The 42,142-nt window shown below is 30.2% G+C and carries 48 protein-coding genes and 1 pseudogene; 12 read left to right on the plus strand and 37 right to left on the minus strand.

Annotated features, from left to right (window positions below):
- Positions 1-87: 87 nt before the first annotated feature.
- A complete protein-coding gene (gene aroC / locus RMO70_RS11785; RefSeq protein ID WP_310556634.1) occupies positions 88-1,155 on the minus strand; it encodes a chorismate synthase in 1,068 nt (355 codons plus the stop codon).
- A gap of 153 nt (positions 1,156-1,308) precedes the next feature.
- Here aroC and RMO70_RS11790 point away from each other — a divergent pair, with 153 nt between their 5' ends.
- On the plus strand, positions 1,309-2,139 hold the full coding sequence (locus RMO70_RS11790) for a UDP-2,3-diacylglucosamine diphosphatase (RefSeq protein WP_310556635.1): 831 nt from the start codon (positions 1,309-1,311) through the stop codon (positions 2,137-2,139).
- A 41-nt stretch (positions 2,140-2,180) separates the two neighbouring features.
- Positions 2,181-2,489, plus strand: a complete 309-nt coding sequence (locus RMO70_RS11795) for a rhodanese-like domain-containing protein (RefSeq protein WP_310556636.1) — start codon at positions 2,181-2,183, stop codon at positions 2,487-2,489.
- A 5-nt stretch (positions 2,490-2,494) separates the two neighbouring features.
- Here RMO70_RS11795 and RMO70_RS11800 read toward each other — a convergent pair whose 3' ends face one another.
- Complete coding sequence (locus tag RMO70_RS11800) at positions 2,495-2,779, minus strand: N-acetyltransferase (protein ID WP_310556637.1); 285 nt, start codon at positions 2,777-2,779, stop codon at positions 2,495-2,497.
- 102 nt (positions 2,780-2,881) lie between these two features.
- On the opposite strand from RMO70_RS11800, the gene RMO70_RS11805 reads away from it, so the two are divergent.
- Genes RMO70_RS11805 through RMO70_RS11815 form a run of 3 tightly spaced genes read left to right on the plus strand, consistent with a single transcriptional unit; the run spans position 2,882 to position 4,836 of the window.
- Positions 2,882-3,538 (plus strand): alpha/beta hydrolase, encoded by a 657-nt coding sequence (locus tag RMO70_RS11805; RefSeq protein WP_310556638.1) that lies wholly within the window; start codon positions 2,882-2,884, stop codon positions 3,536-3,538.
- Between the two features lie 40 nt (positions 3,539-3,578).
- Positions 3,579-4,457 (plus strand): lytic transglycosylase domain-containing protein, encoded by an 879-nt coding sequence (locus RMO70_RS11810; RefSeq protein ID WP_310556639.1) that lies wholly within the window; start codon positions 3,579-3,581, stop codon positions 4,455-4,457.
- A gap of 10 nt (positions 4,458-4,467) precedes the next feature.
- Positions 4,468-4,836, plus strand: a complete 369-nt coding sequence (locus RMO70_RS11815; protein WP_310556680.1) for a sulfite exporter TauE/SafE family protein — start codon at positions 4,468-4,470, stop codon at positions 4,834-4,836.
- Here the strand turns inward: RMO70_RS11815 and RMO70_RS11820 are convergent, their stop codons facing one another.
- The 4 genes from RMO70_RS11820 to RMO70_RS11835 form a co-directional block, all read right to left on the minus strand.
- A complete protein-coding gene (locus RMO70_RS11820) occupies positions 4,837-5,532 on the minus strand; it encodes a TlpA disulfide reductase family protein (protein WP_310556640.1) in 696 nt (231 codons plus the stop codon). It lies immediately after the preceding gene.
- A 123-nt stretch (positions 5,533-5,655) separates the two neighbouring features.
- Positions 5,656-6,438 carry an alpha/beta hydrolase gene (locus tag RMO70_RS11825; RefSeq protein WP_310556641.1) on the minus strand — a complete coding sequence of 261 codons (783 nt, stop codon included), beginning with the start codon at positions 6,436-6,438 and terminating at the stop codon, positions 5,656-5,658.
- Positions 6,439-6,480: 42 nt separating this feature from the next.
- Entirely contained in the window at positions 6,481-7,272 is a 792-nt protein-coding gene (locus tag RMO70_RS11830; protein ID WP_310556642.1) for a helical backbone metal receptor, read from the minus strand.
- 4 nt (positions 7,273-7,276) lie between these two features.
- Complete coding sequence (locus tag RMO70_RS11835; protein WP_310556643.1) at positions 7,277-8,449, minus strand: hypothetical protein; 1,173 nt, start codon at positions 8,447-8,449, stop codon at positions 7,277-7,279.
- 988 nt (positions 8,450-9,437) lie between these two features.
- Between RMO70_RS11835 and RMO70_RS11840 the strand changes: the two genes are divergently transcribed.
- Genes RMO70_RS11840 through RMO70_RS11860 form a run of 5 tightly spaced genes read left to right on the plus strand, consistent with a single transcriptional unit; the run spans position 9,438 to position 11,767 of the window.
- Positions 9,438-10,193 carry a hypothetical protein gene (locus RMO70_RS11840; protein ID WP_310556644.1) on the plus strand — a complete coding sequence of 252 codons (756 nt, stop codon included), beginning with the start codon at positions 9,438-9,440 and terminating at the stop codon, positions 10,191-10,193.
- Position 10,194: 1 nt separating this feature from the next.
- A complete protein-coding gene (locus RMO70_RS11845; protein ID WP_310556645.1) occupies positions 10,195-10,590 on the plus strand; it encodes a DUF5675 family protein in 396 nt (131 codons plus the stop codon).
- A 5-nt stretch (positions 10,591-10,595) separates the two neighbouring features.
- Positions 10,596-11,360, plus strand: a complete 765-nt coding sequence (locus RMO70_RS11850; protein ID WP_310556646.1) for a hypothetical protein — start codon at positions 10,596-10,598, stop codon at positions 11,358-11,360.
- A 25-nt stretch (positions 11,361-11,385) separates the two neighbouring features.
- A complete protein-coding gene (locus tag RMO70_RS11855) occupies positions 11,386-11,604 on the plus strand; it encodes a hypothetical protein (protein WP_310556647.1) in 219 nt (72 codons plus the stop codon).
- Positions 11,588-11,767, plus strand: a complete 180-nt coding sequence (locus tag RMO70_RS11860; protein ID WP_310556648.1) for a hypothetical protein — start codon at positions 11,588-11,590, stop codon at positions 11,765-11,767. The genes RMO70_RS11855 and RMO70_RS11860 overlap by 17 nt, the downstream gene beginning before the upstream one ends.
- Before the next feature lie 73 nt (positions 11,768-11,840).
- Here RMO70_RS11860 and RMO70_RS11865 read toward each other — a convergent pair whose 3' ends face one another.
- A complete protein-coding gene (locus RMO70_RS11865) occupies positions 11,841-12,020 on the minus strand; it encodes a hypothetical protein (RefSeq protein WP_035128859.1) in 180 nt (59 codons plus the stop codon).
- Positions 12,021-12,042: 22 nt separating this feature from the next.
- A pseudogene (locus RMO70_RS16930) lies at positions 12,043-12,465 on the minus strand (DUF6943 family protein).
- A 528-nt stretch (positions 12,466-12,993) separates the two neighbouring features.
- On the opposite strand from RMO70_RS16930, the gene RMO70_RS11880 reads away from it, so the two are divergent.
- Positions 12,994-13,203, plus strand: coding sequence for a hypothetical protein (locus tag RMO70_RS11880; RefSeq protein ID WP_310556651.1), 210 nt, complete (start codon positions 12,994-12,996; stop codon positions 13,201-13,203).
- A 597-nt stretch (positions 13,204-13,800) separates the two neighbouring features.
- Here the strand turns inward: RMO70_RS11880 and RMO70_RS11885 are convergent.
- From RMO70_RS11885 to RMO70_RS11930, 10 genes are all read right to left on the minus strand, one after another.
- Positions 13,801-15,594, minus strand: a complete 1,794-nt coding sequence (locus RMO70_RS11885; RefSeq protein WP_310556652.1) for a UvrD-helicase domain-containing protein — start codon at positions 15,592-15,594, stop codon at positions 13,801-13,803.
- A 2-nt stretch (positions 15,595-15,596) separates the two neighbouring features.
- Positions 15,597-17,741: an AAA family ATPase gene (locus tag RMO70_RS11890; protein WP_310556653.1), complete on the minus strand. Its 2,145-nt coding sequence runs from the start codon at positions 17,739-17,741 to the stop codon at positions 15,597-15,599.
- A complete protein-coding gene (locus RMO70_RS11895; protein WP_310556654.1) occupies positions 17,741-18,517 on the minus strand; it encodes a hypothetical protein in 777 nt (258 codons plus the stop codon). The genes RMO70_RS11890 and RMO70_RS11895 overlap by 1 nt, the downstream gene beginning before the upstream one ends.
- The gene (locus tag RMO70_RS11900) at positions 18,511-19,503 is read right to left on the minus strand and encodes a MarR family transcriptional regulator (protein WP_310556655.1); all 993 of its coding nucleotides are present in this window, start codon (positions 19,501-19,503) and stop codon (positions 18,511-18,513) included. Before RMO70_RS11900 ends, RMO70_RS11895 begins: the two co-directional genes overlap by 7 nt.
- Before the next feature lie 122 nt (positions 19,504-19,625).
- Positions 19,626-20,381, minus strand: a complete 756-nt coding sequence (locus tag RMO70_RS11905; RefSeq protein ID WP_310556656.1) for a metallophosphoesterase — start codon at positions 20,379-20,381, stop codon at positions 19,626-19,628.
- Positions 20,382-20,420: 39 nt separating this feature from the next.
- Positions 20,421-21,380: a hypothetical protein gene (locus RMO70_RS11910; protein WP_310556657.1), complete on the minus strand. Its 960-nt coding sequence runs from the start codon at positions 21,378-21,380 to the stop codon at positions 20,421-20,423.
- 1 nt (position 21,381) lies between these two features.
- On the minus strand, positions 21,382-22,572 hold the full coding sequence (locus tag RMO70_RS11915; protein ID WP_310556658.1) for a toll/interleukin-1 receptor domain-containing protein: 1,191 nt from the start codon (positions 22,570-22,572) through the stop codon (positions 21,382-21,384).
- Positions 22,563-23,351 carry a TIR domain-containing protein gene (locus RMO70_RS11920; RefSeq protein WP_310556659.1) on the minus strand — a complete coding sequence of 263 codons (789 nt, stop codon included), beginning with the start codon at positions 23,349-23,351 and terminating at the stop codon, positions 22,563-22,565. Before RMO70_RS11920 ends, RMO70_RS11915 begins: the two co-directional genes overlap by 10 nt.
- Positions 23,352-23,364: 13 nt before the next feature.
- A complete protein-coding gene (locus tag RMO70_RS11925; RefSeq protein WP_310556660.1) occupies positions 23,365-23,913 on the minus strand; it encodes a toll/interleukin-1 receptor domain-containing protein in 549 nt (182 codons plus the stop codon).
- 5 nt (positions 23,914-23,918) lie between these two features.
- Positions 23,919-24,440 carry a TIR domain-containing protein gene (locus RMO70_RS11930; protein ID WP_310556661.1) on the minus strand — a complete coding sequence of 174 codons (522 nt, stop codon included), beginning with the start codon at positions 24,438-24,440 and terminating at the stop codon, positions 23,919-23,921.
- A gap of 166 nt (positions 24,441-24,606) precedes the next feature.
- Between RMO70_RS11930 and RMO70_RS11935 the strand changes: the two genes are divergently transcribed.
- Positions 24,607-26,301 (plus strand): NERD domain-containing protein, encoded by a 1,695-nt coding sequence (locus tag RMO70_RS11935; protein ID WP_310556662.1) that lies wholly within the window; start codon positions 24,607-24,609, stop codon positions 26,299-26,301.
- 19 nt (positions 26,302-26,320) lie between these two features.
- On the opposite strand, the gene RMO70_RS11940 is transcribed toward RMO70_RS11935, so the two are convergent.
- The 19 genes from RMO70_RS11940 to RMO70_RS12025 all read right to left on the minus strand — a co-directional run bounded on the left by RMO70_RS11940 (position 26,321) and on the right by RMO70_RS12025 (position 41,889).
- Positions 26,321-26,950 carry a hypothetical protein gene (locus RMO70_RS11940; protein WP_310556663.1) on the minus strand — a complete coding sequence of 210 codons (630 nt, stop codon included), beginning with the start codon at positions 26,948-26,950 and terminating at the stop codon, positions 26,321-26,323.
- A complete protein-coding gene (locus RMO70_RS11945; protein WP_310556664.1) occupies positions 26,947-27,570 on the minus strand; it encodes an AAA family ATPase in 624 nt (207 codons plus the stop codon). Before RMO70_RS11945 ends, RMO70_RS11940 begins: the two co-directional genes overlap by 4 nt.
- 39 nt (positions 27,571-27,609) lie before the next feature.
- Complete coding sequence (locus RMO70_RS11950; protein WP_310556665.1) at positions 27,610-28,452, minus strand: transcriptional regulator; 843 nt, start codon at positions 28,450-28,452, stop codon at positions 27,610-27,612.
- Positions 28,453-28,460: 8 nt separating this feature from the next.
- Entirely contained in the window at positions 28,461-28,754 is a 294-nt protein-coding gene (locus tag RMO70_RS11955) for a helix-turn-helix domain-containing protein (protein ID WP_310556666.1), read from the minus strand.
- Between the two features lie 113 nt (positions 28,755-28,867).
- Entirely contained in the window at positions 28,868-29,716 is an 849-nt protein-coding gene (locus RMO70_RS11960; RefSeq protein WP_310556667.1) for an RteC domain-containing protein, read from the minus strand.
- A 59-nt stretch (positions 29,717-29,775) separates the two neighbouring features.
- Entirely contained in the window at positions 29,776-30,660 is an 885-nt protein-coding gene (locus tag RMO70_RS11965) for an alpha/beta hydrolase (protein WP_310556668.1), read from the minus strand.
- A gap of 154 nt (positions 30,661-30,814) precedes the next feature.
- Entirely contained in the window at positions 30,815-31,216 is a 402-nt protein-coding gene (locus RMO70_RS11970; RefSeq protein WP_310556669.1) for an MmpS family transport accessory protein, read from the minus strand.
- Positions 31,217-31,227: 11 nt separating this feature from the next.
- On the minus strand, positions 31,228-31,674 hold the full coding sequence (locus tag RMO70_RS11975) for a GNAT family N-acetyltransferase (RefSeq protein ID WP_310556670.1): 447 nt from the start codon (positions 31,672-31,674) through the stop codon (positions 31,228-31,230).
- A gap of 11 nt (positions 31,675-31,685) precedes the next feature.
- Positions 31,686-31,919 (minus strand): T9SS type A sorting domain-containing protein, encoded by a 234-nt coding sequence (locus RMO70_RS16935; RefSeq protein ID WP_409025081.1) that lies wholly within the window; start codon positions 31,917-31,919, stop codon positions 31,686-31,688.
- Between the two features lie 553 nt (positions 31,920-32,472).
- Entirely contained in the window at positions 32,473-33,948 is a 1,476-nt protein-coding gene (locus RMO70_RS11980; protein WP_310556671.1) for a hypothetical protein, read from the minus strand.
- 16 nt (positions 33,949-33,964) lie between these two features.
- A complete protein-coding gene (locus RMO70_RS11985; RefSeq protein WP_310556672.1) occupies positions 33,965-34,636 on the minus strand; it encodes an O-methyltransferase in 672 nt (223 codons plus the stop codon).
- Positions 34,637-34,642: 6 nt separating this feature from the next.
- On the minus strand, positions 34,643-35,410 hold the full coding sequence (locus tag RMO70_RS11990; protein WP_310556673.1) for a class I SAM-dependent methyltransferase: 768 nt from the start codon (positions 35,408-35,410) through the stop codon (positions 34,643-34,645).
- A 16-nt stretch (positions 35,411-35,426) separates the two neighbouring features.
- The gene (locus RMO70_RS11995) at positions 35,427-36,236 is read right to left on the minus strand and encodes a DUF2306 domain-containing protein (protein ID WP_310556674.1); all 810 of its coding nucleotides are present in this window, start codon (positions 36,234-36,236) and stop codon (positions 35,427-35,429) included.
- 9 nt (positions 36,237-36,245) lie between these two features.
- Positions 36,246-36,938, minus strand: a complete 693-nt coding sequence (locus RMO70_RS12000; protein WP_310556675.1) for a DUF4386 domain-containing protein — start codon at positions 36,936-36,938, stop codon at positions 36,246-36,248.
- Between the two features lie 19 nt (positions 36,939-36,957).
- Positions 36,958-37,395, minus strand: a complete 438-nt coding sequence (locus RMO70_RS12005) for a DUF6326 family protein (RefSeq protein ID WP_310556676.1) — start codon at positions 37,393-37,395, stop codon at positions 36,958-36,960.
- Positions 37,396-37,423: 28 nt separating this feature from the next.
- A complete protein-coding gene (locus RMO70_RS12010) occupies positions 37,424-38,089 on the minus strand; it encodes a DUF4395 domain-containing protein (RefSeq protein ID WP_310556677.1) in 666 nt (221 codons plus the stop codon).
- 68 nt (positions 38,090-38,157) lie between these two features.
- Positions 38,158-38,880 carry an alpha/beta fold hydrolase gene (locus RMO70_RS12015; protein WP_310556681.1) on the minus strand — a complete coding sequence of 241 codons (723 nt, stop codon included), beginning with the start codon at positions 38,878-38,880 and terminating at the stop codon, positions 38,158-38,160.
- Between the two features lie 463 nt (positions 38,881-39,343).
- Entirely contained in the window at positions 39,344-40,486 is a 1,143-nt protein-coding gene (locus RMO70_RS12020) for a helix-turn-helix transcriptional regulator (protein WP_310556678.1), read from the minus strand.
- A gap of 152 nt (positions 40,487-40,638) precedes the next feature.
- On the minus strand, positions 40,639-41,889 hold the full coding sequence (locus RMO70_RS12025) for a site-specific integrase (protein ID WP_310556679.1): 1,251 nt from the start codon (positions 41,887-41,889) through the stop codon (positions 40,639-40,641).
- Positions 41,890-42,142 lie beyond the last annotated feature (253 nt).

Here is a 42,142-nt window from a genome sequence, read left to right on the forward strand (position 1 = left end):
AGTTGGTGTTATTGGGTTTTTAGCCCCGATAGAAGTGGAAATCCCACGTTTTTTTGCGTGGATTGGAACGGATAGCGGGAATAGCTTCTAATGATTATTGTATATTTTATTTAGTAGAAAAAAATCGGCAAGTACAAGTGCTGCCATTGCCTCAACAATTGGAACAGCGCGAGGTACAACGCATGGATCGTGACGACCTTTGCCTTGTTGCTCAATAATTTGATTGTTATTTGTTAGTGTTTCTTGTTTTTGAATAAGTGTGGCAACTGGTTTGAAGGCTACACGAAAATAAATATCCATTCCGTTGGAAATTCCGCCTTGAATTCCACCAGAAAGGTTGGTTTTAGTTGTTCCATCAGTATTGTATAAATCATTGTGTTCGCTTCCTTTCATTTTGGCACCACAAAATCCGCTACCAAATTCAAAACCTTTTACAGCGTTAATAGAAAGCATGGCTTTGCCCAATTCGGCATGTAATTTATCAAAAACCGGCTCACCTAAACCAATAGGTACATTCTGAATGACACAAGTTATGGTTCCTCCTACTGTATCTCCTTGTTTTTTGATTTCTTTGATGTAATTTTCCATTTTTTGGGCTGTTGCCAAATCTGGACAACGCACTGGATTACTTTCTATTAAATTGAAATCTAAATCTTGGTACATTTTGTCAATAAAAATATATCCAACTGAAGAGACAAATGCGTTTATTTTAATGTCGGGTATGCTTTGTTTTGCAACAGCACCAGCTACTACTCTACTAGATGTTTCACGAGCTGAGCTTCGACCTCCACCCCGATAATCCCGAATTCCGTATTTTTTTTCATAGACATAATCGGCATGACTTGGGCGGTAAGAGTCTTTTATGTGCGAATAATCATCTGATTTTTGATTGGTATTTGGAATTATAAATCCGATTGGAGTTCCTGTAGTTTTTCCTTCAAAAATTCCTGAAAGAAACTGAACTTCATCTTCTTCTTTACGCTGTGTAACTATGTTAGATTGACCAGGTTTTCTCCGCTGCATTTCTATTTGAATAGCGTCAAAATCAAGAGTAATTCCTGGTGGACAACCGTCAATAATGCCACCTAAAGCTTCTCCGTGAGATTCGCCAAAAGTAGTTAGTTTGAATATGGTTCCGTAGCTATTTCCAGCCATTTTAATTTTATTTTGAACAAATGTAACTTTTTAGTTTAAGGTTTAAAAGTTTAAAGTTTAAAATCTTATTAAGTAACCGCAATTTGTTAACCTATTCTTTTAGTTTAATTCATATTGGTATTTGTTATTTGCAAAACTTCTAATTGTTACAAATTGAAAAAGCGAAAAGTTGAACTTGTGGTTATTTCTGATGTACATTTGGGTACTTATGGTTGTCATGCTAAGGAATTAGTCAATTATTTATCTTCCATAAAGCCAAAAACATTAATTTTAAATGGAGATATAATAGATATTTGGCAATTTAGAAAATCATATTTTCCTAAAGATCATTTTAAAGTTATAAAAAGTATTATAAATTGTGCCTCTAAAGGTACAAAAGTGCATTATTTAACAGGAAACCACGATGAAATGTTGCGAAAATTTAGTGATACTTTTGTTGGTAATTTTTCATTACAAGATAAATTGTTATTGGATTTAGATGGAAAAAAAGCTTGGATTTTTCACGGTGATGTGTTTGATGCTTCTGTGCAACATTCAAAATGGATTGCAAAATTGGGCGGATTGGGTTATGATTATCTTATTTTAATAAATCGGTTTGTAAACTGGTGCTTGAATAAAATGGGGAAAGAACCTTATTCATTTTCTAAAAAAATAAAAAGTAGTGTTAAAAAAGCAGTGAAATTTATTGGTGATTTTGAAGAAACTGCGACCGATTTAGCCATCGAAAAAAAATATGATTACGTTATTTGTGGACATATTCACGAACCAAAAATAAAAACTGTAGAAAATAAATTTGGAAACACATTGTACTTAAATTCAGGCGATTGGATTGAAAACTTAACTGCATTAGAATACAACAATAAAAGATGGAAATTATTTAAATATTCTGAAAATGCTATTCCAAACATTGAAATGGAAGAAAAAGAATTGTTTGAAATGGAAAACCAAATCAGTGAAGCATATCTAAAAAATTTACTTAAATAAACATAAAAAGCATATTTTAGCCTAAAATTAAAATAAATAAAATGGATTTATCTCAAAACGATTGGTGGACAAAAGCCCAAGAAGATAAAAATAGTATAATTTTAGATGTTCGCACTGCCGAAGAATGTGAAGAAGGTATTATACCAAATGCAATTAACATTGATATTTATAAAGGTCAAGGGTTTATTTATCAAATCGAAGAATTAGACAAATCAAAAAACTATTATATCTATTGCAAAGCTGGAGGAAGAAGCGGACAAGCCTGTAATATTATGAATCAGCTAGGTTTTGAAACTACTTATAACTTAGCAGAAGGATTTGTGCAATGGGAAGGTCCTGTTACTTTGTAAACAACTTATAATCTTATTCCTGGAGGTAATAATTCTTTGTAAACTGGGTTTTTTTTAAAAAAACTAACTATTTTCGGCAAAATAGGAACTACTTTCAACTTTCTTTCTAAAGCAATTGCCATTATGTTTTTTAAAAAATCGGATATAAAATCTTCATTATCAAAATTTTCTGGAACATTTAAGCGGGTTAAAAATATCTTCTTTTCTTGAAATGAATATTCAACTGTAACAATCCCTCCTTCGTAAGCGGTTTCAAATTGTCTTGAAAAAGTGTTGTCTTTGATTTCCATTTTGATAAAATAACATTTAAATAATAGCAAAAATTAAACTAAACACTTAATTTTATACAAAAATACAAATAATAAAGTTTTATTTTACAGAAATAGAAAAAAATGAGTAAAATCCATGTTTATTTTATGCCAGGAATGGCTGCTAGTTCATTAATTTTTGAAAAGATAAAATTACCCGAAGAAACATTTGAAATTCATTTATTGGATTGGTTTATGCCCGAAAAAACAGAATCTTTAGAAGATTATGCTAAAAAAATGGCAAAATCAGTAACTCATAAAAAACCAGTTTTAATTGGCGTTTCTTTTGGTGGGGTTTTAGTACAAGAAATGGCAAAGTTTTTAGACGTTAAAAAAGTAATTTTAATTTCGAGTGTAAAGTCTAATAAGGAACTTCCAACGCGCATGAAAATTGCCAAAACCACCAAAGCCTACAAGCTTTTGCCAACTGGAATGGCACAAAATATCGAAATTTTGTCCAAATTTGCGTTTGGAGGTATTATAAAGCAACGATTAAAACTATACGAAAAATATATGTGCATGAGAGATAAAGTTTATCTGGACTGGTCTATTGAGCAAATTATAAACTGGCAACAAATAAAACCCGACGAAAACTTAATCCACATTCATGGTGATGCAGACGAAGTTTTTCCTATTAAAAACATTAAAGATCCTATAGTAATTAAAGGCGGAACTCACATTATGATTCTAAGCAGATTTAGATGGTTTAACAGCAATTTACCCGAAATTATTCTGAAATAGTTATTCAAAATAACTACTTTTACTTTTTACAAATCTCAAAATGACAAAAAAAATCAAATATAGTATAATCTTAATAGTCATAATAACTAGTGGATTATTAATTAATGCTAAAAAAGACACTAATTTTTATATAAAATTATTCGGAATACCAACAGAAATGAATTTTGCAAATGAAAACGTTCCATTAGAAATTATAGATGTAAGCGAAAGAATGGATCGTGAATTGTTAATAAATACTCATTTACATTCCTCAACTTTACTTATTTTAAAAAGAGCCAATAAAGTTTTCCCTATAATTGAACCTATTTTAGCTAAAAACAATATTCCTGACGATTTTAAATATTTAGCCGTTATAGAAAGTGCTTTGGTAAATGCAGTTTCTAGCGCTGGAGCAAGAGGAATTTGGCAATTTATGCCCGAAACTGCTCGCGAAAAAGGCATGGAAGTTACAGAAACTGTTGACGAACGTTACCATTTGCAAAAATCGACTGAAGCAGCTTGTAAATACCTTTTAATTGCAAAAGAAAAATTTGGTTCTTGGACTTTAGCCGCAGCTTCTTATAATGGCGGAATGGCTGGAATAACTAAACAAATTGAATTTCAAGAAGTAAATAATTACTATGATTTATTGTTGAATGATGAAACTTCTCGCTATGTATTTAGGATTTTGGCATTGAAAGAAATAATGAAAAATCCTGTAAAATATGGTTTCAATCTTCAATCTAAAGATTTGTATGAAAATAAATTAACTAAAATTATCAAAATAGATTCGTCTATTATTAATTTGTCGAGTTTTGCAAAAACACAAGGTGTAAATTATAAAATTTTAAAATACTACAATCCATGGTTGCGAGATAAAAAATTAGACAATACATTAAGAAAAAAATACCAAATAGAAATTCCAATTTCAAATAATTAAAATGAAAAATATGACAGCATCAACAATTGTAGCATTAGCCATTATTGGTTTATTGGCTGGAGTATTAAGTGGATTAGTAGGTGTGGGTGGTGGAATAATTATGGTGCCGCTTCTAATATTAATGCTAGGTTTTACACAGCATCAGGCACAAGGTACAAGTCTAACAGTATTGGTAGTTCCTGTAACTGCTTTGGCGGTTTTTAATTATTACAAAGCTGGGCACATCAATTGGAAATATGCTTTAGTAATTGCTGCCTTCTTTGTGGTTGGAAGTTATTTTAGCAGCAAATTTGCAGTGAATTTAGACCAAAAAACACTAAAGAAAATTTTCAGTATCGTTTTAATCGTAATAGCAGGAAAAATGTTGTTGGAGAAATAATTAATTCGTTGTAAGTTGTTCGTTTGAGATATTTTTTTCAATCAATAAACTTCCTAAACCTTCTCTAAAAGCATTGTAGTTCATAGTATATGCCTTGACATAACTACTTTTACTTGGTGGTTGTGCACCTCCTCTTTTTATATTTACTACTCTTAAATTTTGATCTAAAAAATATGAAGTAGGAAAACCTAGGGTGTGTTTTAAATTAGAAACAATTGTAGCATCATTTTTATAAGATTCGTTTGCATAACAAACTGCAATATTGTGATTAAATTTTCTTGCAATATCTTTTACCTTGAACTTTTTATCCCAAAAAAGAATAATAAACTTAACATTTTTGGCATACTTTTGAGCCAATTTATTCAAAGCCGGAATTTCTCCTTTACTTGGAATGCACCAAGAAGCATAGGTTAAAATAAAAACAGGTTTGTTGTAAGAGCTTAATTTTACATTTTTTACACCAAAACTTTTAAATTTAAAATCTTCAAATTTTGTACCAACAAGATGATTTGCAACAAGAGAGTCAAATAAAACTTGAGCTTTTTCTGTTTCTTTATTCTCATGAGCAATATCACTTTGAATATTATATTTTTTGATATGAGATTTTATAGCAGTATTAAAATCTACCTCCTTATCTTGAGCATTTGTAAGGTTACAAAAAAACAGTAAAATCAATATTGAATAAATATTTTTCATAAAATTGATAATTTATAATCAAATTTATAATTTCACTAACTATATTGAAAATAAAATCGTTAAAGAAGTAATAAAAATCGTTTAAACGTAAAATTAAGTAGATATTTAACTTTAAAATAAAATTTATGTACTTTTAATAAAAGAAATAACAGCATTATTAAATGATAATGGCTGTTCTACATTAACAACATGGCCGCACTTTTCAATTACAAATAGTTTAGATGATTTGTAATGTTTTTCAACTACTTTTCTAACAGAAGGCAAAAACATGTAATCTTCTTCTCCCATTACATAAAGCGTTGGAATATTCAATTCTACTTGACGAAACCATTTAAGTACTGGGTTGATTTCGGCTGTTAATTTAAACCAACGAATAAATTCTTTTTGGTATAATTTTTTAGCTTCATTAATAAACAATAATCTCGATTGTTTGTGATTTTTGTTGGGCATAATCACAAAGGCAAAAAACTTGTATAAAACTAAATATGGCAAAACATATTTAAACATATTCCCCAATCGCATTAGTATTTGAGAGCGAAAATTCATTTTAAGAATTGCACCTCCTAAAATCATACTTTTTACACGATTTGGATGCATTTCGGCCAATTGTCTAATAACAATAGTACCAAGTGAAATACCTACGAAATGAGAAGTTTCTATTTTAAGATAATCTATAACTTCTAGAACATCGTTAGCAATAGATTTGAAAGTATATTTCTTATGAAAAGCTTTTTTAATTTGATCGTTAGAGCTTCCATGACCACGCAAATCAAGCAACAAGACATTATAATATTTTTGAAAATCCCTAATTTGTTTAAACCAAATAGAAGAACTTCCGCCAGCGCCGTGAACAAAAGTTACCCATTGGTCACTTTCTGGATTTTTATAAATAGTATAACTAATCAAACTTATTTTTTTACAAAAATATACTTTTTAATTGAATCTGAACTAATTTAACTTATTATGCAATAATTTAAAATAATCAAAGGCTTTTACTAGTCGGCTTCCGTACCATGAAAACATTTCGCCATCTACAAAAACTGTTTTGGCATGATGGGTAAATCGACCAATCTCAAAGGCATGCTCTTCCTTAAATGGGTAAGGTTCTGAAGACAGAAAAACTAGATCTGGTTCGCCTTCCAATCGCATTTTTGACAATTCAATTTCAGGATAACGACCTTGATTGGCATATATATTTTGAAATTTATTCAACGTTAACATATAATCTACAAAAGTATCTGAACCAACAACCATATAAGGCTCTCGCCAAATAAAATAAGCTACTTTTTGAATGGATTTTTCTTTTATAAAATGAATGAAATCTTGTAAAGCAAAATTGGTTTTGTCCATCCATTTTTGCGCCTCTACTCTCTTATTGAATAGTTGTCCAAAATCGTCAATCATTTTCAAATTGTCTTCAATAGTTATAATATTAGTTACCCAAACTGGACAAATTTTACGAAGTTCGGTCACCATTTCAAGCGTATTTTCTTCTTTATTGGCAATAATAATATCAGGATTTAGTTTTTTAATTTTTTCATAATTCGCTTTTTTAGTACCTCCAACTATAGTTTTAGTAGATTTTAAATGAAATGGATGAACGCAAAACTTGGTTATTCCAACTATGCTTTCTTCCAAGCCCAAATCATACAACAATTCGGTTTGTGAAGGCACAAGTGATATAATTCGGGTTGGTGTTTTTTCTAAAATATGGTTGATTCCTATTTGGTCTGTGAACATATTGTTAATTGATATTGTTAATTGTTTTCATTTTAGAAGACACATCGCTTCCACCCCATTCTACAAGTGTAAAACCTTTTCGTTCTGTTTTTTCTAATTCTTGTTCTGGAATGGAAATTTTATGATCAATTCCATAAAATTCAATAAAAACTCGAATTGAGCTTGTAGGACTTGGATTTATATGATTTTTTGAGATGACATCATAATCCTTATTGAGCCGAAAATGAATAAAATTTAAGTTATTTAATTCTAAAATTGGCAACCAAAATTGAACAAAATCATTAGTTTCATTGTTATTTAGTCCTATAAATTCTAATTTGTTAATTAAAAATGATGTTAAATCGTTTTTTGAAACTACAAAACCTGTTTTATAATCAAAGTGCTTATCTGGGTAATTAATTTCTCCGTCCCAAAATAATGAATTGTAAAATCGCTTTGTATTTTTTTCAAATAGTTGTCCATTTGGATAAGCTGTAACTTCCCATTTTTGTTTGTATTCTGGAAATGTAGTTTGCAATTTTCCATCAAAATTAAAAGTTACATTTACCTCCATTTTTTCAGTTGGATATAGATACATTACGGGTTTTAAAACTCTAATATTTTGATCTGCCATTTTTGGAATTTCTTTTAACTTAATTAAAATTTTAGTCTTCTTTTTTACTAAAATTCTTTGTGATTCAAGACCAATTGCAGAAAATTCCAAAACATCGTTTTTGTTAGTTTCGATTTCAAAATAACCTTCATTATTGGATAAAGTAGTGTTTTGAGTATTTAAATTTTTAATTAAAATATTTGATAATTTAACGTTTTCACAATCGGTAATCACTCCAGAAATAAGAATTTTTTTCTCTTTTTCGTTTGAGGAAAATTCAAGTGCATATAATCGTTGCAAGTCTAGAATTTGATTTTTTGATATGTTTTTTGAAGTAATTTCTATAACGCCATTTTTTACTTTTTCACCATATTTTGCAACCCCATCTGATGATTTTAAAGATTTTACAGCCGCAATGTTTTCAGGTTTTAAGTTTTTCATAAAATCATCTTGTACTACTTTATTGTTAAAAACAACCATGGGTTTGTTACCTTGAGATAAACTGATGGTTTTCAAATTTTGACAAAATGCATTTTGGATACTAAAAAACAGTATCATTAAAAATAGAAATTTTAAATTTTTCATAACTGTTATTTTTTATTTATAGTTTTAGCTTCTCCGTTTTTAGTTATAATGATTACAACTCCTTTTTTACCTTTTTCACCATATTTTACTATAGCTTCTTGACCAGTATAAATGGTTGTTTTTATAATATCTTGTTGGTCTAATGGCGAATATGGGCTGGTTGGGTTTTTACCAAAAAGTGATTCTTCATTGTATTCTACGCCATTAATAATATATAAAGGTTCGTCTAGATAAAGAGGGATTTAATCCTCGTTTCTAATGCATTATAAACCAGTAATATATAATTGATATTAAATTTGGGTAACCGAATTTACCCCCTTTTTTATCGTTTTTGAATTCTGTTAATTTGTGAACTGTAAAAGTACAAAATTAAGTAGTTAAAACAAAATATTTCAGGCGGAAACATTATCAAAAAATGAACTAGTTAATAGTCTAGTTAGCAGATTTCTAAAGTTCAGTTTTTAGTAATCTTATGTAACTTTTTCTAGCCAATTATCAAAGGTTCTACCTGCTCATATTTTAAACTGGTGTAAACACAAAACTCCTCGATTGATACTAACTCATTTTCAAGCTTGTTAAGCTCAATTCTCATCTTTTGCAACAATCTAATGCTTTGTCGATAACTCTTTCCAGTAATGCGTTGTATGTCCTTTGGGTAGATACATAATCTCTTATTTTCTGTTTTCATACATTATCTATGCCTTTGACTAGGCCTTGACTTACTTCAAAAGCCTATAATCCAAATTTTTGCATTGTGTAAAATTAGAAAAAAAATCCTTTGTGTAATAATCTGTGATTTATGACTGTTTGAGAGGCTTATATATTGCCATTTGCGGTCATTTCTGCCATTTACGTTGTAAAGTGTCATATTGAACATTAACACCTTTTTTATTCTGTTTAATTGGCTAAAATTTGTTTCGAAATCAATCGGAAGATGTTGCAACAGAAAGATGATTTAGAGTAATTATTAATCTTAATTTTAGAAATTATGGCAAGACAGAAAGGCATAATTAAATTGAAAGGTACTATTGGAGATATTACTTTTTACAAAACCCAAGACGGACACTTGGCTCGTGAAAAAGGAGGAATCGATGCGAGCAGAATTGCGAGTGATCCAGCGTTTCAAAGAACTCGTGAAAATGGTTCGGAATTTGGACGAGCTGGAAAGGCAGGTAAAGTTTTGCGAACTGCTTTGAGAGCGCTGCTTTTGAATTCTGCTGATGGTAGAATGGTAAGCCGTTTAACCCAACAAATGGTAAAAGTTATCCAAGCTGATTTGGTTAACGAAAGAGGTTTGCGAAACGTGATTGACGGCGAAGCTGAATTGCTTGTTGGGTTTGAGTTCAATATTCGAGGTAAACTAGGAACCAGTTTATTTGCTCCTTTTGTGGGTGCAATTGACAGAGTTACTGGAAATATTACTGTGGATTTAGCTCCATTTATTCCGATTAATATGATTGCTGCACCGAGTGGAACTACGCATTATAAAATTATTTCGGCTGGAGCTGAAATTGATTTTGAGGCTGAAACATTTGTAGTTGCCAATTCGGAAACTGCAATTTTACCTTGGGATGCAGTTGCTACGGTTGCTATTGCTCAAGTTAATGCGGTTACTCCAGCGAGTACCAAACCACTTTTCTTGGCTTTAGGCGTTGAGTTTTATCAAGAAGTAAATGGTGCAATGTACCCACTTAAAAATGGTGCATACAATCCATTATCGCTAGTGCAAGTTAGCGGATTGTAAGATGGTTTTAGAACTATCGAGAACTTATTTCCCAGATGGAACAAACGGCAAACTCGAATGCGAGGGCAAAATGATTTGTTACACTATTGAATTGCCTTGGAAGAATAACGAAACGAAGGTTTCCTGTATTCCAGATGGGAAGTATTTTATTAAAAAGCGATACAGTCGCAAGTTTCAATGGCATTTGGAAGTGATTGATGTAAAAAATAGAAAGTTTATTCTATTTCATCCTGCCAATAATGCTTTGAAAGAACTAAACGGATGTATTGCGCCAGTGACGAAAATATGCGGACCAGGATTAGGTCTGCAATCTAGACTGGCATTTGCCAAGTTGAAAAACTTGGTTTACGGTGCTTTGGATAGCACAGAAACAGTTTTATTAATTATTAAATCATAAATAATATGAAAAATTTAATCGGAGCAATTGCTCCAACAAATCGAATTTTAGGAAGCTTCAAATTTTTGATGCTTATTGTATTGGTAGCTATCGGTTTTACAAGTTGTAAAGACCAATCAAAATCGGAAGTTTCGCCAGAAACTGAATTAATTGCAAAAGCAGATTTGCAAGGTGCACAAAGTAATTTTGGTATTGGTGGAAATGGCGGTCAAGAAAGACGAAATTTTGACATCGGTGGAATTGGTGGAGGACAAACGCCTCCTAGACGCATTTGTGAAATGTATTCTACTAAAGAAATCGGCGGAGGTAAAAACTCTAATGGCGGTTTAGAAAAACCTTCTGATACTGGAGGAAGAGGTAATCAAGGCACAACTGGCGAGTATGCTGTTTCCGATATTGGAGGTAGAAATACTAATTCAACCGAAAATTACACTTCAAACGATATTGGTGGTAGAGGAACAAATACTGGAACTGGAGAATATTCTATTTCAGATATTGGTGGTGGTACAGGAGGAAAAGGAACTTCAAGCGATACTGGTCAAATAGACTCTTCAGATGATTGGGACGATATAGACACAGGCGGTAGAGGTACAAGCACAAATACTGGAGAATATTCTTTTGCTGATACTGGAGGAAAGAACTCTACTAGTGGTTTAGAAAAACCATCTGATATTGGAGGAAGAGGTGGTGTTGAACCACCAGGTTATATTGATCCAAACACTGAACTACCGACAAATAAAAGATTTGGTTGTATTCGCAGTCCATTTTAATTGTTGAATAGAAAAAAAAAAAATTATGAATGTTATTAAAAGAGCGAAAGCTCCCACTCCGAAATTTTTTAAAGTGCTTCGAAATATTGGTTTGGTAATCGCTACAGTTGGCGGAACGATTTTAGCTGCTCCAGTAGCTTTGCCAGTTGTGGTTACCACAATTGGCGGTTATTTAGCTGTTGCTGGTGGAGTTGTTTCAGCAGTTAGCCAATTAACAACTCAAAAAGATGCAAGCGCAAAGTAATCCAACTTTAGTTGGTACTGCTGGCGGCACATTTTTGAGCATTGTACCGAATATCTTATCCGAAGATGTTGTAAAAACGGTTATTTTAGCAACCGTTGGAGCCATTGTAAGTTTTACGATATCGCTACTACTCAAATGCCTAACAAAGAAGCACGGAAAATAGTTTAACTCTAGTTGTGGTGACCTTTGGGTTAAACTTGAAAATGCCCTTTCCGAATGGATTGGGCATTTTTTTATTAAATCTCCTCAAACAAATTGAGTGTTACTTCTAAAACCACAACTTCGGAATTATGATTGTATAATTCTTGCCATTTTGCGCTGTCAATGGCTTTGGCTCTAGTGTCGAAAATGCCAAAACATACTCTTGATGCTTTGGACTTCCAATTGTCGGTTTGGTACAAAATAAATAGTTTCATAATAGCGGATTAAGATTAGTTATTATTTTCTGCAATACCTGTATAAAATGCTTCTGCGTAAGTCATTTATGAGGTTTATATTTTCGTGAAATTGTTTTTCTTTTTGCTCTAAAAGTTTTAGTGCCGCAACATTTTTCTGATGCTCTTCGTGTTCTTGCATCATTAAGCTAGCTTTTGGATTAAATTCGTTTTTGAAGTCTGGAAGGCGTAAAAATGGAATTACTGAACCGCAAAGAAACTGATGCCAAAACTAGGTTTGCCATAAGCTGTAAGCGACAAAATAAATACTTTCGCAATCTGTTTCGTTTTGAAAAACAACCACAAAGCTGTTAGTAAATGGCGTGTTTTGTGGCTTTCCGCTGTTCATCCCTTTGTTAAGTATGAATAAATGAGGTTTGGCGTATAATGTGTCTTTTCTGTGCGTTTTGATGATAAAATTCGGCATACTTTCGGTTTTTAAGATGATGTGCCTCGTTACCACAAGCCACACATAAAATTTTTAAAAGAAAAAAAAAGAAAAAAAAGAAAGTCATCTATCAAGTGGAGGTTTCAAGAAAAACAAGTTTTTTAGAAAAAATACTACCCGATACATCATCGGAAATGTAGGTGTGAAATCGGAAGTAAATGTTGTTGCGAAACGTTATGGGTGGAGATTTTTTCTAAAACCCGCAGGGCTTGAACTTTTTTTTCTTGAAACCGGAACTTACCTTTACTTTCTTTTATTTATTATTTTTTTATTTTCTTCTAATCCGAGAAGTTTCTATTGAAGACTGATTTAAAAATGTTGATGAAGTAGATGAGGTTCTTTGGAAAGGGTATGAAATTTTATTGGTGCATAAAATTAAAAACAATAACAACGCTTTTATGTCGCCATTAAAATTTCATACTCTTTCTTACCGTTTGATTTTTTGAGGATGCCTTTTGGTCAGTCAGAAGTAACAGTTTTCAGTTAGCAGTATATTGTCTTATGAAAATGGGAAGCATCTTCAAAAAACAATGCAAATACTTACCTAGTGCGTTGGCAGAAGCTCAAAGCAAGTGTATCTTTTTTTATTTGCTTACCGAGATGTTTCTGATTGATTTTACTATCGGCTTGATGCCAACACTTCCTGAAAATGATAGATTTGATTTTAATGTGAATAGTCTTTTGAAACCGCTAGGCATCAAGCTGATGGAAAATTAATTTACCAAGTGTTTCTAGCAAAAAAAAGATACTCTTGCTGGCATTTTTGGTTTTGTGGGTAGAAAAATGGCTTTTACCATAGGCAAATCCACTACACTTATTAAGCCATTTTTTTACTTACAAAAGCAATGCAAACACTACCGATTAAACCACACAGTTGCTAAAAACAGTTACCGTAAAAGTTCTTTAAAGCAAGTACAACCGTAAAGTTTCCGATGGAATAGAGAACGTTGTTAAAGACAGTGGCGAAGGACGGTGTTTTTTGTAGTTGGGTGATGCGATGGGAGCTGCAAAAAATGTTGTCCTGGAGCCACTGGCAAGCGCGTTGGCAGGAGCGGCTGTTTTACATAAATGATATTATAACTTCATTGCAAAAACCAAAAAACAATAAACTCGCTTTGTGATGAATTATAATACTCAATTATGTAACACAGCTTTGGGAAAAAAATTACTGGCGCAAGTTGCGAAGCATACGTGTTTTTTCTAAAAACTGTGTCAGTAATTTTTTGGAGCGTTGGCAAAGGAGTGGCTTCTGAAACATAAAACGTTCTTTACCATCGAACGAAAATCAATTGTTGTTAGAAATGAAATGATTTTTTAATCGTATTTAAACGTATAATCTACTAAATGTGATGTAGGTAATTTTCCGGTTGGATTGTAATACGCATGAACATCTCTGCCTCTTTCTGAAATAAGGTGTAAATTTTTTCGAGCTCTTGAAGCTAATACATAAAGCATTTTTTTTGAATTGACTATGCCATTATTATCAGTAAAGTGAGGGACATAATCATTTAAAAGAGCAAATCCAATCATTGTATCGTATTCTTCACCTTTTACTCCGTGAATTGTTGAAACTGTAATACCTTCTCTTTGTTTGAATACTTTCCTGAAATTTTCTATACTACCAATAAACTCATTACCTTCCTTTACTAATCTTTCTATCCTTTTTTCGGAACTATTAAAAAATGAATCATAATGTTCTTGTAGCGTTGAGAATAATTTTAATTCAACCTTTAATACACTACAAATTTCTGCAAATACTAGTTTTAAATATTCTAATCCATCCTCTTCATCAAAAGTGATGGAATTACATAACTTTAAGAAGCTTTTATTTGAAATTGATATATCAACTCCTGCATTATAAAAATCTTCTAATATTTCTCTACTCCACCGAAGTCTCCTTATGTACAAATTAGGAGAAGGTTCTGTCAAAACAATTTTAGAAAGCTTATACCAAAAATTATCTATGTCCCTTGAGAAAGGAGCCATTCCTGGCCCATCAAAGCTGTAGTCTGGTAATTTAATCATTAGATTTCGAGTTAAACTTGCGAGGTGAATCCATTGTGGTGCTGCAATGCATATTTCGTTTGGAGAAATTCCTTTTTCATTTATATTATAAACAATAATCCTTACAATTTCATCAACAAGATTTTCTCTTGCAACGGTTTGATTAAATGTTATAATACTATTGTATTCTTTGTCTTTTCCTGATGGAACAATTGAATTATCGTAAGTTTTATAATAATCAAAGTAATTTATAATTTTTGTTGATGATCTATAATTTTGAGATAGAGAATATTCAATTAAAGGAAATTTTAGTAATATCTCTAAATCAATTTTACTCATAGGAAAGCCTCCCAATGATTCGTAAATTGATTGGTTTGGATCTCCAACAATTAAAACTTTTGAATTTCCATTATTAGCAGATAAAATTGAAGAAATAATATCATATTGAATCTCTTTTGTGTCTTGGTATTCATCAATAAGGATAAACGGAAATATTTTTGATAAAATGTTATTAATAATTTTATTCTCTTTCAACAACTTATCGGAATAAAATAAGATTTGCTCAAAATCAATTTGATTGTTATTTTTTAAGATTTCAAAATACTTTAAAAGAATTGATTCGACAATAGTCCTTTTTGCTTCGGTACTTGATGTTAGAAAGTATTGCCCTTTTTTAGCAATAAAACTACAATCATAATAAGTTACTTTTTGAGCTTTATAAGGTTCACATAAAGTTGAAATGATTTCTTCAGATTCATGAGAATTTAAAACTCGAAAACCATTTTTAAGTTCTTTTAGGTATAATGAATATGGTCTTAAAACCCATTCTAAACAGAAAGAATGAATTGTACCAATCCAAAGTTGCCTGATATCTACACCAAGTAATTCAACTCGTTCTTTTATCTCATCAGCCGCAGCGTTTGTGTAAGTGATTGCTATTATATATTCTTTTTCAGATTTTAATCTTGAAAGCTCATAAGCAATTTTATAAGTTAGCGTCCTAGTTTTTCCACTTCCGGGACAAGCTATTAGTATAATACTGTTTTCTTCATAAATAGCATCTTCTTGTTCGGTATTTAAATCTCCTTTATTCCAGATAAACATAATTACAGTAAATAATAAAGGTTAAGAAAAGAGATTATTTGATCATCAGGAGTTACTTTTTTTATAGCATTAATGATGTCTAGCGGTTGAGCTTTACCATTACGGAATTCTTTAAGTATATTTTTTGCTTCAGTGTAATCAAGTTTGTCATCGTCCTTGAAATTTACATCAATTCTGTATTTAATTACATCAGAGATTAATTCTATACTGAAACTTGATTTTGCGTGAATGATTGATTCGATTATATAGTCTGGAATAATTGTATCTTTAGTTATGTGCTTACCCAGCATTATAGCAAACCAACCTTTTCCCTCTTGTTTTGCCATTGTTAAAACACGTTTCCCATAAACAGCAACTTCATTGGAATCTAATTCTGTTTTGGCCAACTCTCTAGTTGGTGGGTCAATATAAACATCCTCTATAATTTGTTTTACCTCCCAAGAATTTCCCGCTTTAACAAAATCTACCTCGAAAGTGTGGATAGCATAAAATACTTCTAACCAATCATTATCTAGTATAAAAGCATCTAACTTTGCTTTCCGCTCAATTCCAGATTTACTTGAATTTTCAACCTTTTTTTTATATGATTGCAATTTCTCCGAATCACCGTCTAATATAGTTGTATCAATTATTGAACTGTCTAGATCAGTCAAAATACTACATTTTCTTTTGACTCTCTCATCATGAAATAATTGAGCTACATTTTGAAACCCTGTACTTCTAATGTTAATTAAACTTATTCCTAATTCATCTAGACTTATACCAAAAACTTTTTTAAGCATTAGAGGTAAAAGAATTTCTTCTGCATCACCCTCAATTAAAATAACTCCTTTAGCAAAAAGTAAATTGCTTCTGACTGCGTCTAAATATCTTTGTAATTCATTAATGTTTTCTGGCAAAAGCCCTGTTGATGGCTGATAAACTTCTGCATAATTTTGTTTTTTTGCAAGAATGTTTATATTCGCTACGTTACTAACTTCCGAAATATGAGTTGAATGAGTTGAATAAATAATTTGTGTATCACCATAATCAAGATTTTCAAAAAGTGTTTTTTGAATATGTGTGTGAATATGCGCTTCCGGTTCTTCTATAATTAGGAAATTTGCAAACGTTTCTTTAGATTTTTGATATTTGTATTCTAACAACTTTAATGTAAGAAAAATTAAATTGGCGCCACCTAAACTTAATTCGTGAATGCCTCCTTCATAATCTTCTCCGGGTTCACCAATAAATAATTTTAAAGATTGCAAAAGTTTATCTGCTTCGTCAGACAAGCTTGACCTTATTGATAAAGATGATGGTGAATAAGTTTCTCCAACCGCATCCTTTATAGTTTCTCTAATATCATCTCTTATAGTTTGAACATCTGGTAATGTTTCAATACTCTTATTCAAATCTTTCACGAGTTGACTTATAGGTTCAAAATCTGATTCTTTAATCTCTCCACTTTTATTTTTCAAAAGAGTCAAAAGCGGATTTGTTCTATTGTTATGAAAATCAGAAACTACATCACGCAACGCTTGAATAAAAGTAAAAGAGATTTCTTTTGCAACAGATAGTTGATGTGGAATTTTTATACCAAACTTAGAATTATCAATATTGAAATTAAATTTCACATTATCAAAATCACCGACTAGATCTTTATAAACTTCTACATCATTAAAATCAACAGTGCTCTTTCCTGTAAAAAAAGTTTCATAATGTTCATTGACATTAAGAGAATCTAGTAAAGTTTGAAGTCCAGCTTTATCTCCTTCCTTCAATTCAGAAAGTTTTAATCGGATGTCAGCTTTTGGTCTAAAGAACAAATTATATGTTGCTTTCTTTACTCTATTCTCAACATCAACAACACCTGATCCGTGAATAAATAATGCTTGTATTGCTTCATCGTCAGTAATTTCATCAAACTCCATACTAATTATAATCCAATGACCTCTCCAATCTCCAATACTTCGGTTAAAATCATTCTCATTTAATTTATAAGCAAATTGGTATGATGCATCTTCCAAAAGCAATCTCATTGCTCTGAATAAATTTGTTTTACCACAACCATTTTCTCCAATAATAGTGTTAATGCCCTTATTGAATTTGAAATTTGCATTAGCAAAATTTCTATAATTCACTAATGATACTTTTGATATATACATTATTTTTCTTTTGATATATTAAATGCTCCAGTCAGCAATCCAAACAATTCTTTTACATCAACATTACCTGCACCCATTTCTTTAAAAATTTGCTTGTCTGGTAAATCATCTTTTACCACTTCTACAAAATTCGCAATATCTAATTTAATGCTTTCTGCAATGGTAAAATTATCTTCTGGAGTTAGTAATAGTAGTAATCTGAAAATATCCATTTTATGCTTTCTCAATTGCTTTTCATCGATTTTTTCTCCGTTTTCTTTTCGAGTTTTATAATCTAGAAATGCTTTGGCTTTTAAGCCAATTAAAGCTTCTGTATTTGCTAAATGTATTCCGTTGTCTAATTGGCTGTGTTGGAGTGTGAAATTATAATAATCATTATCCATTAGTATTGCCGACAAACTAGATATCTCTGTGTCAACTGGAATTGGCGTTAGGTGTGTTCCTTCATCTAAATCTAACAAATCGGGAATTCTTGAAAATAATTCAATTTGAAATGGAAATTCTTCTACTTGTGGTTTCTGAAAACGATAGTATTTTCTGTCTTCTTCACTTTTCTCTTTGACTTCATAATCTCCTTGTTTTACGAATTCCCAAAAATGTGCTACAAATTCTGGGCTTAATGCCTCGATTACTAAAATGATATCTATATCCTTTGTTGCTCTAGGTGTTAGTCCAACATTGTCAATAATGATGTCACATGCAGTTCCACCGATGATGATATAATTATCTGTGAAATCTTTAAAATGTTGTCTGAAAATTTCTAAACCTCTTACCATATGTATTTTTCAATTATTTGGTCTAATGCCATATCTGTTCTTTCATCAATAAACCCATCTTTTAAACTAATGTATAAAGACAATGGATCTACATTATTTTTTTTCGTTATTCCTTTTGTGATTAATTCCGGATTGTACTTCCAAACTTCTAATCCATAGTTTCCGCTTTCATTGTTTAGATTTACTAATTGATTGTTTTTTTCTAACTCATAGAATTTGTTTTTTTCTATGGCAAAATACTCCAATTTACTTGGGTTCATGTCGCTGTATTCTTCCAATGCCGTAGCGTTAGAGCAATACATTTTTATTGTTGGTTTTTCATCTATATAAACTGTTTTAAAGACTGGATTTATAAGATGTTTCTCTATGCTTTTCCAAAGTTTTTGCACATCGTTTTCAAACACAATATTTTTTTCTTTGGTTCCAACAACCTCAACAATAGCTAATCTTTTCAAGTTTTCAATTGCTTTTGTTATTCCCATTTGTGTATACTGAAATTTTTCTGCTAACTCTTTGAAGGTGTATCGACTTAAATTATCTTCTTTGTGCAGTATTTGATATAGCAAAATTAATTGTGCTGAAGGAAGCAGCAGGAATTCTTTTTGAAATGCTTTGTCCATATTAAAATCTTGAATATCAATAAGTAATTCTGCGAGAAACATTTGCTTTCCTGGAACAATAAAACTAATCTTTTGGTCAATAAGTCTTTTTCGATTTATAGCCGTGATGTCTTCGGTAACAATAATAATTCTTTTATCTAATACTTTTTGGATTGCAACTACTTGTTGTCTTAATTGTGACGCATTAAAAGCATCTTCTTTATTAATCTGTACTAAGATTAATTCGTGGTTGTGTAAGTGAGTTACATAAAAATTAAAATTGTTCTTGAAAATGAACGGTAATTTATTTGTGTACTCTTTTGGCAACTCTTTTATTTCAAGGTCTTTGCCCAGTATTTGATGGATATATTCTTTTAATTTTTCCATAATAAACTAATAATTGTTATAATAAACTTGATAGGTTTATTGTGCAAATATAGGTTTATTATATTAAATATCAATTTATTAATGTATAAAGTACATTAAACTATGTGTAAATGTAAACTTGTTTATACTTTAATATAAGCTTTAGAATTAAAACCTATATTCTCATTGTATTTAACATACCCCAATTGATTGGTTACTAATTTAGTATTTCCAATTTGGAAATCTTCAACGTTAGAATGATGGTGACCATAAATCCAATAATCAATATCGTTACCTTCGATTAATTCTGTTAAGTTAGTTGCAAAAGCTTCGTTGATTTTACTATTGATATATTTTTCTGGATAGTTTACAAAAGTAGGTGCGTGATGTGTAACAACAATTGTCTTATTATCTGATTTTACGGCTAATGTTTTTTGTATAAATTCTAAACTTTCTTTATGCAGTAAATTATAGTCATCAACATTGAATAAGTGATCATTGTATTTGATTACTTTAAAATCGGATATTGCCTGTTGAATTGTCCAATGTTTGGCTTGAGAAATGTTTGACCAAAGCGTAGAAAAAATCAGATTAACTCCAGACACTTCTTTAACGCAGTTGTTTACTAAAATGAGATTCTCTCTAATTTGTGTGTCTAAAATTCTGCTGCTATCAACTTTGTAGTAGTAATACTCATGGTTTCCGGGAATCCAAAAAGTAGTTTTAAAATTCCTTGAAATATAATCGAAGAAATCTTTATGCTCCCCCATTATTTTAAAAGGCACAATATCTCCAGCTAAAATTAATATGTCAGCGATTGGCTCAATTGGATTATCGAGAATATATTCTTTGTTATCTGGAAATTCAAGATGTAGGTCGGAGCAATATTGGATTTTCATAGTTGATATTAAATTATGCCTTATAAGAAATTTACAACCTTAACTCAAAGATATTTTCAATCCCTTTAATACAAGATATATTATCTCATGAAGATGAATAGTTTCAAACAATCTTTGATTTTCACTTTCACTTAATCCATTATTTTCACTTAATTTTTTTAAAGAATAAGTATTGATGAATTTTAAACTCTCTTTGTAATCAATCTTTGTGATATTTTCTTTGGAATTATAAAAATCAACAAATTTACCATATTCAGAGTTCTGATTTTTTTGCCATTCTTCGGATAGTTCTTCTGGTTTTTCATTATTTATAGCATCTATAATAGACTTTGTTATACCTCCAAATGCGCCAATTAAAAATGTTGGTTTATCTGATTTTAATGATAGTAATACTTCCTCTAATAAACCTGGATATTTTCCTTTAAAATTGCTTTTTCTACCACCCATGAAAATTCTAGCATGATTATCATCATTCATTTGATTTCTCATTTTTGTCAAACACTCTGACCAAATAAATAAGTTGTCATTTCCAATAGGTGGATAAAACTCATTTTTATTTAAGTTTAACTCATCAGGAGGTGGTACTTTATTAACTTTTACTCCATTTTTGATGAAGTCTAAATTTTGCTTTTCCTGTATATTTAAGTAGATGGGAAAACTAAAATAATTTTCGTAATACTTTTTATTGTCTTTGTGAGGAGTATATTGTTTTACAATTTCCGAAAACAAAAAAGTATATCCTTCAGACCTTAAATCTCCACCATACAACAATGTTGCACCATTGATAATTAAATATCTTGTTAGCTCTAAAATTGTATCTTGTTGGTGAATTTTGGAAAATCCAAGCTCTTCTAAATTTTCACTTTCACTAATTGAAATTGCAATTTTTTTATTAGTGAAAAGGAATTTCTTAGATTTCATTTCATCTCTTTCTTCAATGACTTCATTTACTAAAAAATCTTCAAAATCTTCCGGCTTATTTTTATCGTTATTTATCATATTAAATGTAATTTGGGAGTTGAACTGGTGTTAAAAATTTGATTTTACTATCAACATCGTTGAGTAAATTTATTTCTTCAATTCCTAATGGTGGCTCAGGGTATAGCACGATTAAATCTTTAGTTTCTTTAACATTCTCAAATTTATATTTTTCAATATCGATATAATTAAATAATTCAGGTGCTTTTGGTAAAATTATGCAATAATTCTTTGTGTCTATTTCATACATTTTTTTACAATAGTCTAGTAACTCTTTGTTGTAACTAATTTGAATTACTTGAATTAATGTATCGTTTATAATTTCTTCAATATTATCTTCCCATATTAAAGTAGGAACATTTCCTAGATATGGAAAGCTTCTCGCTTCTCCCTTTTTTATGCTATGAACACATAAGATAGGACAGCCAAATCTTTTGGCAATTATCACTTCTCTTCTGCACCATTCCCTATTGGAAAATTCATCAGTATTAAAAACAATAATTGCTGAGTTATTTATATTTGTTTTAATCTGTTCTTCAAAATCATGACCATCGGCAATATCATTAGTATCAAAAAAGGTGTCTAATTTAGTATAGCTTTCTAAATAATCTCTAAATTTTTTAGCTAAATCTTCGCCATCTTTTTTTGTATGACTTAAAAACAGTTTTACAGGAGCATCATCAGTTTTCTTTGTATTATATACTTCTTTTTCATTCTTTAATTGTCTGGCAACGTCATGTAGTAAACGTGATTTGATAAGCTTCCATTTATTGTCAAAAATTTCACTATCAATTACTCCGTTAATTTCATTAGCTCTGATAAACTGTATTTTGCTTAAACCGGCTTGGTCAATATAATATGAGTAATCAGAAAATGCGATTGGAAATACTCTTGTGTTTTCGGGTAGATTTTTAACTAATTCTTGTATATAGTTTCTCCAATGATCATCATTAACCATTTTGTCGTCTACCAATATTACAACAGCATTTTTATGAGATTCTTCATAGTTAATTTCTATTGGAATATTGTTATTAGATTTTGGCTTACTTCGGAAGTAAACAGGTATATTGATTGCTCTTGCCAAAGGAGATTTTAATTCTCTACAAAACGTGGAAAAAATATTTTCAGCATATAATTTTCCTTCTATAAATTCCGGATGCCAAACAACATAAATTGAAAATGGACTTATAAATTTTTGCTCATCTACTCGCATAGGTCATCTGTTAAAAGGTTTATTCCTTTATTAATAATTCTGTCATCAAATTGTCTATTTGCAAATGCTTCTTCGACATACTGCTGCAACAGATGCCTGTCTTCAGTCCAGTCCTTTAAAATAGCATATTCAGATTCTACATTTTTAATAAATCTTTCGGGATATTCATCTTCATCATAAGTAGTTTGTCCATAGTCAGGATGAGTAGGTAGTCTTAAACCAAGTAATCCTGAATACCTATTCCCAACTTTATAATTTAATGCACCTGCAATTTCCCAATCAATATGTTTTCTACATTTTGTATTCGGACCTAATAGAACTATTAAAACTGTTACATTTAGCATATATTCACTATTAATTAAATTATGAATATAACCATCACTATTTTCAGAATCTATATCACCGTCTTTTACAGAGTGATTTACTATTAGATCTTTAAATCTTAAATCGAATTCTTTTCTTTCATCTTCATTATCGTGATGATAATAGCTAATGAATGTTTGTCTTTTAGTAATGTTTTTTGGTAAAGAAACATTCCAAGTAAAATATCCATTACTATAGATGAATTTATTTAACCTAACCCAAGTTCCTTCACTATTCTTATCTAAAGCAGAAATGGTATAACCGCTATTTGACTTACCCACCAGCCAATTTCTATCTTTAGTGCCTTCATCATTTAGATTTTCATTATCATATGAAAATGCTTGTACATTATCTATCAACTGCCTTGCTGTTTCAAAGGATAATTTAGAAACAAAATATTCTACTATTTTACTCATATTTTTTTGTTTTTTATTGATTCCAATCTAACACATCATCCAATGGATGTGATAATGTTGTGTGCTTTTTTATTAGATTATAATTTTCAAGAATATATTCAGATTGACCAGTTAGATTCTGTATAAAATTATTTAAAGACTTAGTTCCTCTTAACATATTTGTTGTTTTTAGATAATCTGGTAAATCTTCATCTTTAATACCTTTAATTGTTATTGCTCCTTGTATTGTACTCTCGTGACCATAACCAATCTCCCATGGAACCCATTTTGAATATAATGTTTTAGGCGAAATCACACATAGCATGTGAGAACTCATGTTTATACCTTTTTTTATAGATAATACTATACCATTTGGATTATTTGTTTGTCTATAAAATTTTAAGTCGCTATCAAATTCATCAAAATAGACATCAATACCAGCATCCATTAAATAATTAGCTATTTTTTTGCAATAAATCGTATCATCTTTTTGATGACTTATAAAAACACATTTTACACTTGTGCTAAAGTTTATTTTTGCTCTACTCTCGTTTAACGATAATGCTCTATTAATTCCAGCCATTCTCTTTATCTTTTTAATATGTTTCTTTTCATTCTAACTCTTGAATTGACAATAGAGTCAAATGAGTTATCTCTCTTCCAAATTGCATAATTTACTTTGCTTTCAAAATCTCTCTGAACATTACTCCAACGCATAGATACAGCATAACCAGAATCAATATTATCCTGTAGTCGAGGAGGTATAGAATGGTTTTGACCTGGTAAAAAAATACACAATAAGCCATTGGGCCTAAAGCTTTTTAACGATGTTGTAGGATGTTTATATCCTCTTAATGATGCCCAGATTTCAGAATCTATCCATTTTCTATATCCGGTTTCTGAACCAATTAGTACAATTGTAACCGAGCAACTCCGCATTTTATCACGAACTTTTTTGTAAATAGTTTCATCACTTAAATATCCAACATCATCTTTTAAAGAGTAATCAGCGACTTTCATACCCTCTTTTAAGAGCCTTAGCTCATTTAAATAATTCTGGTCGTTTTTATGATGATAACTAATAAAACAGTTTCGAATAATTTTTACCATAGATTATAATTAAGAGTTTTTAAATAGCGGAAAACATTACACTAATTATAAAAATTTATGTTAATATTAGCAAGAATTATACCCGTGTTCATAAAACCTATTGTTTGTCATTAAATAATTGATAATGTGACAAATTGACATTTTAATTATTACTTAACTTTAAAATATGATTCAAATAGATCTAGAAAAAAAATCATCAGAAATTAAAACAATTATTTCTGTTTACACCAAAGAAAGCTTTATTGGTTTTTTTGCAGATTTTATAAGAAATAATACTATCAGAGGTTTTGAAGAGTTCTCAGTAAAAATAAAATCAAAATTAAAGGATTCTTTATATCTAATTGCATTAAGATTATCAACTGATGAAGGATCTATACACTTTGAATTTAATGAAGAAACAAAAAAGGACTTATTTAGAATCGCTGACATAATTAATGAAATTGTTAGTTACTTTTTAGCATCTAATTATACCGAAAAGTATTTGCACAAAGGCTCACAGGTCAAATATGACCTTTTCATTCACGAAACTACTTTTAAAAATTACTTCCAAAATGGTGTGTTAAATTTTGTTGAACAAGAAATCAATCATATCATAAATATGTTTAGTCCTTATGATGAAAAGATTAAGGAAAAGACCGGATTAGATTTGTATTCATTTATTAATTTTTATTATTTAACTGAAAAAGTTTATAAAGAGAAAGTTTATGATACGCAATCGTTCTTATTAGATAAAGCTTTTTATTATGCTGTAACAGATAAGAGTGGATTTGATTTGAATAAATTATCTGAAGAAACAAAATCAAAGTTTCTTGATTTTCATGAAAGACCACATTTGCCCTTGGTTTTTACAAAATCAGATTTTATTAAATTCATTGATGCAGATAAGTTGGATTACTTACTCAATATATTTTCAATAGACTTAGAAAATAAAATTGATTTTACATTTTACACACAAAAGAATCCACTTGATCTACAACCCATAGTTAAGTTGAACGATAATGAATATTTAAACATTTTTCAAAAGCAAATTCCAACTTCGATTTATAATCATCTTTTTACTATTCTTGGAGATAATCAAAAGTCACTAACCCAACTATATCAACGAAGAGGTAAATTAGTTTTTGAAGAGGAAACTTTAGAAATTTTCAAGAACTTTTTTAAAGATAAAAACACTAAAATATTTCGCAATTATTACCTAAATGGTTGTGAACAAGATATACTAATCATCCATAATAAAATCGCATACATTATTGAATGTAAAACATCCAAATTTAGAGAGCCCTTAAGAAACACTGAAAAGGCATATACAAGAATTAAAGAAGATTTTAAGACTTCTATTCAGGAAGGGTATAATCAATGTTTGAGAGTTGAAAATGAAATATTCAATAATGATAAAATCATTATTGAAACCAAAAACGAAAAAGTTGAGATTGATACAAATCATATTTCAAATGTGTTTTCAATTGTCGTTACCCTTGAAAGATATGGAGCAATACAAACTGATTTAAGTCTTTTGTTAGAAAAAGAAAATGAAGAAGATTATTATCCACTATCAATTTTCATAGATGATTTAGAAATATTCCTTTTGAGTTTATATAAAAAATTCAATAATCCTTACAGGAAGTTTGAGGAATATTTAGAAATTAGACAGTCACTAAATGGTAAAATTATGTCAGCTGATGAATTAGATATTTGTGCTATGTTTTTAAAAAATTCTATTGTGCTAAAAAAGCTAATATCTGATGATGCTTTTATAATTCCAGATCCATTGTTGCAAAACATCTTTGATGAAATGTATTTTAAGAAAGAAATCAAAATTAAGCTTAAATACAAATCAAAAATTTTAGATCATTTCAACTAAATATTTATTAAGCTAATCCTTATTTAAGCACTAATAAATGCTTTATGTAAAATGCTATACTATAGAGTTCAGTAAGTTCTAATTTATCATAATTGTTTGGTATTTCTGCAATATCAATTAAGCTAATATCATTTGCAAATGATTTTTCTCCTAGCAAATATTCCAATTGAATATAAACAGCCTCTCTTAATCTTGGGTTGTCTTTGTAAACTATGTAATTTTTGATGTAAACTCTAATTCCTAATTCTAAAGGTTTGTTTTGAATTTTAAGAGGTTGGAAATAGATTTCGCTTATTCTTAAAGTTATCCCATAATATTCAAGTGGTTTATCTGTACCGTTTTGGTATTTAGTAATATTTTGTTCCGGTTGAAGAAAAGCTGTAATCTTCCAACGTTCTACAACTGGAGCGAGGTGTACTAGTAACTCTACTTCTTTGAAAAGATAAGGATTGCCATTTGCTGTAATGATTAGTTCTGCATGTTTATTTTTGTTTTTTATGATTAGGTCAAGGTCTTTATTGTATTGATGGAGTAGATTGATTAACTTATCGAAATGTAGTTTGAGTTCGTCCTTAGGTATTTCGTTTAACAACAGAAAAACGAAGTTGTTTTCTTTGAAGTGGTTCCAGAAGTTAGTTATTTGGTTCATCGCTTGTCTTTTATGGTTTTGTCGTAAGCAATTAAATTGAACATCTCTCTCATTCGGCTGCGGACACGATTTCCGTAATGGGTTTCGATTTCACTTGCCGAAAGGTTTGTAGTGATATGTGTTTGAATTTTTTTAGCTGTGAAAATATCGTAGCGACTTAATAGAATTTCTGACATTACATTACATTCGTTTCCGAAGTATTTTAGGTTGTTTTCTGTTCCTAAATCGTCGAAGCATATTGTTTTGGGTTCTGATTCATATAGTTTTCCTTTACTGTATTTGTGAATGATTTGGTAGCCGTCCTGGATAAATTCAAAGCTTATGTCTCGACACGATTTTACGAAAAATTTATGTTCGGTTGGTGTTAGGTATTTCATCAAATTCATTAGTGATGTTTTACCGCAACCGACTGGACCAGAAAGTAAAATTCCTTTATTGAGGTTAATACCGTATTGAAAACAAGTAGCTTCATCTTTTAGAAAATAAGCAATGAGTTTATAAATTATTGTATAATCACTTTCAAGGATTTTGAAATGATTTCCGTATAGTTCAATTCCTTTTTTTTCTAACCAAATAATTATTTCTTGGTAGTTGTAATGAGTCTTTATTTCTGTTTCCATAGCATAAGTTTGAGATTGCTTCGTGCCTCGCAATGACCACTATAATGGCTCTGAATAGTCTTTGTCGTTTCCTGAGTTGAGGTGTTTTGCTCTGTTGGATTGTTGCTCATTTGAAATGAATTTAGGTGCGTTTAATATCCAATTTTGTGCTGCGGCTTGCCAATCAACCATTGGGGTTTTGCCACCAACTAACCAACCGTTGCTGGAGAAGTAATTAAAAAACTTAATGGCTTCGATTTCCGGAAAATTATGTTCGAGAAAATAAGCTTTGACATTTTCTATATTTGGTGTTTCATCTTTCTTTTTTTTGCGCAACTTTTTTTCTTTTTCAGCAGCCTCGCTTTTAAAAAAACCATCATCATTTTCAAAATTTTTTGCTTGCTCGCCCAAGTTTGCAATCTTTAAATCGTTTGAAATGTTTGGTATGTTTGTATTGTTTATATAAGGTACTAGAGCTTGTTCAGTACCAGTCCCACTACTTGTCCCAGTACTAGTACAGAGCTTGTTCACTACTTGTTCATTAACCAGTTCAAAAAGAGGTTCATTTTTTAGTGTTGTTATTTTTTCGCTTTTGGGAATTGGCTTTAAATCATCTGAAAAATTGAATAGATACACGTGGCTTCCTTTGAATGGGTTGTATGAAGGTTCGTAGTTTATGTAACCTAATGAATGTAAATTTTTAAGGCATTTGTGGTAGGTTGCTTTGGAGCTTATTTTACTTATTCGCATTACCTCATCACGAGAAATACTGATTGGATTTTTGAACCGATTGCAGTTCCAGAATTGGAACAAAGCGACATACAAACTTACGTGTGTTGGATTGAGTGTTTTGTCAATAGCCACTTTCTCGAAAAATCCTGTTAGATGTTTTATGTAATTCATCTTTTTGGTTATTTACGATTGAATAAATTGGGTGTCGCTTCAACTTTGTTGGTTTCAAGAACTTTGTCTAAATCGGAACTGGCATAATAAAGGATACCACCCATTTTAGTATATGTGATTGTTCCGTTTACTCGTAGGTTTTGTAAAGTTCCTGGAGAAATATTTAACAGCTTTCTGACTTCAATAGATTTGAGCCATTGTTTTTGTTGTTGCGGTTTTGAATTAAACATTGTGTTTAAGTCGGAAAGTAGGAGTGTGCGAAATTCGTTTAAGTCTTCGCGAGTAATAACTTCGATTGCCATAACGTATGTTTTAGATTGTTATGGTACAAAATTGTAGTATTTGAATAGTTTTATATCACAAGTCAATCACAAGTTGTGATAGATTTTTATGTAAAGTATTGTATTTACTGGTGTTAAAGCAAGTCGTCTGTATTTTCCATTCTCTTCACTAGTTTTTCTTTTAATGAGTTGAGAAATTTTGTTTGGTCTGATTTTCGCATTCTAATCTCAAGGAAAGCCCTGTGGTACTGCCCTAAGTCGATATCAAACACTGCTTCTAGGTACTCTGCGATATCCTTTAAATCTGATGCACCATTATTGAACACACCTTCTGTATGCAATGCATACAAAAGCTCTATTAATGCGACTTTAGAGCCAGTCCAAGTTTGCTTCACCTTCGGATTGACTTGTGATTTTTCTTTTGGGTCTTTATTTTCCATCATCAATAATTTATCTTCCAGAAAAACTTGGATTAAATCGTGCGCCAAAATCTTCGCCACTTTAAAATCATGTGAGGTAGAAAAAGTATGATCTGCTTCGAAGTAAAAACTATCCAAAGCTAATTTTACATCGAATTTGCCTCGTACAAAATATTTATGATCTAAATAGCTGCTTCCTGTTCTATAGTATCTGTAGAAGTCTAAGTTGCTATCAAAGTATCGTTTAAGTTTATCTAGTTCGTTATTAAGGTATTTTTTAAGAATCCGTTCTCCGCCATGAGGTTTCTTTGTTTCTATTTTAAAAATTGCATTGTAATAAATGAGTTTAGAAGTAAATTTTGGTTTTACAATCTTGAAAAAATCTATTTCTTGTTCTGGTGAGTTATTTTTTTCTTTTTCAAATAATACTTTTAGCTTTTGTATTGATTTCAAAATAATATCAATAGCACTTTCACAACGCTTGATTGGGTCGTCAATTTCTAAATCGGTGAAATTTAGTTGTTCGTTTAAATCTGAAAGTAATATATTAACTTTTGGGTTCAATCTTTATTTTTTTATTACATTTTAGTCAATTATAGTCTTGGGATTGAATTATTTATATTCTATTCATTTAGACTATTTATAAATTCATAATAGCATTTAATCACATTATCTTTATCTTCTAATTGTGGCCAGTGACCAATGTATTTGTCAAGAATAAATATCTTTGGATTTGGGATTAACTCTTCGTAGCGGTTTGCCATGTGAATTCCTGAATTTGGGTCGAAAGAGCCACAGATGTAACACATTGGAATAGTTGTTTTTTGCATTGCATTGACCCAACGGTTGAGGTATTTGTATTTTTCAAAGACCAATCTTCCTATGAGATAAGTAATTTCTTTACCTTGATTAAAATTTAGAATTTCCCATTGCTTTTCTAAAAATTCATTTGATGGTTTTGTGAAAGGACCAAAGACCGATTTTGCACTTTTGTTGACCATATTTTTTGTCATCAACTTACTCAAAGTTTTTCCGATTAATTTTGGAGATTTCGACAACAATATTTGAATAAATCTCGGTTTATAAACGTCAATAAATAAGCTGCCATTCATAAATGCGGATGACATTATTTTGAAGTTATTTTTCCCCTCAGCATTTCTAGTAATTAATTCTTGTGCAATACTTACACCTAAATCATGAGAAAAAATATGTGTTTCAGCTATGCCTAATTTTGTTAATAAGGCATTTGTAATTTCGCAATATTCCTCAAAACTGTATTTGTGATTTTGAGGTTTATTTGAAAATCCCATTCCAATTAAATCAAAAACGGTAACTTTAAAAGTTTTTGATAATTCAGCGATTGTATCTTTCCATTCAAAACTATTATATGGATAACCGTGTATAATTAATAAATCAACTCCAGTACCTTCCTGGTAATAAAAAATATTATTATTTTTGAAATTAAAATATTTTCCGTTTGATTTCCAATTTTCTATTTCTTTGTTCATAATAATAATATTAAAAAATTAATTCAGATTTCTGTATAAATAAGTTTTCGATCAAATTCTAGCCAATGAACAGTAAATCTTGTTTTTTTGAAAATAAGCTACAATTTTTTTAAAACTAAAGATTAAATCATCTCACATTATCGATTTAAGAAATCTAATTAAGAACATATGTTAATGCAGGAATTATTGCAGCACCATTTGCTTGGACTGTTGCGGTTTGTTCTTTTTTTACAACACCACCTACAAATATTTTTGTAGTAATGGTTTGCCCAGCAGTTGCACCTGTAACAGCAGATGAAATTGATGCAGTAGTAACATTAGATTGAAAAATAACGTCTTTTGACCATGGTATTGTGAGCGGCATTTCATTAGCTGCTTGACCAGATCCATTGGCATAAGTAGCATCAAAAGTTCCAATTGCATTTCCTGTTATTTCATATTTTACATTCCTACTGCCTGATGGAGGATTATTCGAGTTGTTATCACTATTACTGCATGACGAAAATGTTATTACTGTGAATAACAAAAGAACTGATTTTAAGATTGAATTTTTCATTTTTATTGATTTTAATTTAACATTATGTTTATCCAGCTTGTATAGGTCATTTCAAATTTAATTTCGTTATTTTCATGTATTCCAATTTCTATCCAGCCAGCTTTTCTATAAAAAATTTCGGCTCTTGTATTTGGAGATGTTCCTAGCCAAATATTGTTTTTTGTTTGTTTAAAATACCAGTCAATCATAACATCGTGAAGTTGTTTACCTATTCCTTTTTTTTCAAATTCAGGTTTTAAAAATAAAGCCCAAACGTTATTCTCTCTCAAGTCAACAACTGAGAAACCAACTATTTGATTATTAATTTCGCAAACCCAACCTTTTCCTCTTACTGTAATAAATTCTTTGCAATCTTCGTCTGTGACCAAATCTGGGTTAGATAATGTATTTTCAGTAACAGCATTTCGAACTATTTGAATTTGTTTGATGTCGTCAATTTTTGCTTCTCTAATTTTCATTTTGTTCATTTTTAATTTTTAATAATTTTTATATTTTTTTTGCCTGTTTTAGTTTCTATTTTTAAATAATAAATTCCTTTTGTATAATTTAATATTTCGAACGAATAAGCATTTGTATTAACTTCAATTGAATTCAATATTTTACCTATACTATCCAATAACTGAATACTGGTGATTTCTTCCTTTTCTGAATTGATAAAAAGTGTATTATTTGCTGGAATTGGATAGACTTTAAAATTTGAAATTGCTAAATTTTATAATTTTTAAATTCCAATTCGTTTTTAAGCAATTCATTAATAATTACAGTTTCCGACCCAACCATTTTCGCAACTCAATTTTGAATCAGCTACCAGAAGCCTATTTTTTTTAAACATTTGTAATTTTGATATTTTCAAATTCAAAAATATTAGTTAAGGATATCCCATTAATTAAAACCACAAAGGTCAAAATAGAAACTTGTGAGTCTATTAAAAGTGAATTACCTGTAAAGAAATTGTTTTGGGAAAGTAATTTCACTAGACTTATATCCCAATTTTTTTGAGAGATTGGCTATTGATTTAAAATCTTCAGCTTTTGCTTTTCTATCTTTGAATTTCATTTTATAATTTTATTTATTAACGCTATTAGCAATAGTAAACCAATTCCTATTGATATAGATAATTTAAGATCTTCACTAATTCTTCCACACGGTGCACCAAATAGCGCTACTATAAAAAGTAAATTCGATAGAAATAATAATATTAAGACACCGAGTATAATTTTTTTTAGAATTTTCATTTTTCCCTTTTTTAGAGATTCCTATTTAATATTTAAAATCCCAATTTTGTTTACATGATTTAGTAAAATCTTATTTGAACTTATGACTTTACTCAATATTGGGTTTACTTTTTCTTTTTCATTGGTGTAGTCTAAAACCATTTCTTTTTTGTAGGTACCATCTTGAGATACTGTAGCCAGGAAAAGACCTGTTTTGGAGTTGTTATTGCTCATCCATTTTAAATCATCATAATTGTATTTATTTGCGTTTTCTATATGGTCATTATATAAAATGTAAATCTTGTCATTAAAGTAAGTAGAGATGAAAGAAAAATAATTGACACCGACTTGAATTTTCGGAATTGTGTTTAAATATTCAATCTGAAAATCTTTTGACAATTTTATACAAGCGATATTGTAATTACTAAAACTTGTTACAGTTGTACTGATATTATAAGTTGAAAGTACTTGCTCACCAATTATTGAAAAACTACCATCATTCAATTCATGTACACTTTTGATAGTGTATGGAACTGCTTCATCACCAATTAATTTTCTGTTTGGATATAGTGTGGCTAATTCTTGTACCATAAAATTTGAAACTTCAAGATCTTTGCAATCAATAGTACTTAAATACAATTTATTAGTAAACTTTTCTTTTCTGTCATAAGGTAAAGAAAAGGCAAAACCTATCAGATAGTAAAGGTTATCCTCTCCTTGTAAATAATCATAAGTCAATACTTGATAGTTTGGAATTTCAACTTTAATTTCTTTTTTTAACTTACTATTTGAAAAAATACGAATGACATAATCAAATTTCATTTCGTATTTTTTTTGTTCCTCCTTCGATTTGTATTTTTGAAGAATTACATGAACTTGTCCTAAATTGTCAAGTACTAACTTATCGACTTTTTCAGTTTTGTTATCAGATGAAAAAATACCTTGGTCAATTGTATTTAATGTAGCAACATCTAAAACAACATATTCATAGTCATTTCGGAAAGTTTTACTTGAAAATATAGATTTATATACCATAAGTTTCGATTTGTCAGATGATTCAGCATACTCTATTGATGACCATTTATTATATTTGAATGTTGCTACTTCTTTACGCTTTTCTAAAAATTTGCTTTCTAAATTTCCTTCCAATAATTCTAATGCTTCTGTATTATCTTTTTTGTTTTTTACAGAAATACCGTATACTATTTTATTATCAAACAATTCAGAAAAATTGACGTATACATTTTTTAAATTATCTTCTTTGAAACTTAATGTATCTTGAGATTTTATTTTTAGCTCTGCATCAAAGGTTGTTACTACCTGTTTTGATGGTATATGGGCATTAAATAAATGTAAACTGTTGTTAATTCCCTTATACAATCCAAATTCTCCTTTATCCAAACTTTGCGACCACTTGAGATCAATAGTTTGAGCATTAGAAAAATTAAAATATAGGATTGTTAAAACTATACTACAGAATAGTTTTTTTGAAACTTGTATTATCTTTAAATTATTCATTTTCTATTTTCTATTTTTAACTTCTGTTCACTACAACTACTGCCATACCATCATGGTCTTTTATGCCAGAACTTTGTAAAATAATTGCTGTTACTTCTTTGCATTCCGTCAAATATTGGTTCAAACGTTTTACGCCTACAACTCTTTCATCTGAAGGATTTTCATCTAGTACTTTTCCACTTCGGATTACATTATCTATAATAATTATTGTTCCTGGTCTTGATAATTCTAATGCGTATTTGAAGTACTCTTTATACGGTGGTTTATCAGCATCTATAAAAATCATATCGAATGGTTCTACTTTCTCTGCGATTAGTTCGGGTAGAATTTCTAAAGCTTTGCCCACTTTTAGTTCTACTTTTTCGAACAAACCTGTTGCTTCAATATTTTTTTGAGCTAATGATGCTACTTTTATATCAAAATCAATAGAAATTAATTTCCCGTTTTGCGGTAATGCTTTTGCCATCCAAATAGCACTATAACCTACAAATGTTCCCAATTCTAAAACTCTTTTGGCATTGCAAGCCATCATCATTGTTTGTAGAAACTTCCCTTGAATTGGCGAAATGCTTTGTTGCATTATCCCTAAAAGTTCTATTGAGTTTCTTGTTTGTAGTAAAGCATCATCTTCAGTTGCAAATAAATCAATGATATAATTATCTACTTTTTCAAAAATTTGATTTTCCATTTTGTTTTAATATTTGGTTGAAATTATTAATCTTAATGCGCAAGTAAACGTAGGTTCGGTTCTAAAATGTCCGTATTTTCTATCCCATTCTCCTGAATTTAAATCATCTTCAAGTGCTTTTACTAATTGGTCTTGGACTTCTTCTGATAAAAATCCCCAAGCCGATTGAGACAACCGAACTTCTTTTTCTAGGAAAGCTTCGGGTCTTCCGTAAAAAGCTTCTTGAAAACCATCAACGCAGTTTAAAGGAATTGGAACTTCAACAACTTCGCAATTACCACCTAATGAATTTTTAATAAATTCAATGGTAGGATAACGGGCTTTTTCGACAGCAATTAATTCTGGGAAGTAGTGAACATTCCAAAAATTGTCTAAAGCATCAGGATCAAAAGTCATTATAATTACTTGTTCTTTGGTCACTCTTCTAAGTTCTTTTAGTCCTTTATCCATATCTGGCCAATGATGGATGGTTACCATTGCCATAGTAGCATCAAATGAATTATCATCAAATGGCAAAGTATCCCCTTTTGCATTTATTGCCGGAATTTTGTTGTTCGCCATTCTTTGTTGACGCATTACTAAGGATGGTTCAACAGCAACCACATATCTGTCGGTTGGCTCATAAGAACCTGCGCCTGCGCCAACATTTAAAACTGTTTTTGCATTGCCTAGTGCTTTATTTACATACGTTGCTATTCCAGGTTCTGTTTGTCTATAACCTGAATACTTTTGACCTAATTTGTCATAATTGAATGCTGGATTTTCGATTTTCATATTTAGTATTTTAAGATTAATAATTCATTCTTGGAAACCAAATTCCTATTGAGGCTGCAAAAATTCCAATACCCATTATTACAGTCAATAGGAAGATTAGCATTGCAGTTATGTAAATAAATTTTTTGCTTGAACTCTTTTTTGCTTTTAGATAGAGTTCAAATAGTGTTAACGGAATGATGTATTGCGAAAAAGAGAGAAAGCTTAGAAACGGGCCTTCAAATGTTATTGGGTCAAAACCAACTGGTCTTTGATGTAATGTTAGCCAAAAAAAGAATCCCACTCTGAAAAACCAAACGCCATTTACCAATAGAAATAGGCGAATTGCCCAAATACGGTGCGTTTTAAAATTCCGATCCATTGCATATTTAATTGTCAATGTCGCCGCAATCATAATTAAAATTGCATTTATACTTATACTTATATGTTGCACTATTCCGCCAATTGAGCCACGAACCCAAACCATATATAAACCTGTTACACTCATTATAAAAGCAATTGTAATGTAAATCCGACCGTTCCATCTATGAAAGGTTGGAGCATATTCTCTGACTTTTGGTGTTATTTGTAGTGGACCTCCAACAATTATAATTATGGCTAACAATAAATGAATTCCAACAACTACATTTCCTAAAGTATCTCCGGTTACATATCCATTAGGAAGAGCTTTATTCCAATTTTCGCTATGACCTGTTGCCATTGCTTTTGCGTAAAATAAAAGTACATACAATGCAAAAATCCATTGTCCTAGTACAGCTATCGCAAACCAAACTGTTACTGCACTATTTAAAACTTTTTTTCCGTTTATGGAATTTGCTTTTGTCATTTTAGATTTCTAATTGGTTGATTTATTTTTTGCTCCCATAATTAAAAGCCATAAGCAAATTCCTATTTCACCGAAGCTCGCAGGTAATTGTATATAGGAAGCTATACCCATTTCTGAATAATTTGAGATAAGCGTGTTTCCGGTAAAATTTATTAGATAACCAAAGCACCCTAACATCAATACTATTCCTAAAATTTTTGGAAGAAACCCTGATTTAAAAACTAGATACCCGAATGGGAATAACCAAAGTCCTGAAAATATGTGAACCATTCGCATTCCGTTTTCATACTGGTCAAGATAAAGCATCGTCATTGATTTGATTTGTTCAGTTGAAAAACCATTTAGGTAGTTAGCGCTACTAACTAATGAAAGAATTGTGAATTCGTTTTGAACATTTATGAAATATATCGGCACGCTTATTACTGCTAACAGCACCATAAGTTTTGCATAGTTATCATTAACAGGCTTGAATAGTTTATACAAAACAATTGGCAAGAAAAGAAAGAAAGTATAACAAAGTAAACCACTAACAATTCCAAGGCGGTAAAGTGTTTGATTGCTAGTAATATTATTGAAAGTAGTTGTTGCATTATCCCAAACGATTAGGGTTTTTGGAACATACATTAAACTAAATATTCCTGTTATAACAACTCCTAAATAAAGTAATCCTGCAATTCTCGCTGTTTTTTTGTTTGATTTCATTTTTTGATTTGTTTTGAGATTAATGATTTAGTTGATATTGTTTGGGCCACTTAAATACATACCAAACAATTACTGCTGTAAGTACACTTTCTACAATGGCATAGAAAACATAGAAAGCCCTCCATTCGGAAATGGATGTTACTGCTATTAAAAGCATAATAGCAGTAAAGAAACTCCCAGTCACAATATTTAGCCGTTTGTTCAGCGATGGTTTTAAGAGTACCGACAAACCAACCATTAAAGCTGGTATTGCTAATAAAAAGGATGCTAGGAATAATTTTATAGGAGTATCAAGCATACTTGTTCCGCTAATTATTCCTGAAACTTTGTTAGGAACATATAACTCAAAATAATCGCCATAGATGTAGAAAAATGTTACTGATGCCCATAACATAGCCAGTTTTACTTTTACATTTATTTTAAAATCTTCCAGAATTTCTGTTTTGTTAGTATTCATAATTTTTAGCATTAAAACGGTTTGACTACTATTTTTTAATTTCTGTTATGATGTTGCTTTGGAATAGATTATGAGGCTTTTCTTTGAACTTTTCATTAAATAAAAACGCTGTAAAAAGAACAAGTGCGATAAAAGACATGAGCATAACTATTTGTGATTTAGAAGTTTTTTGGATGTCTTGTTTAGCTTTTAAATCGCATACTTCACCGGGACAATATTGCGCCTTTTTCTTTTTGATTGCTTTGTATATTTTGCAACCTAGGCAGATACCGAAAGCTGTTTCAAAAAACATTAATATCAAACATAGTAGACAAACAACACCTGTTATCACACTGTAAGCATTCATAATCACTAGTAAAACAAACATAGAACCTGATAATACCAAACCAATAAACCAAGCAAATTTCTTTGGTTCAGCACCTACATATTCTGGATTTTGATTACTGACTATAAACCTTCCGATAATTAGTATTGGAGAATATTTTGGGTTTATAAAGAGGCGTATGCTGAAATCGGTTAGAAATATTGTTATTACATATTTTATGGGTACAAAATTTGCATTAAAAAAAATTGTTAGAAATGCTATAAATGTTGCCATAAACATTAATCCTGCTGCCGCACGTACTTCTCTTTCATTTAAAACCAGGATTTCATATCCGTTAACTTTTTCACCAAATACCATTATTTTATTCATTTTTTATACTTTATTATTGATCTTAAATGCTGATTAATTTTGTGCTTTATTCATTTCATTCTTCAGTTCTACCCAAAAAATGTCTTTACAATTCTCTCTGAATAACCCAAAATGACCAATGCGATTTTGTTTGTAGTCTTTTGGTAGAATGTGTTTTCTAATTGTATTAGCATCATTGTTTTTGATGTTAACCAGTCGACTGATTTTTGTGGAGCATAGTTGTCATCATCAACACTATATGAAAATAGGTCACAACTAATTTTATCATAGTACAAACTATCATAACTCAAAAAGTCAAAAAGATAATTTTTGCTATTACACCAATTTTTCCATTGATTCGCTACATTTTTCGGTAAGTTTTCCATACCACTAATTTTTTTTGATGGCATATATCCAAAAACATTGATAAGTGATGGAAACAAAACATTCCAGTTTAACCACATTTTTACTTTTTGAAAACCAGTCCAAAAACCCCAGTAACCACTTTGTGCATTTACTAATATTATTTTGTTTACAGTTAGCGATTTTTCTGTTAATCCAATTAATTGACCTCCAATGCTGTGCCCTAAAAGGGTCAGTTTTTGGTTAGGATACGTATTTTTACAATGCTCTAAAATGGCATCTAAATCATTATTTGCCCAATCATAAACTGAGTTTTTTATGTTTTTGATATTGGTTTTTAATGAACCGCCAATTCCTGCATAATCGAATGTTATTACTGTAATGTTGTGCTCTTGCATATATTGCGCGAACTTGCTATAAAATTTTGTTTTACACCTGTTGCCGAACAGATTATTAAAACACTTACCGGATTTTTTGCTTCATAGGTGGTTACATTAATTAGACTTTGATTTTTAGAATTTATGTAAATGACTTTATTCATTAGTTTTTAGACTTTTTATTAATCCTGAATTTTATTTATTTAACACTTTGAATTGATTGCAATTTTTTTTTGGAATAGTTTGTTGTATTTTTTTTTAAAACAACAAATATCAATAAATGTAAGTAATCTAAAGACCGAGTGTGTAGGTTAGGACGAATTGTAACCCAAAAAACAGAAATTTGATTTAATAGAAATTTAATCCATTTACCTGTAGAATTGTAAAAGAGTCATTAAGAGTGAAAAAGTAGTGATAATAGAATTTACAACTACAGAAATATTTAAAAATGATTATGGGTCAAACTGACTTTAAAGTAAATGCAGTTTGAAAAACTATACTATAGCGAAAGTGTTTTAAAAAAAAAGTTTGTAGACTAACTTTCTTTAACAGAATTTAAATATTCAGAAGGTGTTTGATTGGTCACTTTTTTGAAGTGTTTATTGAATGAAGATTTTGAATTAAAACCACATTCAAAAGCAAGAGAGAACAAAGTAAATTTTTCATTATCTTCAATAGCTATTGCTTTTTTAAAGGCTTCAATTCTTAAGCTATTGATATAATCATAAAATGTTTTTTGCTCAAATGTATTGATTACTTGAGATAAAATATTTGGGTGGATGTTTAGTTTTTTTGCTACGTCTCCCAAAGTCAATTCTGGATTTAGATACAATTTTTCAGTTTGCATGATAGTTCTCAATTCTTCTTGTATTCTAATTCCTTCATCTTGGCTTAAAGCTGATTTTTGATATTTTACCGGAGTTGCTTTTTGTTCGCTTGTCTTGATTTCAGTTTCATTATACGTACTGTTTTCACTTACAATAATTCCAGAACTAGAATTTTCAAAACTATAATTATCATTAAAAACGCCTACTTGCTTGATGCCAAAATAACCAATAGAGAAAACAAAAAGCGATATAAAGGTAAATGTGTAACAGTCATTTCTGTTGGCGAGTATCAACCAAACTGCTATGATGCCATAAATATTAAGACGTAACCAATTTAAATTTATTTTTTCTGTATTGGAAAAATAGCTGTCAATATTTTTTTTGTACTTTTTTAATAGTACTAAAGATGCCAATGCATATCCAACACCAGAAATTAAAATAAGAATAAATACTATCTCATTCATTAGATGACAGGGTAGTATTCCGTTTTCGTATTGTAAATTTTGATCTATCGGACTGATAGAAAAATCAGGGACTACTAAAATGTAGATCAAAGTTATTGGGATAAAATGGATTAGGTCAATTTTTTTGAACTTTGAAGCACTATCAATTCTGTATTTTGAGTATAAGTAAAGTAGTGGTCCATACAAAAAAGGTAATCCGAAGAAAAATCTATAAAGTACTATGTTTTGTACATCATGAGTAGGAGAACTTGAATAGTAAAAATATAAATGAAAACCCATTACAAATAACCAAACTGCTAAAATTTTATCAGCAATGTCTTTATTTTTTTTTCCGAGCAATAAAAAAAATAGAAAGAATGAAATGATAATACCGACTAGACAAAGCATGTGATTTGATTATTTTTGATTTGGATTGACATGCAAAAATAATTTTTTTAATGCTAAATTCATATAATTTAAGATATTTTTTGATTAAAATGTTTATTTTAAGTAGATGTGAAATTTAATTAGAGGTTGCGTTGATATATAAATTAAATTATCTATTTAGCTATCTTTGGTCTTAGTTTTATCATATTGCTTGATGAAAATTTATCCTTCAAAATCATCATATCCTCACTAACTTTTCTATCCAATACTTTTGCATAATGCTGTGTGGTTCGCAAATTTTTGTGACCTAACATTTTGCTGACACTTTCAATCGGAACGCCGTTAGTAAGCGTTACAGTCGTTGCAAAAGTGTGTCGGGCTATGTGAAAGGTTAATTCTTTTTCTATCTCGCAAACGCCAGCTATTTCTTTTAAATAGGCATTCATCTTTTGATTAGTTAAAATAGGTAGTAGCTTATCTTGATTGCTACTTTGCGGATGATTGGCATATTTATCAATAATCATTTGTGTTACGGGGAGAATTGGGATTTTGGAAGCTGTTTCGGTTTTCTGTCTGTGGGTAAATATCCACTTCTCTCCATCAATACCTAGGCTTATATGCGACTTTGTTAAGTTTTTGACATCAATGTAAGCCAAGCCAGTAAAGCAGCTAAAAAGGAATATATCGCGAACTAATGACAGTCTTTCTGTTTTGAAATCTTTATTGATAATGTTTTGAATTTCTTCTTCAGATAAATAAACTCTTTCGACTTCTTTAACTTTCGATTTGTAATTAGCAAAAGGATTTTTATCAAGCCAGTCATTGGCCAGACAAAGTTTAATTATTTTGCTAAAGTTCTTGATGTACTTTACTGCTGTGTTATTGGCACAGTTACGAACACTTCTTAACCAAAACTCATAATCAGTTATAAAGGCGTGGTCTATTTTGTTTATCTCGATATCGGAAACTTTGTATTTCCATTGTAGAAATTCTTTAGTATGGCTCAATGAGGTTTTGTAACGCTCTAATGTTCCTGGTGCGTATTCTTTGCCAACTAATTCTTTGATTTTGTTATTGTGGTCTTCAAAAATCGGAACGAGCATACGTTTAGTTTCAGTAGTTCCAAACAATTCATTCTTCAAATTTTCGGAAGTAACTTTGATGTCTTTTTTGAATAATCTTTTTTCGGCTTCCAAAACTTGATTTTTCAAATAATCCAGATGGCTATTTATTGTTCTAGCTTCTTCATTTGTACCCTTAACTTTAGTGCCTTCTGATGACCATTTCTCTGGATTTACATACTTGTTAGCACTAAACTCAAATCGTTTGGCTTGGATTGTTACTCTTGCATAAATTGGGCAAATGCCCTCGTTGTTGGCTTTTGATCTCTTGATGTAAAAGAGAACTGATACAGTAGTGTTCATAAGTGGTAACCTTTTAGTTATTATTAAATTTAAAATTTCTAATAATTACAAACAAGATGTACATATTTTGAATATGTTGTTGAACACCTTGCTGTACTGGTGGTTTTCTTTAAGAGGTGTCACTTAAATTTTTATAATTTAGTGACACCTCGAAAGACACCAAAACTTTGAGATTAAATGAATAATTTGATATACCCCTAAAAGAAAAAACCCACTAAATCGTTGAATTTAGTGGGTTTTGTAACCGTTTGTA

This window comes from Flavobacterium sp. (assembly GCF_031422135.1).
Classification (GTDB): Bacteria; Bacteroidota; Bacteroidia; order Flavobacteriales; family Flavobacteriaceae; genus Flavobacterium.

Coding starts and splice junctions, on each gene's coding strand:
- aroC (WP_310556634.1), bottom strand. CDS start 1,155: ATGGCTGGAAATAGCTACGGAACCATATTCAAACTAACTACTTTTGGC.
- RMO70_RS11795 (WP_310556636.1), top strand. CDS start 2,181: ATGGATTTATCTCAAAACGATTGGTGGACAAAAGCCCAAGAAGATAAA.
- RMO70_RS11800 (WP_310556637.1), bottom strand. CDS start 2,779: ATGGAAATCAAAGACAACACTTTTTCAAGACAATTTGAAACCGCTTAC.
- RMO70_RS11805 (WP_310556638.1), top strand. CDS start 2,882: ATGAGTAAAATCCATGTTTATTTTATGCCAGGAATGGCTGCTAGTTCA.
- RMO70_RS11810 (WP_310556639.1), top strand. CDS start 3,579: ATGACAAAAAAAATCAAATATAGTATAATCTTAATAGTCATAATAACT.
- RMO70_RS11815 (WP_310556680.1), top strand. CDS start 4,468: ATGACAGCATCAACAATTGTAGCATTAGCCATTATTGGTTTATTGGCT.
- RMO70_RS11820 (WP_310556640.1), bottom strand. CDS start 5,532: ATGAAAAATATTTATTCAATATTGATTTTACTGTTTTTTTGTAACCTT.
- RMO70_RS11830 (WP_310556642.1), bottom strand. CDS start 7,272: ATGTTCACAGACCAAATAGGAATCAACCATATTTTAGAAAAAACACCA.
- RMO70_RS11835 (WP_310556643.1), bottom strand. CDS start 8,449: ATGAAAAATTTAAAATTTCTATTTTTAATGATACTGTTTTTTAGTATC.
- RMO70_RS11840 (WP_310556644.1), top strand. CDS start 9,438: ATGGCAAGACAGAAAGGCATAATTAAATTGAAAGGTACTATTGGAGAT.
- RMO70_RS11845 (WP_310556645.1), top strand. CDS start 10,195: ATGGTTTTAGAACTATCGAGAACTTATTTCCCAGATGGAACAAACGGC.
- RMO70_RS11850 (WP_310556646.1), top strand. CDS start 10,596: ATGAAAAATTTAATCGGAGCAATTGCTCCAACAAATCGAATTTTAGGA.
- RMO70_RS11855 (WP_310556647.1), top strand. CDS start 11,386: ATGAATGTTATTAAAAGAGCGAAAGCTCCCACTCCGAAATTTTTTAAA.
- RMO70_RS11860 (WP_310556648.1), top strand. CDS start 11,588: ATGCAAGCGCAAAGTAATCCAACTTTAGTTGGTACTGCTGGCGGCACA.
- RMO70_RS11865 (WP_035128859.1), bottom strand. CDS start 12,020: ATGAAACTATTTATTTTGTACCAAACCGACAATTGGAAGTCCAAAGCA.
- RMO70_RS11880 (WP_310556651.1), top strand. CDS start 12,994: ATGGGAAGCATCTTCAAAAAACAATGCAAATACTTACCTAGTGCGTTG.
- RMO70_RS11885 (WP_310556652.1), bottom strand. CDS start 15,594: ATGTTTATCTGGAATAAAGGAGATTTAAATACCGAACAAGAAGATGCT.
- RMO70_RS11890 (WP_310556653.1), bottom strand. CDS start 17,741: ATGTATATATCAAAAGTATCATTAGTGAATTATAGAAATTTTGCTAAT.
- RMO70_RS11895 (WP_310556654.1), bottom strand. CDS start 18,517: ATGGTAAGAGGTTTAGAAATTTTCAGACAACATTTTAAAGATTTCACA.
- RMO70_RS11900 (WP_310556655.1), bottom strand. CDS start 19,503: ATGGAAAAATTAAAAGAATATATCCATCAAATACTGGGCAAAGACCTT.
- RMO70_RS11905 (WP_310556656.1), bottom strand. CDS start 20,381: ATGAAAATCCAATATTGCTCCGACCTACATCTTGAATTTCCAGATAAC.
- RMO70_RS11910 (WP_310556657.1), bottom strand. CDS start 21,380: ATGATAAATAACGATAAAAATAAGCCGGAAGATTTTGAAGATTTTTTA.
- RMO70_RS11915 (WP_310556658.1), bottom strand. CDS start 22,572: ATGCGAGTAGATGAGCAAAAATTTATAAGTCCATTTTCAATTTATGTT.
- RMO70_RS11920 (WP_310556659.1), bottom strand. CDS start 23,351: ATGAGTAAAATAGTAGAATATTTTGTTTCTAAATTATCCTTTGAAACA.
- RMO70_RS11925 (WP_310556660.1), bottom strand. CDS start 23,913: ATGGCTGGAATTAATAGAGCATTATCGTTAAACGAGAGTAGAGCAAAA.
- RMO70_RS11930 (WP_310556661.1), bottom strand. CDS start 24,440: ATGGTAAAAATTATTCGAAACTGTTTTATTAGTTATCATCATAAAAAC.
- RMO70_RS11935 (WP_310556662.1), top strand. CDS start 24,607: ATGATTCAAATAGATCTAGAAAAAAAATCATCAGAAATTAAAACAATT.
- RMO70_RS11940 (WP_310556663.1), bottom strand. CDS start 26,950: ATGAACCAAATAACTAACTTCTGGAACCACTTCAAAGAAAACAACTTC.
- RMO70_RS11945 (WP_310556664.1), bottom strand. CDS start 27,570: ATGGAAACAGAAATAAAGACTCATTACAACTACCAAGAAATAATTATT.
- RMO70_RS11950 (WP_310556665.1), bottom strand. CDS start 28,452: ATGAATTACATAAAACATCTAACAGGATTTTTCGAGAAAGTGGCTATT.
- RMO70_RS11955 (WP_310556666.1), bottom strand. CDS start 28,754: ATGGCAATCGAAGTTATTACTCGCGAAGACTTAAACGAATTTCGCACA.
- RMO70_RS11965 (WP_310556668.1), bottom strand. CDS start 30,660: ATGAACAAAGAAATAGAAAATTGGAAATCAAACGGAAAATATTTTAAT.
- RMO70_RS11970 (WP_310556669.1), bottom strand. CDS start 31,216: ATGAAAAATTCAATCTTAAAATCAGTTCTTTTGTTATTCACAGTAATA.
- RMO70_RS11975 (WP_310556670.1), bottom strand. CDS start 31,674: ATGAAAATTAGAGAAGCAAAAATTGACGACATCAAACAAATTCAAATA.
- RMO70_RS11980 (WP_310556671.1), bottom strand. CDS start 33,948: ATGAATAATTTAAAGATAATACAAGTTTCAAAAAAACTATTCTGTAGT.
- RMO70_RS11985 (WP_310556672.1), bottom strand. CDS start 34,636: ATGGAAAATCAAATTTTTGAAAAAGTAGATAATTATATCATTGATTTA.
- RMO70_RS11990 (WP_310556673.1), bottom strand. CDS start 35,410: ATGAAAATCGAAAATCCAGCATTCAATTATGACAAATTAGGTCAAAAG.
- RMO70_RS11995 (WP_310556674.1), bottom strand. CDS start 36,236: ATGACAAAAGCAAATTCCATAAACGGAAAAAAAGTTTTAAATAGTGCA.
- RMO70_RS12000 (WP_310556675.1), bottom strand. CDS start 36,938: ATGAAATCAAACAAAAAAACAGCGAGAATTGCAGGATTACTTTATTTA.
- RMO70_RS12005 (WP_310556676.1), bottom strand. CDS start 37,395: ATGAATACTAACAAAACAGAAATTCTGGAAGATTTTAAAATAAATGTA.
- RMO70_RS12010 (WP_310556677.1), bottom strand. CDS start 38,089: ATGAATAAAATAATGGTATTTGGTGAAAAAGTTAACGGATATGAAATC.
- RMO70_RS12020 (WP_310556678.1), bottom strand. CDS start 40,486: ATGCTTTGTCTAGTCGGTATTATCATTTCATTCTTTCTATTTTTTTTA.
- RMO70_RS12025 (WP_310556679.1), bottom strand. CDS start 41,889: ATGAACACTACTGTATCAGTTCTCTTTTACATCAAGAGATCAAAAGCC.